At 69.3% G+C, this 57671-nt stretch carries 45 protein-coding genes and 4 pseudogenes (1 of these 49 running past the window's edge); 30 read left to right on the top strand and 19 right to left on the bottom strand.

Annotated features, from left to right (window positions below; translation table 11 throughout):
• The 6 genes from J8J14_RS13730 to J8J14_RS13705 form a co-directional block, all read left to right on the top strand.
• Positions 1-1649: the 3' portion of a coiled-coil domain-containing protein gene (locus J8J14_RS13730; protein ID WP_209380098.1), read on the top strand. It extends 1582 nt beyond the left edge of the window; only the last 1649 of its 3231 coding nucleotides appear in the window; its start codon lies off the left edge, out of view; it ends in the stop codon at positions 1647-1649.
• Positions 1649-7936 (top strand): RHS repeat-associated core domain-containing protein, encoded by a 6288-nt coding sequence (locus J8J14_RS13725; RefSeq protein ID WP_209380097.1) that lies wholly within the window; start codon positions 1649-1651, stop codon positions 7934-7936. The genes J8J14_RS13730 and J8J14_RS13725 overlap by 1 nt, the downstream gene beginning before the upstream one ends.
• Positions 7937-8264: 328 nt before the next feature.
• Positions 8265-8462 (top strand): hypothetical protein, encoded by a 198-nt coding sequence (locus J8J14_RS13720; protein ID WP_209380096.1) that lies wholly within the window; start codon positions 8265-8267, stop codon positions 8460-8462.
• 4 nt (positions 8463-8466) lie between these two features.
• Positions 8467-10122 carry a hypothetical protein gene (locus J8J14_RS13715; RefSeq protein WP_209380095.1) on the top strand — a complete coding sequence of 552 codons (1656 nt, stop codon included), beginning with the start codon at positions 8467-8469 and terminating at the stop codon, positions 10120-10122.
• Positions 10119-11777, top strand: a complete 1659-nt coding sequence (locus J8J14_RS13710) for a Dyp-type peroxidase (protein WP_209380094.1) — start codon at positions 10119-10121, stop codon at positions 11775-11777. Before J8J14_RS13715 ends, J8J14_RS13710 begins: the two co-directional genes overlap by 4 nt.
• Positions 11774-13003 carry a cytochrome P450 gene (locus J8J14_RS13705; protein WP_209380093.1) on the top strand — a complete coding sequence of 410 codons (1230 nt, stop codon included), beginning with the start codon at positions 11774-11776 and terminating at the stop codon, positions 13001-13003. The genes J8J14_RS13710 and J8J14_RS13705 overlap by 4 nt, the downstream gene beginning before the upstream one ends.
• 264 nt (positions 13004-13267) lie before the next feature.
• On the opposite strand, the gene J8J14_RS13700 is transcribed toward J8J14_RS13705, so the two are convergent.
• On the bottom strand, positions 13268-14920 hold the full coding sequence (locus J8J14_RS13700) for a TIR domain-containing protein (protein ID WP_209380092.1): 1653 nt from the start codon (positions 14918-14920) through the stop codon (positions 13268-13270).
• A gap of 145 nt (positions 14921-15065) precedes the next feature.
• Between J8J14_RS13700 and J8J14_RS13695 the strand changes: the two are divergent.
• Positions 15066-16229 (top strand): annotated as a pseudogene (locus J8J14_RS13695) (IS3 family transposase).
• A gap of 29 nt (positions 16230-16258) precedes the next feature.
• On the opposite strand, the gene J8J14_RS13690 reads toward J8J14_RS13695, so the two are convergent.
• Entirely contained in the window at positions 16259-16918 is a 660-nt protein-coding gene (locus J8J14_RS13690) for an amidohydrolase family protein (RefSeq protein WP_245215766.1), read from the bottom strand.
• A gap of 275 nt (positions 16919-17193) precedes the next feature.
• Between J8J14_RS13690 and J8J14_RS13685 the strand changes: the two genes are divergently transcribed.
• Genes J8J14_RS13685 through J8J14_RS13675 form a run of 3 tightly spaced genes read left to right on the top strand, consistent with a single transcriptional unit; the run spans position 17194 to position 20848 of the window.
• Entirely contained in the window at positions 17194-17763 is a 570-nt protein-coding gene (locus tag J8J14_RS13685) for a hypothetical protein (protein WP_209380091.1), read from the top strand.
• A complete protein-coding gene (locus J8J14_RS13680; protein ID WP_209380090.1) occupies positions 17760-19187 on the top strand; it encodes a carotenoid oxygenase family protein in 1428 nt (475 codons plus the stop codon). Before J8J14_RS13685 ends, J8J14_RS13680 begins: the two co-directional genes overlap by 4 nt.
• Positions 19184-20848, top strand: coding sequence for a class I adenylate-forming enzyme family protein (locus J8J14_RS13675; RefSeq protein WP_209380089.1), 1665 nt, complete (start codon positions 19184-19186; stop codon positions 20846-20848). Before J8J14_RS13680 ends, J8J14_RS13675 begins: the two co-directional genes overlap by 4 nt.
• A gap of 89 nt (positions 20849-20937) precedes the next feature.
• Here J8J14_RS13675 and J8J14_RS25760 read toward each other — a convergent pair whose 3' ends face one another.
• The 4 genes from J8J14_RS25760 to J8J14_RS13655 all read right to left on the bottom strand — a co-directional run bounded on the left by J8J14_RS25760 (position 20938) and on the right by J8J14_RS13655 (position 29081).
• Positions 20938-21018 (bottom strand): hypothetical protein, encoded by an 81-nt coding sequence (locus tag J8J14_RS25760; RefSeq protein WP_408896044.1) that lies wholly within the window; start codon positions 21016-21018, stop codon positions 20938-20940.
• 161 nt (positions 21019-21179) lie between these two features.
• On the bottom strand, positions 21180-21371 hold the full coding sequence (locus J8J14_RS13665) for a hypothetical protein (protein ID WP_209380087.1): 192 nt from the start codon (positions 21369-21371) through the stop codon (positions 21180-21182).
• Positions 21372-21425: 54 nt separating this feature from the next.
• Positions 21426-22937, bottom strand: a complete 1512-nt coding sequence (locus J8J14_RS13660) for an FAD-dependent monooxygenase (protein ID WP_245215765.1) — start codon at positions 22935-22937, stop codon at positions 21426-21428.
• A 66-nt stretch (positions 22938-23003) separates the two neighbouring features.
• Entirely contained in the window at positions 23004-29081 is a 6078-nt protein-coding gene (locus J8J14_RS13655; protein ID WP_209380086.1) for an autotransporter outer membrane beta-barrel domain-containing protein, read from the bottom strand.
• Here J8J14_RS13655 and J8J14_RS13650 point away from each other — a divergent pair.
• From J8J14_RS13650 to J8J14_RS13620, 7 genes are all read left to right on the top strand, one after another.
• Positions 29080-29226, top strand: a complete 147-nt coding sequence (locus J8J14_RS13650) for a hypothetical protein (RefSeq protein WP_209380085.1) — start codon at positions 29080-29082, stop codon at positions 29224-29226. The genes J8J14_RS13655 and J8J14_RS13650 overlap by 2 nt on opposite strands.
• 299 nt (positions 29227-29525) lie before the next feature.
• Positions 29526-29744: a hypothetical protein gene (locus J8J14_RS13645; RefSeq protein WP_209380084.1), complete on the top strand. Its 219-nt coding sequence runs from the start codon at positions 29526-29528 to the stop codon at positions 29742-29744.
• 121 nt (positions 29745-29865) lie between these two features.
• The gene (locus J8J14_RS13640) at positions 29866-32727 is read left to right on the top strand and encodes a winged helix-turn-helix domain-containing protein (RefSeq protein WP_209380083.1); all 2862 of its coding nucleotides are present in this window, start codon (positions 29866-29868) and stop codon (positions 32725-32727) included.
• A 455-nt stretch (positions 32728-33182) separates the two neighbouring features.
• Positions 33183-33428 carry a hypothetical protein gene (locus J8J14_RS13635; protein WP_209380082.1) on the top strand — a complete coding sequence of 82 codons (246 nt, stop codon included), beginning with the start codon at positions 33183-33185 and terminating at the stop codon, positions 33426-33428.
• Positions 33429-33465: 37 nt separating this feature from the next.
• On the top strand, positions 33466-33936 hold the full coding sequence (locus tag J8J14_RS13630) for a cupin domain-containing protein (RefSeq protein ID WP_209380081.1): 471 nt from the start codon (positions 33466-33468) through the stop codon (positions 33934-33936).
• A 58-nt stretch (positions 33937-33994) separates the two neighbouring features.
• Positions 33995-34357 carry a GCG_CRPN prefix-to-repeats domain-containing protein gene (locus tag J8J14_RS13625; protein ID WP_209380080.1) on the top strand — a complete coding sequence of 121 codons (363 nt, stop codon included), beginning with the start codon at positions 33995-33997 and terminating at the stop codon, positions 34355-34357.
• Positions 34358-34398: 41 nt separating this feature from the next.
• Positions 34399-34914: a hypothetical protein gene (locus J8J14_RS13620; RefSeq protein ID WP_209380079.1), complete on the top strand. Its 516-nt coding sequence runs from the start codon at positions 34399-34401 to the stop codon at positions 34912-34914.
• A 380-nt stretch (positions 34915-35294) separates the two neighbouring features.
• On the opposite strand, the gene J8J14_RS13615 is transcribed toward J8J14_RS13620, so the two are convergent.
• Genes J8J14_RS13615 through J8J14_RS13605 form a run of 3 tightly spaced genes read right to left on the bottom strand, consistent with a single transcriptional unit; the run spans position 35295 to position 37999 of the window.
• Positions 35295-36011, bottom strand: coding sequence for an IclR family transcriptional regulator (locus J8J14_RS13615; protein WP_209380078.1), 717 nt, complete (start codon positions 36009-36011; stop codon positions 35295-35297).
• Positions 36012-36066: 55 nt separating this feature from the next.
• A complete protein-coding gene (locus J8J14_RS13610) occupies positions 36067-36990 on the bottom strand; it encodes an SMP-30/gluconolactonase/LRE family protein (RefSeq protein WP_209380077.1) in 924 nt (307 codons plus the stop codon).
• A gap of 10 nt (positions 36991-37000) precedes the next feature.
• A complete protein-coding gene (locus J8J14_RS13605; RefSeq protein ID WP_209380076.1) occupies positions 37001-37999 on the bottom strand; it encodes a Bug family tripartite tricarboxylate transporter substrate binding protein in 999 nt (332 codons plus the stop codon).
• A 128-nt stretch (positions 38000-38127) separates the two neighbouring features.
• Between J8J14_RS13605 and J8J14_RS13600 the strand changes: the two genes are divergently transcribed.
• From J8J14_RS13600 to J8J14_RS13570, 7 genes are all read left to right on the top strand, one after another.
• Positions 38128-38808, top strand: a complete 681-nt coding sequence (locus J8J14_RS13600) for an RraA family protein (protein ID WP_209380075.1) — start codon at positions 38128-38130, stop codon at positions 38806-38808.
• A gap of 65 nt (positions 38809-38873) precedes the next feature.
• Positions 38874-39890: a hydroxyacid dehydrogenase gene (locus J8J14_RS13595; protein WP_209380074.1), complete on the top strand. Its 1017-nt coding sequence runs from the start codon at positions 38874-38876 to the stop codon at positions 39888-39890.
• A 147-nt stretch (positions 39891-40037) separates the two neighbouring features.
• Entirely contained in the window at positions 40038-41018 is a 981-nt protein-coding gene (locus J8J14_RS13590; RefSeq protein ID WP_209380073.1) for a Bug family tripartite tricarboxylate transporter substrate binding protein, read from the top strand.
• Positions 41006-41986 carry a Bug family tripartite tricarboxylate transporter substrate binding protein gene (locus J8J14_RS13585; protein WP_209380072.1) on the top strand — a complete coding sequence of 327 codons (981 nt, stop codon included), beginning with the start codon at positions 41006-41008 and terminating at the stop codon, positions 41984-41986. The genes J8J14_RS13590 and J8J14_RS13585 overlap by 13 nt, the downstream gene beginning before the upstream one ends.
• A 4-nt stretch (positions 41987-41990) precedes the next feature.
• Complete coding sequence (locus J8J14_RS13580; protein ID WP_245215764.1) at positions 41991-43034, top strand: amidohydrolase family protein; 1044 nt, start codon at positions 41991-41993, stop codon at positions 43032-43034.
• A gap of 26 nt (positions 43035-43060) precedes the next feature.
• Positions 43061-43783: a PIG-L deacetylase family protein gene (locus J8J14_RS13575; RefSeq protein ID WP_209380071.1), complete on the top strand. Its 723-nt coding sequence runs from the start codon at positions 43061-43063 to the stop codon at positions 43781-43783.
• Positions 43780-44751 (top strand): Bug family tripartite tricarboxylate transporter substrate binding protein, encoded by a 972-nt coding sequence (locus tag J8J14_RS13570; protein WP_209380070.1) that lies wholly within the window; start codon positions 43780-43782, stop codon positions 44749-44751. Before J8J14_RS13575 ends, J8J14_RS13570 begins: the two co-directional genes overlap by 4 nt.
• Positions 44752-45160: 409 nt before the next feature.
• Here J8J14_RS13570 and J8J14_RS13565 read toward each other — a convergent pair whose 3' ends face one another.
• The 5 genes from J8J14_RS13565 to J8J14_RS13545 all read right to left on the bottom strand — a co-directional run bounded on the left by J8J14_RS13565 (position 45161) and on the right by J8J14_RS13545 (position 50236).
• Positions 45161-45997 (bottom strand): nitroreductase family protein, encoded by an 837-nt coding sequence (locus J8J14_RS13565; RefSeq protein WP_209380069.1) that lies wholly within the window; start codon positions 45995-45997, stop codon positions 45161-45163.
• Between the two features lie 396 nt (positions 45998-46393).
• Positions 46394-47362 (bottom strand): Bug family tripartite tricarboxylate transporter substrate binding protein, encoded by a 969-nt coding sequence (locus J8J14_RS13560; RefSeq protein ID WP_209380068.1) that lies wholly within the window; start codon positions 47360-47362, stop codon positions 46394-46396.
• A gap of 32 nt (positions 47363-47394) precedes the next feature.
• Positions 47395-48057, bottom strand: a complete 663-nt coding sequence (locus J8J14_RS13555; RefSeq protein WP_209380067.1) for an HD domain-containing protein — start codon at positions 48055-48057, stop codon at positions 47395-47397.
• Positions 48058-48064: 7 nt separating this feature from the next.
• Complete coding sequence (locus J8J14_RS13550) at positions 48065-49051, bottom strand: Bug family tripartite tricarboxylate transporter substrate binding protein (protein ID WP_209380066.1); 987 nt, start codon at positions 49049-49051, stop codon at positions 48065-48067.
• A 39-nt stretch (positions 49052-49090) separates the two neighbouring features.
• Complete coding sequence (locus J8J14_RS13545; protein ID WP_209380065.1) at positions 49091-50236, bottom strand: mandelate racemase/muconate lactonizing enzyme family protein; 1146 nt, start codon at positions 50234-50236, stop codon at positions 49091-49093.
• A 112-nt stretch (positions 50237-50348) separates the two neighbouring features.
• On the opposite strand from J8J14_RS13545, the gene J8J14_RS13540 reads away from it, so the two are divergent.
• Complete coding sequence (locus J8J14_RS13540; RefSeq protein ID WP_209380064.1) at positions 50349-51281, top strand: LysR family transcriptional regulator; 933 nt, start codon at positions 50349-50351, stop codon at positions 51279-51281.
• 392 nt (positions 51282-51673) lie between these two features.
• Here the strand turns inward: J8J14_RS13540 and J8J14_RS13535 are convergent, their stop codons facing one another.
• Positions 51674-52111 (bottom strand): MarR family winged helix-turn-helix transcriptional regulator, encoded by a 438-nt coding sequence (locus tag J8J14_RS13535; protein WP_209380063.1) that lies wholly within the window; start codon positions 52109-52111, stop codon positions 51674-51676.
• Between the two features lie 118 nt (positions 52112-52229).
• Here J8J14_RS13535 and J8J14_RS13530 point away from each other — a divergent pair, with 118 nt between their 5' ends.
• Both J8J14_RS13530 and J8J14_RS13525 read left to right on the top strand, forming a co-directional pair.
• On the top strand, positions 52230-52649 hold the full coding sequence (locus tag J8J14_RS13530; protein ID WP_209380062.1) for a cupin domain-containing protein: 420 nt from the start codon (positions 52230-52232) through the stop codon (positions 52647-52649).
• Positions 52650-52663: 14 nt separating this feature from the next.
• Positions 52664-53062: a hypothetical protein gene (locus J8J14_RS13525; RefSeq protein ID WP_209380061.1), complete on the top strand. Its 399-nt coding sequence runs from the start codon at positions 52664-52666 to the stop codon at positions 53060-53062.
• A 131-nt stretch (positions 53063-53193) separates the two neighbouring features.
• On the opposite strand, the gene J8J14_RS13520 is transcribed toward J8J14_RS13525, so the two are convergent.
• The 4 genes and pseudogenes from J8J14_RS13520 to J8J14_RS13505 form a co-directional block, all read right to left on the bottom strand.
• Positions 53194-53451: a DUF6894 family protein gene (locus tag J8J14_RS13520; RefSeq protein ID WP_209380060.1), complete on the bottom strand. Its 258-nt coding sequence runs from the start codon at positions 53449-53451 to the stop codon at positions 53194-53196.
• Positions 53452-53890: 439 nt separating this feature from the next.
• Positions 53891-54190 (bottom strand): hypothetical protein, encoded by a 300-nt coding sequence (locus J8J14_RS13515; protein ID WP_209380059.1) that lies wholly within the window; start codon positions 54188-54190, stop codon positions 53891-53893.
• Between the two features lie 718 nt (positions 54191-54908).
• A pseudogene (locus J8J14_RS13510) lies at positions 54909-55169 on the bottom strand (transposase); the annotation flags it as partial.
• Between the two features lies 1 nt (position 55170).
• Positions 55171-55630: pseudogene (locus J8J14_RS13505) on the bottom strand (transposase); the annotation flags it as partial.
• Between the two features lie 2 nt (positions 55631-55632).
• Between J8J14_RS13505 and J8J14_RS13500 the strand changes: the two are divergent.
• The 3 genes and pseudogenes from J8J14_RS13500 to J8J14_RS13490 form a co-directional block, all read left to right on the top strand.
• A pseudogene (locus tag J8J14_RS13500) lies at positions 55633-55878 on the top strand (metal-sensing transcriptional repressor); the annotation flags it as partial.
• Entirely contained in the window at positions 55844-57067 is a 1224-nt protein-coding gene (locus J8J14_RS13495) for a nickel/cobalt efflux transporter (RefSeq protein WP_245215763.1), read from the top strand. The pseudogene J8J14_RS13500 and the gene J8J14_RS13495, both read left to right, overlap by 35 nt.
• A gap of 12 nt (positions 57068-57079) precedes the next feature.
• Positions 57080-57508, top strand: coding sequence for a YqaA family protein (locus J8J14_RS13490; protein ID WP_209380195.1), 429 nt, complete (start codon positions 57080-57082; stop codon positions 57506-57508).
• The last annotated feature ends 163 nt before the right edge of the window (positions 57509-57671 follow it).

The following is a 57671-nucleotide window of genomic DNA, read 5'->3' as shown; positions in this document are numbered from 1 at the left end:
AAGCTGAGAGGCTCACGCTTTCCGACGCCCTGCGCGGCCGCCTCTCCGCGCTGCTGGACGAGGTCAGCAGGGCCCTCGACAACCTTGTCCCGGCCTCGCTTGTCCAGGGCATCGAGGCCGAACTCGCGCGGGCCACCGAAGCCTTCGCCGCGCTCTCCTCCGCCCGCCTCGTCGCCGCGCTGAAGCGCCTTCTGGACGAGTTGGCGGATGCGGTGGCGAAGCTGGATCCCGTGCCGGCGCTGGAAGGGCTGAGAGCCCCCTTCCGTGGATTGCTCGGCGCCGTGGATGCGGTGAAGCCGAGCACCCTGCTGCGCCCGGTGCTCGATGCCTATGACGAGGCCTTCGCCCGCCTCGTGCTCCCGGATCCGACCGCCGCCGGCACGGCCACCGAGGGCTTCCTGGCCCAGGGTGCGGAGCAGCTCGGCCAGGGCCTCACCGCCCCGCTCGGCCCCACCCTTGGTGCCACGCCGGGTACCGCGGCACCCTCCTCCTCGCCCCCTCCTCCCGCGGAGCGGCGCCCCGGCGACTTCGTCCGGCTCCTCGGCACGCTGCCGCGCCGGTTGAAGGAGACGGTGGCGTCCCTGGAGGCAGGGCCGCTGGGCGAGGCCGAGGCGGCCTTCGCCCGCCTGACCACCGGCCTCGTCCGGGACCTCAGGGGGATCGAGGGAGTGATCTGGCAGATCGAGGACCGGGTCCAGGACGGGCTGGACACGCTGCTGCGCCCCCTTTCCTCCGCCGGGCTGGAGGCAGGCTTCGCCGTCCAGGCACGGCTGCAGCTCGGCCCGCTGGAACTGGATGCCACAGCGGATGCGCTCGCCGCGGCCAGCCCCGACGCCCTGCGCCTGGAGTTGCAGGGCGCCATGGCCCCGCTACGCGACGAGATCCGCCGCACGGTGGCCGCGGTCGGGGATGCCTCGGCGGCGGCGGAGGCGATCGCGGGGCGCCTGCAGGCGGCCTTGCCGCAGGCCGGTGGCGGCCTCGCCGGATTTCTCGATCAGCTTGACCCGGAGCCCCTGGCCGTGGAGGTGGACGAGCTGGTCGCGACGGCTCTTGAACGCCTGCCGCCGCTGGCCCTGCCTCTGCGGGGCCGCATTGCCGCGCTGCCCCTGCGCGTCACAGGCTTCGTGCGTGACTACGGCCCCGCGATGCTGGCCCTGCGCTTCCGCCGGGTGCTGGACGCGGTGCGGGAGGAGCTGGACGGGCTGAACCCGCACCACCTGGCAGCGGACCTGGACCTTGTCCACGCGGCGCTGCGCGAGGCGCTGGCCACCTACGACCCCGCCGTGATCGCGACTGGGCTGCGCGAGGCCGTGCTGGACCTTTCCGCCACGCTTCGCGGGATCGACGTCGCCGCCACGCTCGGCGAACTGGACTTCCTGGACGAAGCGGTGGCCGGCCTCTCCGCGGCATCGCCCGCCGCGGCGCTGGAGGGAGTGGGCGAGGAGCTGGAGGAGATCGGCGCCACACTCACCGAGCTGGACCCACGGGCCATGCTGGAGGCGGTGGACCGCCTCGGCCCGCGCGTGGTGGGAGAATTCGGCCGCGCCGTGGAGGCGGTCCGGGCCGAGATTGCCACGCTGCTGGAGGCGCTGCACTTCGCTGCCGCCGGCGGCACCGCCTCCGTTTCCGTCCGGGTGGAGGCGGGATGATGGACGACGCTCCTCGGGAGACCTGCATCCCCGTTCCCGGCTGGGACGGCCCCGGCCTCCGCATTGCCCGGGACATGGCGGGGCGCCTGCTCCGGATCTCCGCCGGGAACCGGCTGCACGCGGAGCGGCGGGATGGCGAGCTGATGCTCGGCGAAGGGCTCGTCAGCCTGCGCGAACTGGCCGCGCCCGGCCGGCTGATCCGGGCCGTGCACAGCCAGGGGCGGAGCTGGCAGGAAAGCTATCACTGGAACAAGGCAGGCCAGCCGATCCTGGTGGACGGCGTTTCCGTCGCGCGGGATGGGCAGGGGCGCGTGGTGGCCTGCGACGGACCGGGCGGGTGCTGGCGCTACGGCTACGACACTGCGGGCCACCTCGCCGTCATCGATCCTCCGGATAGCGGGCGGCGTGAGATCGGGCAGGATGAAGGAGGCCCGGCTTGCACGCCGCTCCTGGACCCGTTCCGCTATGGCCGCGACGCGCTGGGCCGGCTCTGGACCCTGCGGGACGGCGACGGGCGCATCCTCCAGACCTATCTGTGGGATGGCCTCGCCTGCCTCGGCCGCATCGACGGCCCGCCCGATGCGCCGGCCGCGGAGATCTTCTCGCTCGACCTCACCCTTACCCCCGTCAGGGCCACCGGCTGGGATAGGTCGCGGATCATCCCGCGCGACGCTTTCGGCGAGGCGTTGCTGGACTGCCCTGGCGTGCCGGGCCTTTTCGGCGGGGTGGTGGCCGAAGGTCTTGTCCATCTGCGCGCCCGCTCGCTGGATCCGCGGCGCGGCCGCTTCACGGCCCCGGACCCTTTCGACGGCAGCGAGCGCGATCCCCGCCGCGCCGGCGGGTGGCGCGGCACGCTGCCGACGGAACGGGACGGCGCGGGCCATCCCTTCGCCGTGTGCCGGAACGACCCGATCGGCCGCGCCGACCCAACCGGGGAGATGTCGGCCGGCGTCGCGAGCGGGCTGCTGCTGCTCAGCTCGCTCACCTGGTCCTCCGGCAACATGCTGGCCAGCTTCTTCCTGCTGGAGCCGCTGAACTTCCTCCTCGGCCTTTTCAGCAAGGAGTTCTGGACGGAGGGGCGGTGGTTCAGCAAATCCGCCATCCGCTCCCGCTACCATGGCGGCTGGGGCTTCCGCTTCGATCCTGTCGGCTTCGAGCGCGTCGGAATCAACAAGGGGCGTGCCTGGACATTCCAGCATGCCGTCTGGGCGCAGCGCGCCGAGTTCACGAAACTTGCCGCAGCCCGCGCCTTCATTCCCTCCGCCGCCTTCCGGCCAGCGCTCTATGGCAGCCTGTTGCGGATCGAGGCGCCCGCCGATGGCGGCCAGCCCGCCCGCGTACTCCTGCTGCACGGCCCCCAGCGCCCGGGCGGCGCGCTGCTCCATCCAGGGGGGGCCACCACGGCCGGGTCCAGGCCGGAAATCGCCCCGCTTCTCGCGGCGCGGGGCTGGACCCGACGGGGCGGCCCGGCCGAACCCGTGATCCCTGGCGCGCGCGTGCCTGTCTTCCCTTCGGGCGGGCTTCATTTCGAGCCGCAGCCGAGCATCCTCGCCCCGCGCTCCCGGGCCAGCATCACCGAGATCGAGCCGGGCGGAGAGGTCGCGACGGGGCTCGTGGGGCAGCGGCACCGCCTGGCGGTGAAGGGCCGCGGGCTCGGCCTCCCCGCCGGGCAGGAGATCATGCTGACCGGCCCGGGCGGGCAGCGCGCCCTCCTGGCGATCGATGCCGTGCAGGAGACGGGCGGCGAGACGCGCCTCGTCCTGAAGACCGATCCGTCCTTCGCGCCCGGCACGACCGGGCTGCGGCTCCGCGGCGTCACGGCGCCCACCCCGCCCCGTGCTGCCGTTGCCCTTCCGCCCGGCTCGGCACTCGGCCGGCTGGACGCTCGGACGACGAGCGCCTCCCCCTTCACCGCCGGCACGCCGCTTCGGCTCAGCCAGGCCGGCGCGGTGGTGAGCGGCGCCGTGGTGGACCGGCTGGAGGCCGCAATCGAGCTGGATCTGGCACCGGACCCGCCCAAGGGGGATGCGCCGCGCCGGATCTGGCTGGCCGCCCCTGCCACCGCCGGCGGAGACCGCGCCGTGACGGCCGAGACGCCGCGCCGCCTCGCCTTCCCCCCGGGGACGGCACCCACCAAGGGCACGGCGATCCAGGTCTTCATTCCCGGCGCCGACGCGGCCGCGCGCCTGGTGACGGACCTGCCGGACGCCACCCATGGCACGCTGGACCGTGACCTGCCCCCGCCCCTCGCCACCGCCGCGGCCGGCGCGCTGCGCTGGCGGCCCCTGGAGAGGCTGCGGGTGCTCGGCCCATGGAACGGCGCCACCAGCGCCGCCGAGTTCGTCTACCGGCCCGAAACATCCGGTATCGCCGTGGCCGCCGGCCCCGTGCTGGTGGTGGATGGCGACGACACGATCCGCCAGGTGCGGGATGGGAAGGGGCTGCGGCGGGATGAGCTGGTGCTCGGTACCGCGCCGCTGCCGGGCAACCCGGCCAGCCCCTATGATGTCGAGCCGCTGGCCTTCAGCGGGCCCGAACGCGGCGACGTCCGATTGGAGGAGGTCAGGGCCTTTACCTTTTCCGCGCCACCCGGCGCAGGCTTCACCTCCACGCCGCGGCCCGCGCTGTCGCTGCAACGCCTCAGCGGCCCGGGCGGTGCGGCGCCGAGCCTCGCCGCCGCCAGCGCCACCCCGTTGCTGCAGGCGCTACCAGCCCTTTCCGGGCCGGTCATCACGTTGACCCTGCCGGCGGACCTGGCCAGGCTGACCACCGGCTCGCTGGAGGCAACGCGGGCGCCAGGGCCGGGCCAGGCCGTGCGCCTGACGGCCGGCGCAGCCGTGGCGCCCGCCCTGGTCAAGTCTGTCCGGATCGAGGTGGAGACGGATCGCGATCCCGGGCTCGGCGCCGCCGCCCTGTCGCTGGTGCCGCTGATGCCCGCGGGCTTCCTCTATGCCGCGGAGCTGCTGGCTCCGGACCGCGCCCGGCTGCGCCCCGAGGCCCACCGGCTGGCAGCGCTGGAGCCGCTCACCCTGGCCCCCGCGCCACCACCGACCGTGCCCGTACAGATGCCGCAGTTCGCGGCCGGCGAGATGGTGCGGGCCGTCTGGAACGGCGTGGCTGCCACCGCGCTGCTGCGCGTGGAGGCGGCGGAGGGGACCACGCTGCGCCTCGCCGGCCCCGGCCTTCCGGCCCTCGTCGCCGCGGCACCCGCAGATCTCAAGGTGATGCGCATGGCGCCGGTGAATCCCTTCACGGGCGCGACGAGCAGCGGGATCCGCGGCACGGTTGTCGCAACGACGCCAGCCCCGCGGCTTCGCTTCGATGCATGGTCCCCGGACGCGATCGCCGCCCGCCCGGAATGGTACGACGATCTAGGAGATACGACCGCAGCGGGAGCGCTGAGGACCACGCCTGCCATGCATCACTGGTGGGCCGTGACGGACGGCAACACCGCCATCCCCGTGCAGATCACCCGCGCCGCGGCGCTGACGATCGAGTTGCACGCGCTGCCGCCCACCATCGCCGGCACTGCCGGCGCGGCGCTGCACGCCCTGCATATCGATGGCATGAACCTCCTCGACGAATATGGGCTGGATGGCAGCCAGATCACGGCAGAGGAGCTGAACCTGCCGCCAGGCCCCGGCCTCGTCCTGGCCCTTCCCTACAAACCCGCCGCCGGTGGTGCCAGGTCGGATGGCCGGCTCTCCTCCGGCACGGTGATGATCCCGGATGATGCGACGGAAAGCTGGTATCTCGACCGGCCGACCTCGCTGGAGACGCATGAGCTCCGCCACACCCTGCAATCGGCGATGCTGGGCCCGCTGCTGTTCGGCATGCTTCCCGTCGCGCTGATCGAGGATATCCTCAAGTCGCTCACGGGGCTTGGTGACCCAGAATGGTCCGCCTATGCCGCGGGGCGCATCGCCACGCAGGGCGGGCTACGCCGGCTGGAGATTCCAAATCCCGGCGAGGTGGAGTTTGCCGCCGGCCGCAAGGTCGAACTGAGCACGGGCGGGCAGGTGATCATTGTCACGCTGGGCGAGGCAGGAGAAGGCGGCTTCCTGCTGACGGACAGCGCCGTCGCGCAACTACCGGACGGCATTGTCCAAGTGCGGCAAGGCGCGGAGGAGCTGAACACGGCCGAGGATGTGGCCGGCTTCGTGCTCGACTTCGCATCCTTCTTCACCCTGGGCAACCTGGCATCGACCTTGGGTGCCGTCGTCTTCAAGCTGGTGCCGGATCTCATCCGCGGCATCGTCCACGCGCTGCAAGGAAAGCCCTTCTTCGATCCGGCCCGGCTCGACTTCGTCCCGGCCACCGTGCCCGACCCCGCCAGGCCCGCCGCGGTGCAGCCCGGCGGCGCCATCACGCTGCACCCGACGGACCGCGTGCGTGTCCAGGCGGGGGAGCGCTCGCTGGACACGGTGGTCACGCGCGTGGATCCGGCCGGGATCGTCGAGCTTGCCACGGCGCCGCCCACCGACCCACCGGACCGGGCGCTGGCAATTGCCCTCATCGCGCGGGACGACCCGCTGGCGGGCCTGTCCACCGGCGTTGCGGACTACCTGCACGTGCGGCTCCTGCACTGGATCTACGACCCCTGGGCCGAACTTCACTTCGCCACCAAGCCGGACCCAGGCAGCTATCGCGACGAGTTGCTGGCGCTTTCGCGCTGGGCATTCAGTTCCAGCGCCTGGTCCATGCTCCTTCCCGGCGTTTTCATCTGGGACAACCTGTTCAGGCAGGTGAAGGAAAAAGGGCATCTTTCCAGCATGGAGCAGGGCGCGTCCGCCCATAGCGGGGACCTGTACAGTTCGCTCGCTCGCCTGGGTGGCTCGCCGGAATGGGTGGGAGATATCGCGCGCTACCGCTTCTGGACGATCTTCCGTGAGGGCACCCTGGTTCCCCTTCGCCTCGGCGATGCTCCCGGTGCGGGAGCCGACCCGAAAGGGTTCGAACCCTGGATCTTTCCCCGGCGCCAGGGTGGCGCCCCGATCGCCGCACCGAACCGCGACCAGCAGGCCGCGCCCGACGCGGCCAGCGACGTTCCCGACATCCTCGTGCAGCGCAACCTGATGGAGCCTGCCCTGCTGACAGTTCCCGTCCCGAACCGTGTTCTCCCGGCCCCGATCGCGACGCTGCCCTGCGAGGCCGGCCTGCAACGCACCGCCGGCATCCAGATAGCCTTCACGCGCCCCGGCGACCACCGGATCACCACCGGGTCTTTCTTCGATGCGTCCGACGCGCAGGAGGCACAGGACGAGGGCAGCCAGACCATCTTCTTCGACCGCACCGTGAAGGACGTATCGGTGCGCGCTGCCGGGCACGACATCCCGGAGGGTGGGACGATCAAGGCCGTGCCCTGCCAGCGCGTGACAGTCTCCGTCGCCCCCGCGGGAGACAGGCGGCACGCGCTGATGCTGCAGCGCCCGGTGGATGGCGCCGTTGCCCGCCTGGCGGCCGAACTCGTGCTGCAAGTGCAGACGGCGACAGGCCAGGAGGTGCTGGAGGTGCAGCGGGTGCACGTGGTGCACCCCTTCGGCATCCAGGAGGACCGGAACACACGCTGGCCGCAGTTCCACCTCCTACCGGAGCTGCGCATTCCTGTCCGGCGCGTCATCCTTGAGGTGGTGGACCGCATCCCCGTCCATGCATCGCTCCTGCCCGCCTCCCCGGACCCGCTTCCGCCGCCCAAGCCCTTCGTCCTGCCCGGCGAGGAGGGGTACCTGATCATCCCCGCCCGGCTGCACATCACCCGCCCCGCCCTGGCCGTGACCTATCCCTCACCCCGCCCCGCGAACGGCACCGATCCCGATCCGGCGCTGCAGCCCGTCACGCCCGTCCCCTCGGCGCTGGCGCAGGTGGTGGGCGAGGGCGCCATCCTGCGCATTCCCTTCGACCCGACGGACCCACCGGAGGAAACCTGCCTTCTCGAATGGACGCTCGCGCTGCGCGCGACCCAGCCGAAGCAGGGGGGCGGCACCGAGAACATCTCGGCCAATATCCGCGCCAGCATTGAATACCGGCCGCATTTCCGGCTGGAACTGCCGGCAGCGGGCGACAGCGCTGCGGCGGGAGGCAGCCTTGTCCTGCACATCTCGGCTGCGGTGAAGGCCGGCGCCGTGACCGTGACCCCCTCCGACGGCATCGCCGTGACCGTCTCCGCTGACGGGCGCGACATCACCCTCGCCATCGCCGCCGGCGCGGCAAAAGGTCCGCGCAAGGTCCTGGTGGAAGATGCGGCGGTGCCGGCGCACCAGGCCCGCCGTACCATCCTCGTGACATGAGCCGGGGCCGCGGCGGGCGGCAGGCTGAGCAGGGCGCAGCGCTTGGCCGGAGCGACGTTGTCACCTTCATGAACAGCGCCATCGGCGAAGGGGGCAACTCGCCCAGGCGCCGGCAACTTATCCGCCGCAGGCAGGAATGCCGGCGTGGACGGACATGACCATAGGCCACGCCATGCGCCGACAGGAACCGCAGGACTGCTCGGTCGCGTGAAACGCAGCATCCGTCATACCAGTCAACGCTCCGCAGCATTCGCCCCGACATTCGGTTCATCTGGACAACGTACCGAACGAAAGAGCAGAGTTGCAGCGCTGATGAGCGGAGGCCTCGATGAGCCCACCGGTCTGCCGTTTCGACAATATCGCAACGCTCGCGCTCCTTGCTTGCGTGCTCCAGATGCCCGCGCCCGGAGCAGAGCGCGGCCAGGCCAGTTGGGCCGGGCGCCCGCACCACGCCGGGAACGCGCCCCTGCCCCTCCACTTCGCGCCCGGGCCGCAGTCCTTCACCGGCGTGGCACGGGAGAGCTGACGCCATGGTCCAAACCATCCTCTGCGTCGCTCTCGAGGTGAAGCCGGAAAGCGCCGCCGTTCTCACCCGCCTGGTCCACGACCTGCGGCAGGACTTCGACGCCCGTGAGGATGCTGAGCTCGGCAATTTCCCTGCGATCCAGACCGGCATCCCGTCCGCGCACTTCCTCTCGATCTGCCTTTTCCGCCACACCTCCTACGATCCGCTGCTGGTCATCGAGGCGAATTTCGATGGGCCGCCAGGCCCTTTCTGGTCACAGTTCGAGCGCACCTTCGGCGAGGAACGACTACGCGCCCTCCTGCGCTGCTGCAAGGAGCCGCGCGACAACACGGCGGCGCTGTTCCGGGCGGTCACTGCGCGCGGCTCGCGCGCTCCCGTCGCGCCTTACCTTGAGGCGCGCACCCACTGGCCGAGCGCCTCGCACCAAGGCAATCGCGGCCTCTCGCGCGACCGCATTCGCGACGAGCAGAAGCTCGCCCTTGCGCTCGAGGCGGAGCTGGACGGCGACCCGGGCTACCGCGCCATGGCGCCGTCCGCCATCCATGCGCGACTGCGCGAGCGCGTCGCCCCCGGCTTCCCCTGGCTCGACGCGCCGGCGCCGGCGCGTATCCCTGGCCGCGAGGATTGGCTTGACGTCATCCGCCTCGGGCTGTTTGGCGCAATCCTGCTCGCGGCGCTGCTGCTGCCCGGCGCGCTGCTGCACACCGCCCTCGGCGTGCCACTCTACCTTTCCGTCGTCGCGGTGCTCGCGGTGATCGCTGCGCTGGCGCTGCGCGGCACGGGCGGCTGGAAGGGGCTTCTGCCGCGCCGCAGCGCTGCCGCGAAGCGGCCGCCCGAGGAGAAGCCATCCGACAACAGCCGCATCTTCGCCGCGCTGGCCCTGGCGGTTCTCGGCGCGCCGCTCCTCCTGTTCCTCCTGCCCGCCCTCGGGCACCTCCTCCTCGTGCTGGCCGGGCGTGCGGAGATTGGCGAACTGCTCCCGCTCCTCGGCAGGGTGGTGACCGCTGCGCTCTGGGGCATCGCGGGCCTCGTTCCGATCGCCTTCGGCCTCGCTTGGCTTGTGCGCCACAACGAGCGGCGCGACGCGCCGCAGGACCTTCCGCCGATCGACCCCGCGACGCTCGACGAGATCGTCCGCCGGGAGGATCGGGTGACGCAGAATCATATGGCCTCGCTTGTCCTCGTGCGCCCCGGGATCATGCGCAGCCTCGTGATCCGCGCCGGCCACCGCGGCCTGCACCTCTTCCTGCGGGTGCTGCCGACCGCGCGGAAGGGCTTTCTCGGCTCCATGCGAACGGTTCACTTCGCGCACTGGTCGTTCCTCGACAACGGCAGCCGGCTCGTCTTCCTCTCGAACTTCGACCACTCCTGGGCGAGCTATCTCGACGACTTCATCGAGAAGGCGCATGGCGGCCTCACCATCGCCTGGGGATCCTCCGTGGGCTTCCCGCGGACAAGCTGGCTGTTCCGCGAGGGGGCGGCGGACGGGCGGAAGTTCAAGGCCTACGCGCTCGCGAGCCGCGCGGTGAGCCGCTTCTGGTACAGCGCCTATCCCTACCTCACCGTGGACCGCATCGAGCGCCACGCGGAGATCGCCGCGCGCTTCCGCGCCCCCGCCCTCAGCGACGAGGAGGCCGCCAAATGGCTCCGCCTGCTTTGACCGAAGCCAAGCCCTCGGCCTGGGCGCTCGCACCAGATGTGGCAGAACAGACCCAGGGTTTCGTCGCGTCGAGCTTCGGCTGGCTACCCGAGGGGCGCGCGCTGCTGCTCGACGCCACCGGCGCCCAGAAGGGCTGGCTTGGCGCCCTGCGCGCCGCCGCGCCGATCACCGACGCGGCACTGCGCCCCCGCGAGGCGCGGGGGGACCGTGCGGCCGCGATCGCCTTCACCTTCAGCGGGCTATGCACCCTCGGCCTCGACCCTGAGGCCCTGGCGTCCTTTGCGCGGCCTTTCCGCGAGGGGATGTTCCAGATCGATCGCGCCCGCCGCCTTGGCGACCGCCGCTTCGGCGAGTGGCAGAAAACCGTGCGGGACGGCGGGCCGGAGTGGAGCGGCAATCCCGAGACACCCGCTCTGCCCAAACCCGCCCGCGCCTACGCCACGGCCTATGTTGACGACAGTGCCGAGGCGGAGCCGGAACCCTCGCCGCTCACGGCGCACGCCCTCCTCCTGCTCTACGCCCGAACCGATGCGGATGCGGGCGCCTGGGCCGGGGAAGTCGCGGCGGTTCTCGGCAGGTTCGGGGTCGCGACGGTCCGCGCGCTCGAGCTCGAGATGAATGTCGAACAGCGTGACGAGGCCACGGGAGTCAGCCGCGAGCATTTCGGCTTTGCCGACGGCCTGTCCCAGCCGATCCCCTATGATGACGACCCCGGGAGCCGTGCTGTCGAGCGCGGCGGCGTCCCGGTGGCAGAGGGTGACCGGGTGCATGGCGTGCGGCTCGGTGAGATCCTGCTGGGCTTCCGCAACGCCTATGGCGAGCTGCCGCCGGTGCCCGGCGTCGCGCGGCCGGACGCGCAACCCGGTTCGCGGCCGAGCGCGGAGATGGCCGACGCATGGAGGCGCCTGCCGCCTCATCCCGAGGCCGAGGGCTTCGGCGACCTGGGCAAGCACGGCACCTATCTCGTCGTGCGCCAGCTTAGTCAGGACGTGCCGGCCTTCTGGGCTTCCATGGGGGCGGCGGCGGCGCGGCTCAATGCGGCTGCACCGGAGCTCCCCGAGCCGGTCACCGCAGACTGGATGGCCGCCCGCGTGGTCGGGCGGACGCGCGACGGCCATCTGCTTTGCCCCAAGGGGCCGCGGCCCGGCCTGCCTCCCGCCGGGTCGCCGGACAACGACTTCCTCTTCCTTCAGGACGACCCGCACGGCCTTGGCTGCCCGCTTGGCTCGCATGTTCGCCGCGGCCACCCGCGGGACGGGCTTTCCGCCACACCGGGGGATGCCGAGACGCTGCTGCGTGCCGCCAATAATCACCGCATCCTCCGGCGCGCGCGCAAGTACGGGCCTTCCTACGAAACCGCACCGGAGGAGAAGGAGCGCGGGCTCCTCTTCATGTGCCTCAACACCGACATTGCGCGGCACTTCGAGTTCGTGCAGCAGACTTGGCTTCTCAACCGCGATTTTGCGGGGCTGCGCGACGAGCAGGACCCGCTGGTCGGGCCGAAGGGGCGCTTCACCATCCCGGCCGAGCCGTTCCGCCACGCGCTGCAGGTGGAAACCTTCATTCGCCTGATGGGCGGCGAATACTTCTTCCTGCCGGGAATCGCCGCGCTCGACTACATCGCCGCGACAGAGCGCGAGGGGAACGCCACGTGACCCTGGCGACCGACGAGGCGCTGTGGCCGATGGGGCGGGCCGCGCGCCTGGGCTGGCGGCTCGGGCTGGCACTGGCGCCGGGCCTGGCCTCCGCCCTTCGCCCGCTCTCCCCGCTTCGGCTCGGCCGCACCGTCGTCGCGCTGCGTCACGACCATGTGCGGGAGGTCTTTCGGGACGACCCGACCTATGCCGCACCCTATGCCGAGCGGCTGGCGGTGATCACCGGTGGCGAGGCCTTCCTCCTTGGGTTGCGGGACGGCCCGGACTACCAGGCGGCGCTCCGCGCGCTGCGCGGGCTGCTCGAACTTCCGGGCGATGCGGAGAGGGTGGGGCGCGACGCCGCGGCGATCGTCGAAGCGGGCCTGCCGACATCAGGCCCGGTGGAGACGGTCGGGCTGTTCCGCAGCGCCACCTTCGAGGCCGTCGCGCGCTGGCTTGGCGTGCCGGAGGTGGACGGCACCAGGGGCCGCCTCGCGGTCTGGGGCACTCGGCTGTTCGGCTTCCAGTTCGGCGGCGGCCCCGCTCCGTCCGAGGCCGAGGCGCAGCCCTTCGCCGAGGCGATGCGCGCGCATGTCGCGGCGGCCGTCACGGCGCGCAAGGCCGAGGGGCGGGCGGCGGACGACCTGCTCGGCCGGGCTCTCCGGCGGCAGGCGGACGGCGACCCATGGTTCACCGATGGGGCGATCCGCACCGCGCTGCTCTGCCTCCTCGTCGGCGGCCCGCCGCAGCCGCCCATGCTGGCCGCCAACGCGCTCAACCAGTTGCTCCGCCGGCCCGATGCGCTCGCGCGCGCGCAGCACGCCGCTCGCGCGGGCGACGAGGGGGCGCTTCGGCGTATCGTGCGCGAGGCCATGCGCTTCGATCCCCTCGCACCTGCCCTCCAGCGTGTCGCGGTGCGCGACGGCACGCTTGCCGCCGGAACGTCGCGGGCGCGCGCGGTGCCCGCTGGCGCAGAGGTGCTGGCCGCCATCGCCTCGGCAATGATGGACGGGCGCCGCGTGGAGGAGCCCTGGCGCTTCAGACCCAACCGGCCGGATGCCGACTACCTGCATTTCGGCCACGGCCTGCACGAGTGCTATGGGCGCGAGCTGAACGCGGTGCTGATCCATCGCCTGTTGCTGCCGCTGCTTCTCCGGCCAGGCTTGGCACGTGCGCCAGGTGCCGCCGGGAGGCTCACCAAACGGGGCGTGCACGCCGAGCGGTTGGCCGTCGCTTTTGCACCCTGACCACAGACCGGCACGGCTCAAAACAACGCTCACCGGCTGCCTGAGGATAGCGCCCGTCGGCGAGGGCGTACCGCGGCCTCGGCAACTCAAGGAAGCGATGATTGGAACGCCCCGGCCGAGGCAGTCCGGCGGAGTGGTGCTGCGCATTGATATGTGCCCCACTTTCACTTGCGGCTGGAGCACCATGGCTGGAGCTGCCCCATCAACCCGCGCACGGGCTGGGTTCAGATGAACTGACGCGACGAGCGCTACGAGCCGCAGTGCTCAGAGACAGTCTTTGAAGCCATCTGCCCACCGAGTGCCGTTCGGGCACCAGGCCGAGAGCTGCCTCACATAGGCGCCGCTCGCGGTTCGGCCCAGCGCCTGGATCCGCGGCAATGCCTCGTTTGCGGACTGCTCTGTCGGGAACTCAACAACGCTTCGGTATGATCCTTCCCGCCTGTAGATCATCGCGCCGGTGAACCCAGCCTGTTTCGCCCGCTCCACCTCTGGTCGTGCCGCCGCGACGCTGCTGTCAGCGCCGAACACGACGAGCGTGACGGGCACCGAAGATGGCGCTCGGTCCGTGCCTCCTTCATCGGGCTGCCGGGTCCAGAGCGAACCGTCCGAGCCCACAGCCCACACCGTGCCGTCCTGGCTGACAGCGATAGCCCGGAAGCCGCCCCCCTCGACCGGGGTGAAACTCTGGTTATCGCCGCTCCATTCCACCCCACCATCCTGTAGTACCAGCCACAGCCTGCCATTCGGCGCCACTGCCGCGTCCGCGATGCCGTCTGAGCGGACCTCCCACCACGGGGGCTTCAGAAGCCAGACGGTGTTGTTTCGGCCCACCCCGTAGACAAGGCCATCGGGCCCCGCTGCGATCCGGCCGAAGTTGCTTGTCTTGGTATCGGGCGTGAAGGTCTGCCCATCGTCTGTGAACCAGATGCGAGCATCATCGCCAACCAGCCACACTCGTCCCTGTGCCGAGACGGCCACATCGACCACTGGCGGCGAGTGTGCCATTGGCTGCGGCCGCCCATCCGGCGGAAAGCGCCAGAGCGTCTTGTTCAGACCCACGCCCCAAGCACTTCCGTCCCTGGCTGCAGCAACCCTTGCGAAACCTTGTGCCGGGATTGGCGCGAAACTCCGGCCGTCTCTCGTCCAGGCAACCCTGCCGTCGGCCTGTACGAGCCAGATCCGGCCATCCGGTCCCGCAGCCACGTCAACGATGGAACGCGCCCCCGTGCGCTGCCATCCCGCCGCGCGCCGGGCAACCTCGAACTCGGCCCCATCATCGGGGCTTCGACGAGGCGGCGGGTCTGGACGGAAAAGCCAGGCTCCCAGGCCGAGAATGGGCAGGCCTGAAGCGAGCACGCCGAGCAGGATGGCACGGCGGCTTCGCGAGAGGACGGAGGAGCGGACCTCCTGCTTCGCCCCGGGAGCGGGGGGTCGCAGGCTGGCTGTCCGAGTGCCGTTGATGACTTCGACGAGCCTGCCAAAATCATAAGTCCAGCGGCGATCGCTAAGCTCCGCCGCATTTCGCCGGGCGAGCATGCGGATGTCGTCGGGAAGATCTTCGGGCGCAGGCATCTGCGCACCACCGACGAGCACCGGGATGACACGGAGCTTCCGAGCGAGGGCGGTTGCAAGTTCGAGGCGAACATAGTCGTCGTCGCGTCTGATCCGACGATTGTCTGGGCTTGTGCCGGCGAGCCAGTTCGGGCCGATCACGGCCAGGACGCAATCAGCGTCTCTGAGAGTCTCGTTGATCGCGTCGACAAAGTCAGAGCCGGGTGTGATGCTGTGAATGTCCTGGAAGACGTTTTCGGCCCCAAAACCCTCACCCAGGTCGTCCACCAGGCGACCGACCCAACCTGCACTGTCATCGCGGCGATAAGAGACGAAGATCCTTGGCGACATCGGCTGACCCACCATGCCTGCGCATGGTAGGGAAGGATACATGAGCCGCGTCAGACTCGGGTACGATTTTTGCTCTGGTACGATTTTTGAACGGGTGTCGCCTGAGCCCCTAGATTTCGGCCAAGGGCAGGTAGAGTCCGTCACCGGTTTGGAGGCGGACATGAAGCGCGGACGGTTCACGGAAGAGCAGATCATCGGGGTGCTGCGGGAGGGGGAAGCCGGGCTGAGAACGGCCGATCTATGCCGTAAGCACGGGATTTCGGAGGCGACCTTCTATGCATGGAAGGCCAAGTACGGCGGCCTTGGCGTGTCGGAGGCCAAGCGGCTGAGGACGCTTGAGGACGAGAACGACCGGCTGAAGCGGTTGCTGGCCGAGGCGATGCTCGACAATGCCGTGCTGAAGGACCTCGCCGCAAAATAGTTCTGACACCCGCGGCCAGGCGGGCGGCAGTGGCCCATGCCCAGGAGGTGCACGGGATCAGCCAGCGGCGGGCGTGTTCACTGGTGGGCGCCGACCGGACGTCGGTCCGCTACCGAGCCAGGCGTCCTGATGATGCGCCGGTTCGGGCGCGGCTGCGGGAGTTGGCGGCCGAGCGGCGCCGGTTCGGCTATCGGCGGCTGGTTCGATCCAGTGGATCGAACCCTGCTGGCACGCGAGGGCACACGGATGAACCACAAGAGGCTGCGGCGGCTCTATGCAGAGCAGAAGCTACAGGTGCGGCGTCGTGGTGGCCGGAAGAGGGCTATGGGCACGCGGGCGCCGATGGTGCTGCCGCAGGCGGCGGACCAGCGCTGATCACTGGACTTCGTGTCCGATGCGTTGGCCGACGGGCGGCGGTTCCGCATCCTGGCGGTCGTCGGCGACTTCAACCGCGAGTGCCTGGCGCTGGTGGCCGACACATCCTTATCGGGCGTCCGGGTGGCCCGCGAACTGAACGCCGTGATCGCCCTGCGAGGCCGCCCCCTGATGTGTGTCAGCGACAATGGCACCGAGCTGACGGGCAACGCCATCCTGAGATGGAGCCAGGAGCGGCAGGTGGAGTGGCACTACATCGCCCCCGGCAAGCCGCAGCAGAACGCCTTCGTGGAAAGCTTCAACGGCCGCCTGCGAGACGAGTGCCTGAACGAGACCCTGTTCACCTCGCTCGCTCACGCCCGGGCGGTGCTGGCTAGGTGGCGGACCGACTACAACCACGTCCGGCCGCACTCGGCACACCGCGGCGCCACGCCCGACGAGGTCGGTGGCCGTGCAGCCACGCCGCGGATAATAGAAGCCATTGCCAACGCCACCCCAGCAGCGGCAAACCGCTACCTAGGACTCTAGCTCAGCCCGGAGGAACTTCGGGGCTCAGGTCACCTGGCCAGCAGCAGGCCGGTGGGCGTTCCGTCGGGGGCGCGCTGGATCTCGCCGCCGGGCGGGTTCGGCGTGTCCTTGTCATAGCCTACGACGCGCAGCGCGGCGGCGTTCAGCAGGGCGCGGTCGTAGAGGTGCAGGATGAAAACCGGCGTATCGGGCGCCACGGCGTTGATCTCGTCCAGCGTCGGCAGGCGCTTCTCGGCGATCTGGGTCTCGGTGAAGCCGCCGACGATGCGCACCCATTGCAGCGCGGGGGTGATGGCCACCTGCCTGCGCAGCAACTCCATCGCATCGACCAGGGACCGCACCCCGTCCCAGCGCAGCTCCATGTTGTAGTTCAGCCCGCCACGGATCACGTGGAGGTGGTTGTCGAAGAGCCCAGGGATGAGGCGCCGGCCGGCGAGGTCAATGACGCGCGTATTGGGTCCGGCGCTCGGCAGGATATCGGCGGCATCGCCCACCGCAGAGAAGCGACCATTCGTCACCGCCACTGCCTCGGGCGCCGGCCTCGACCGGTCGAGCGTCGTGAAGCGGCCATTGTGCAGGATCATATCAGGGGCGGGGGTCGCAGCTATCACAGTGCTCCGGTTCATCAGGGGAAGGCCAAGCGCGGCAAGGCTGCCGGCCACCATGCGGCGGGTGGGCGCGATCATCATGCGGGTTCCTGAGGAGCGGCATCTCGCCCGGGCAGACCCGCGGACCGGACAGCCGTCCGCAGAGTGCTGAAGCGAAGCACCTTCTCAACCCAGCAGCGGACTGCCTCCCCTATGAGGAACTTCGCGACCAGCAAAGCTTCGGGAATTTTTCGGCCCCGCTTCAGGACATATCGGATGCCGAACCCCTATCCCTGCTGCAGCGGCCGCCAGAGGTGCCGCCAGGAGAACGCGAGCCCCTGAGAGCTCGCCCAACCACCGATGCACAGGAGATTGCCGTGAGCGTCCTGCTGGCCTTTGCGCCCTTCCTCGCCTTCGCTCTCCTCACCGGCCCGCTCGGCCCCCTACCGGCCCTCGCCGCGGGGGCTGTCACCTCAGCCGCCCTGATCATCCACGGACACCTGCGCGGAGCCGAGCCGCGGATCCTGGAGATTGGCACCTGCCTGCTCTTCTCTGCCGTCGCGACCTGGGTCTGGGCCAGCGACAGCCGACCCTCGGTCCTTCTCGTGCGCCTCTACGTCGACGCCGGCCTCCTCGCTATCATCCTCCTCACCATTGCGATCCGCCGCCCCTTCACCCTGGCCTATGCGCGGGAGCGGGTGGCGCCGGAGCATCACGGTAGCGCGGCCTTCCTCCGCAGGAACAACCTCATCTCCGGCATCTGGGCCGCGGCGTTCGGGGTGATGGTCGCGGCGGAACTGGCGATGCTCTCTTTCCCGCAGCTGCCGCACCCGCTTGGCACGGCCGTCATCGTCCTCGCCCTGCTGGGGGCGGCCCGTCTCACCACGCGCCTGAGCGGGCCGCAGGCCGGGAACCCACCAGCCCTGCCTCGGGAGCACGTCGCGTGAGCGCGCAGCCTCTGCCGCTGACGGAGGAGATCGCCTGGATCTCCTCTGACCCTCACCTCAGCGGCAATTTCGCGCCGGTGGGGCCGGAGCTGGACGCCCCGGATCTTCCTGTCGTCTCCGGCCGGATCCCGCTGGAGCTGCGGGGCGCCTACCTGCGGAACGGCCCGAACCCGCTGTTCCAGCCGCTCTCCTTCACCTATCCCATGGACGGGGACGGCATGGTCCACGCCGTCCACCTCCAGGATGGCCGTGCGCGTTACCGCAATCGCTTCGTCCGCACGCGCGGGCTGGATGTGGAACTGCGTGCGGGACACGCCGTCTATGGAGGGCTGCTGGGGCCGCGTCCGGTCGCCCCGGAGCTGGTCGGAACCGACGGCGATCCCGGACCGGTCAAATCCGGTGCCTTCATCAACGTGATCGAGCACGCCGGCCACATCCTCGCCCTCGGCGAGAGCCAGCCCGCCTACGAGCTGACGCCCGACCTGGACACGATCGGCGAGTGGAAGGCCGGCACCGGCCTGCCGGTTGAGATGGGCGCACACAATCGAAGGCACCCCGTGACGGGGGATCTGTTTGCGATCGCCTACTCGGTCTTCGAGCCGGTGGTCCGCGTGCACCGGATCGACGAAGGAGGCGCCCTTCGCCGGAGCTTCGACGTGGCGCTCGGCGCGCCGAGCATGATCCATGACTTCGGCCTGACGGCGCGCCACCTCGTCCTCGTCGTCGGGCCCGCTGTCTTTGATGCCGGAGCGGTTGCGGAGGGCCGCTCCTTTCTGCAGTGGCGGCCGGAGCTCGGGGCTCGCATCGGGCTCATCCCCCTTGATGGCGGGCCGGCGACCTGGCTGGAGACGGACGCCTTCTTCGTCTTCCACATCGCGAACGCCTTCGAGCGTGACGGCGCCGTCACCGTCGACTATGTCCGCCACGACAGCTTCCGCCCCGGCTACGCCACCGGCCCGCGCCGGCCGCCCACCCTGCACCGCCTGGTCGCCGATCCTCTCGGGCGCACAGTCCGGGACAACCCGGTCGCGGACTTCCTCACCGAGTTCCCGCGCATCAACGAGGCGCGCAGCGCGATGCCGGCGCGCTTCGTCTATGCGCCGACGCTCACCGCGAGCCTGCGGGACGCCAACCCGCCCTCGGCGACCTTCAACGCCCTGGTCAGGGTGGACACGGAGACGGGTGCCACCCGGACCTATGACGCCGGCGATCATATCCTCGGCGAGCCCGCCTTCATCCCGCGGCCCGGCGGAACGCGCGAGGACGACGGGTACCTCGCCACCTACTCCTTCGACCCCGTCGAGTGCTGCAGCGATCTCCTGATCCTCGACGCGGCCCGGGTGGATGCCGGCCCGATCGCCGCGATCAGGCTGCCGCAGCGGGTTCCACAGGGGCTGCACGGAAACTGGATACCCCGGCCATGAACCGCGACCCCCTTCCAGCCAGTCAGCCAATGATCCCGCCCAGTGCGCCGGCGCATCCCGCCGCTGCTGCGGGCCCGCTCTACATCGATATCCTGCTGGCCAAGCTGGAGCAGGGCGGGGACAAACCAGTCCTGCGGCATCGCGGGCGCGACGTCTCAGCCCGCGCCCTCCTGCACTCCGTCGGCCGCTTCGCCGCCGCCCTCTCCCGGCTTGGTACCGGGGCCGGCGACCTCGTCGCGCTCCTGGCACCGAATTCGGCGGACGCGCTCGCGCTTCGCTACGCGACCCATGTGCTCGGCGCGGTGTCCTGCTACCTGCCGACCCCGCGCTCCGCGGAGCAGGGGGCGGCGCTCGTTGCCGCCATGCAGCCCCGGATGGTCGTCCTTTTCCCGGAAACCGCGCACCTGCTTCCCAGAATCGGGGCGGCATCGCTCATGACGGTCGGGCTGGACCTCCCTGGCATCCCGCGCCTGGACGCCCCCGCGGAAGGGCTGGCCTGCCCGTTGCCGGCCACGCGGGCACGCCCGGAGGAGCTTGCCGTCATCACCTCCTCGGGCGGGACGACCGGGGTGCCCAAGGGCAGCCGGCGGAGCTTCGCCGCCTACACCGCCACGGTGAACACCCCGAGCCCAGCGGACCGGCGCCAGCTCGTCAACGGGCCGCTGGCCTATCTCTCCCAGGTGCTGACCGACACCACCCTGCTCGGCGGCGGGGTCGTCGTGCTGGAGGATTGCTGCGAGCCCGCCGCGACGCTCCGCGCGATCGAGACGGAGCGGGTGACCGACCTCTTCCTCGTGGAGCCGCAGCTCTTCGCGCTGATGGACCACCCCGGCCTGCAGCGCCGGGACCTCTCCTCCCTTCGGGCCATCACACATGTCGGGGCTTCCGCCCCGCCCATCCTCCGCCGCCGGGCGCTGGAGCGGCTCGGGCCGGTGCTGGTCCACGTCTACGGCGCGAGCGAGATCGGGCTCGTCAGCGTCCTCGCCCCGGCGGAGTACGCCCTGGCGCGGGAGGACCTGCTGACTTCCGCCGGCCGTATCCGTCCCGGCGTCGAGGTCAGGTTTCGCCGCAGCGACGGGACCTTGGCGTCGCCCGGGGAGATCGGGCTGATCGAGGTCCGCTCCCCCGCCATGGCGGAGGGCTACCGCAACCGGCCGGACCTGGAGGCCGCCACCTTCCATGAGGGCTGGTACAGTTCCGCCGATCTCGGCCACCTCGATCAGGGCGGCCTCCTGCACGTTCTCGGGCGCGCGGGGGACATCGCCTGGATTGACGGCGCGATGGTCACCCCGACCTGCCTGGAGGAGGTGCTGTGCCGCGACGGGGGCGTCCGCCTCGCCGTGGCCGTGGCGGAGGAGGACGCGTCGTGCTGGTTCGTCGCCGTCCTGCCATGGCCGGGAGCCCCCGTCAGCACGGCACGGTGTGCCCAGGCCATCGCCGCGTCATTCGGCGCGGCCGTGGCTGGGCGCGTGCGGCTCCTGCCGCTCACGAGCGTGCCGCTGACTGAGCAGGGCAAGCCCGACCGCGAGGCCATCCGCGCCATGGGGCGAGATGGAGCCGCGTCGCCCTGTCCCGGCCTTCCTGGGCCTATCCGACACCAGGGCCTACCAGCCGAGCGCGCAGCTCCGGCTTTTCGAGGAGGAGAGCCGAGAACCACCTGAACACCGACCTGACGGTTTCCCCTTCATCCAGACCCTGGTGCGTCCCCCGCGCCAGGGTCTTCGTGCATCAAGAGATCGGGCCCGTGGCTTCAGATTTCCGGAAGGTGCAGCCAGAGCGCAACCGCGCTGAGGACCATGTTTACCGCCGGGGCGGCGAGGATGAGGCCCATGATCCGCCGCAAAAGGTGCGCCCCGTTGGGGCCGATGACTCGCCGCACCCTCTAGCCCAGGAGAAGGACACAGAGCAGAGCGGCAAGAACCGCCGCCAGGGCGTCCATCGTCACCACCTGCTGGACCGGTGAGTAGCGGCTGTTGTCCATCAGCAGGACCATTATGAGCATGGAGCCGGCCCTGCGATGATCGGCGTGGCGAGGGGATGGATCGCCACCGCGGTCGCATTCTCCTCCGGGCCGGCCTCGCTCCGCGCCGTGTTGGCGCCGAGGAGGAGGGGCAGGTGCCCGAACGGGTCGAGCACGGCCCAGAGCGTCACGATCTGGGTGAAGAGCCGGTCGTCCTCAAGCAAGGTGAGGGTCCCGGGCTGATGGCGTTCCGGCTGGGTAGCATGCCCCTCCCAGTCTCAGGAGGCGGGAATCCCCTCATCGCCAAGGTCCGCAGGCACGGCGGCATGCGTCGGCGCCAGGCGCCGCAGATAGGCTTCCACCTCGTCCCAGGCTTCCGCCGACGCGGATAGGCCCACATAGCCGTCCGGCCGCACGACCAGGAGGCGGCCGGCCACGGGCGGCCTGCGCGGCCGCGGCTCCAGCAGGGCCGGGAAGCGCGCCGCCAGGGCCGCCCCGCGCGCGGTGTCAGCCGCGTAAAGCACGAAGCGCGGCACGGCCCCGGCGCCCGGGGGCGGGCCGTCGTAATCGGCGGGCGCCAGCCGCACCCCGGCATGCCGCCCGGCCGAAAGGGGGCTCTCGGGGTAGGCGATCTCGACCTCGCTCATGGTCAGGGCCATACGCTTTCTCACGGCGTGGAAGCCGAGCATGAAGTGGAGGGCCAGGTTCCTGGCCACGATCGCGGCCGGGTGGGCCAGCGTCGCCATATCCGTCAGCCTTGCGGCGTTCCGCAGCACGGTCTCCCCAACGGCGCCCCGCTCCGGCGAGTAGCTGTCGAGCAGGGCGGGAGCCGCCGCACCCTGGGCCACCATCGCCAGCTTCCAGGCGAGGTTGATGGCGTCCTGCATCCCCGTGTTCATGCCCTGGCCTCCGGCCGGGCTGTGGATGTGCGCGGCGTCGCCGGCGAGGAAGACGCGGCCCTGCCGGTAGTCCCGCGCCTTGCGACCGTTGATGCGGAAGCTGGCGAGCCAGACCGGGTCCAGGGCCCGGATCTCCCCGCCCGCCCGCTGTCCCAGCAGGGCCTGGACCTCCTCGATCGTCGGGGCGGGCCTCGGGTGGCCGGGGCTGGACTCGCCGACGGCCGCGATCATGCGGGCGCGGCCACCCGCCATGGGGAAGATCGCGAGCGGCCCATCCCTGTGCAGGTAGGTCGTGATCTCGTCCGTGGGCGGCCTTGCCTCCCCCTCCAGGCGCACATCCGCCAGGATCCAGTCGTCGCGCTGCGCGGTGCCCTCGAATTCGGCGCCCAGCCCGTGGCGCACCGCGCTGTGGGCGCCGTCGCAGCCGAGCAGCCAGGGTGTCTCCACCGTCTCCTCGCGCCCGCCGGCATGGGCGAGCCGCGCCGTAACCCCTTCGGCGGAGGCGGTGAAGGACACCAGCTCCACCTCCCGCTCAACCGAAACACCGAAGGAGCGGAGGTGCGCGCCCAGCAGGCGCTCCGTGTCGCTCTGCGGGACCATCAGCGCGAAGTTGTAGGCGCTGGCGATGTCACATAACTCGGTGCGGCCCAGGACAGCCTCGCCGCTGCGGATGGTGGCGGCATGGACACGGTGCCCGATCTCCAGGAAGGCGTCCGCGCAGCCCGCCCGCTCCAACAGTTCCAGCGTCCGGCTCCAGATGACGATCGCGCGGGACGTCTCGGCCGGGTGCGGGCTACGGTCGATGATGCGGACGGGAAGGCCGTAGCGGGCCAGCTCGGCGGCCATTGTCAGGCCGACCGGCCCAGCACCGACGATGAGGATAGGCGACATCAGGGAGCGTCCTTCGCTGGGTACCTGGTCAGCAGGAAGGGGAGCTCCCCCTTCCTGCCCTGCTCATCAGAACCGATAGGCGACGCGGGCGAGGCCGGTGTGGGAGGTATAGCCGTCGCCCACCTCGGCGCTGTACTGGACGCGCAGGTCCCAGTTCGACGTGTTGAGAAGTTCGGCGCCGAGGGTGAACTTGCCCAGCACGTTCGGGATGGGCGTGCTGGCCCGGAAGCCCCGGCTGGCCGGCTGGCCCGCGAGGCGGGCGGTGGCCGCCCAGTCCCCGTTCGCGCTCAGCTCGATGCCGGCGCTGGCGAAGGGCCGCAGTACCATCCCCTCGCCCAGCCGCACGCGCCCGCCCACCTCCACGGCCGGGACCGCGGTGAAGGTCGTCGCGCCCTGGGATGCGACGGCGAGGTTGAAGGGCCCAGCACCGCTCTCCGTGTAGCCGCCGCTCCGCACGTAGTTCAGGTGCAGGTCCACCCGCGGCTGCACATACCAGCCGCCCGCCTCGCCCCCGAGCGGCACCTGATAGGCCAGCCGGGTGTGGGCGCCCACATGCCAGGCGTCCGGCTTGCCCCGGGCCGTGCCCGTGAAGCTCCCCGCCTGCACCGATCGCTGGCTCTCGTACCAGCCATAGCCGGCGTCGATGGCACCCGAGACCTGCCAGGGGCCGGCCTGGTAGCGCAGCAGGCCGCCGACCAGCACGCTGTCGCCGCTGACCTTGGAGGAGCCCGCATCGCCGCGGAATACGCTGCTCTGGTAGGCGATGGAGCCGCCCATGAACCAGCCCGGCGCGATCTGCACCTGCCCGCCCGTCTGCATTGTCCAGGACGTCGCCTTGTAGCCGAGCGCGCTGCTGGTGCTGTCCTGGGCCGCCGTGCTGCCGAAGGCGCGCGCCCAGCCGCAGCTCGCCTCGTCCTGGTTGATGCCCGCGCCCCCGAAGGTGGCGCAGTCGTTCAGCATGTTGGTGCTGAAGTCCCGGCTGCTGGCGAAGCGCGAGGCCGAGATGGCCCCGACCGTCTGGCCGGAGAGGCTGTTCAGGGCTGCCCCGTAGCCCGCCCCGTCCCGGACCCCGGCGAGGGCCGTGAAGCCCGCGTCCATGCTGGCGCCGCCGTTCCACAGCTCCTGCAGGTGGGAGGCGACGGCCCGCTGGTTGGCGCCGAGCCCGGCAGCCTGGCCCGTGAACTCCGCCCGGGGCTGGATCAGGAGGCTGTTGCCGGCCTGCTGGGGGTCGAAGGCGAAGAGGTGCGTGCGTGTTGTGGTCAGCGACGGATCGAGCGTCACGCCACCCGTGGCGGTCAGCACCGTCACGGCACGGTTCGCCACCGAGGAGGGATTCACCTCAACCGTGCCGCCGAGCCGAACCGACCCCTGCACGTCCAGCCGGTCCGAGGCGCCCGTCCGGTGGTCCGTGTCCACCACCAGGCGGCCCGCACCCGTCTGCACCAGCGTGCCCGTCATCGCGATCGTGCCGACCGTGCCAGTGCCAAAGGGGTTGAGCGTGCCGTTGTTGGTCAGTGTGCCCGCACCGAGGTTCATGATCGGGCCCGCGTTGATCGTGCCGCTGTTCATGATGTTGCCGCCGCCGTTGGCGCCGCCATTACCCAGGTTGATGCTGCCGGTGATCGTGACAGGAGAGAGGTTGTTGCCAGGCTGGTTGTAGATGTTTGTCCAGCCGCCGGTGCTGTAGATGGCGGTACCGAGGGTGCCGGTGCCGCCGAGTGAGGTAATCGTGCCCTCGTTGTTGATGTTGTTCGCGGCTGGCGATGTCTGCGCGGTAGAGCCGCCGACGATGTAGATCGCGGCGCCGTAGCCGTCATTCGGGTTGAAGTTGGTCCCTCCCTGAACGACTCCGCCGGGAAGGACGTTGACGTGCACGGCGCCGCCGCCGGTCGGGTTCGTCGCGCTCGCCCGGCCCACGCTCTCGGCGTAGATGCCGGCCGAGGCCGAGCCGTTCGCCAGCACCTGGCCGCCGACGTCGATCGTCACGGAGTCGGCGGTGCCCACTCCGCCCGCCGTTCCGTTATTGGCGCCAAAGCCGCTGCTCGTCACCCGCCCGCCGCCGCCGCCGATGCTTTGTGCCAGGATCACGGGCGTGTTCCCGGCATTGGTGGTCAGCGTTGCGGTGGTGCCGACCTGGACCAGCACCGTCCCACCGTTGCCGATATGGCCGGGGGCAAGCTGGAAGCCCGAGCGCTGGGCGGTCATTCCGGTGTCGCCGGCCAGCCCGCCGCCACCGCCGATGCTCTGCGCCAGGATGGCCACCGCACCTCGGCCATAGGTGGTGATGTTGCCGGAGGAACCCGCCGCGCCGGAGGCCTGCCCGATGGTGACGGAGATCGGCCCGCCGCTTCCTATCATAGCTCCGATGCCGAAGGGGTTGGCGGCGTTGTTCGGCGTGCCGCCGAGCACAACGCCGCCGCCACCACCGATGCTCTGCGCCAGGATGCCGTAGGCGTTGCTCCCGAACCTCGTTCCATCCGAGGCGACGGACCCTGTGGTGATGGTGCCGGTATGCGTGACGTTCACCGCGCCCGCGGTGCCGGGCTGGGCCTCCTTGCTCGGATCCGTGGAGCAGACGGTACCGCAGCTGTTTCCTCCGAAGGTGAGGTTGATGCCGTAGCTGCCGCCGGTCGCCACCGCCTCGCCGCCATTGTTGTCGGAGGTGTCGCTGGAGCGGGTCCGGAGGATGCCGCCGCCGCCGACGATGCTCTGCGCCAGAATGCCGATGGCGTCGTGGCTGCGCGTGGTGATCGCGCCCGAATTGTTGACGGTGACGGTGCCCGCGGTGCCCCCGCCGCCGCCGTCAGCGCCGATCGCGATGGGCAGGCTCAGCACCGAGGTGTTGTCGGCGTTGTTGCCCTGGACCTTCGCGGCCGAGGTCCCGGCGATGCCGCCGCCGCCCGCGATGCTCTGCGCCACGATGCCAAGCGATTGCGCGCCGATGGTGGTGACGCTGCCGGCATTGTCCACCTCCACATTGCCCGCATCGCCGCCGCCGCCGCCACGCCCACCCACGCTGATCGGGACGTTGCCCTGCTTGTCACCCTCATTGACCCGGGCGCTGGTGATCGAGGAGACGGCCGCGCCACCCCGGCCACCGCCGCCGCCGATGCTCTGCGCCATGATGCCGTCCGACATCGCCCCCACGGTGCCGATCGAGCCGCCGGCGCTGTTGGTGACCAGCACGCCGCCCGCGCTTCCGCCCGCGCCGCCCCGCCCGCCCACATTCACATGGACGGTGATGGAGGTGGAGGAGCTGTCGTCGCCGCTGTCGCCGCCGGACTTGCCGAGATTCTCCAGGTCGTCGGCGTCGCCCGCGGGGTCGTCGCCCAGCCGGCGCGTGGCGGTGACGCCGCTCAGCGCCTGGTTGGACACGCCGATCAGCCCGGACATGGAGTTGTACTGGTTCACCGGCCCCTCGCCGCCCTCCCGGAAGGCGTTGTTCAGGGTGGTCGTGGCGGCGTTGACGTTGCCGCTGGACCCGTTGCCGCCATCGCGGGTGTTGGTGTTGTTGCCGAGCGTGCTGGCAGACTTGCCGCCGAGCCCGCCGCCGCCGCCGATGCTCTGCGCGACGATGCCCGGCGCGTCGGCGCCGAATGTCACCAGCGTACCGCTGTTGGTGACCGTCACGGCGCTGGCGTTGTTGGGCTGCGTCGTGCTTCCGCCCACCGCGCCGTTGCCGCCGACGCCGACCGAGGCGGTGAAGCTGCCATTGCTGGTGCCCGCCGCGCCGCCGCCACGCCCGCCACCGCCGCCAACCGCCTGGGCCAGAATGCCCATGGCGCCGTCGCCAAGGGTCAGCAGGGCACCGGTGTTGGTGACGGTGACCGGGCCGGCATTCCCGCCGCCGCCCCCGGTGCCGCCGAGCGCGACGGTGGAGGAGATGGTTGTGTTGTCGCCGGAGCTCTTGGCCTGCGCATCGCCCGTTCCGCCATTGCCGCCACCGCCGCCGATGCTCTGCGCCAGCACGGCGTCCGACGCTTCGCCCCGGGTGAAGATCATGCCGTTGTTGGTGAGGGTCACGGTGCCGCCCGCGCCGCCGCTGCCGCCCCTGCCGCCGATCGCGGTGGAGCTGGAAATGTTGACTGGCGAGTCGCTGCCGCCCTTGGCGGAGGAACTCGCGGATGCATCACCGCCCGATCCGCCACCGCCGCCGATGCTCTGCCCTGCTAGGCCGATGGACCCGCCACCGGCCGTGGCGATCAGGCCGGTATTCTGCAGGGTGACGCTGCTGCCATTGCCACCCGCTCCGCCGGAGCCGCCGATGGCGACCCCGACCGAGATGGTCGGGATCGGGATCTCGTCGGTCGGCACCGCGTAGGTCGTCGCCGAGGCGCCGGACAGCCCGCCCGTGCCGCCGCCGCCGCCGAGGCTCTGGCCGAGGATGCCGTGCGAGTTCGCGCCGGTCGTCAGAACCCGGCCCGTGCTGGTGGGGAAGGTCGCCCCCGTGGTCGGGTCGCTGACGGTAAGGCCAACCGCGCCACCCTGGCCGCCGCCGCCGCCATTGCCCCCCAGCGACACCGCGGCGCCGACCGCGGCCGAGCTGGTGCCGGAATAGGCCGAGCCGCCATTGCCGCCGCCGCCGCCGATGGACTGCAGCACCATGCCGGAGGAGTGCAGGCCGGAGGTCGTGATGTCGCCGGTGATCGCGGCCTGCACCTTGCCGCCGTCGCCGCCGCCGGCACCGGAGCCGCCAATGACGATGTTGATCGGCGCAACGGCCGAACTGGAGGCGTTGCCGCCATTGCCGCCGCCGCCGCCGATGCTCTGCGCCAGGATACCGGTGGAGCGCTCGCCGGAGGTCGTGATGGGGCTGGTGCCGTCGGCACTGGTAGATTTCTCGATGGCGATGTCGCGGCCATGGCCCGCGCCGGCGCCGTCGCCGCCAACGGCGAGCCACCCGTTCGAGTTGCCGCCATTGCCGCCGCCACCGCCGATGCTCTGCAAGAGGATGCCGGGGGAGTTGGTCCCTGTCGTGGTGATAGAGGAAACCGCGGCGCCGACGAACCCGACGGAACCGCCGCTGCCGCCCGTGCCGCCGTTGCCGCCGCTGGCGCCCCAACCACCGCCCTGGCCGCCCGTGCCGCCGGCGCCTCCGAAGGACTGCGCGAGGACACCCGGGGAGTCCGCGCTGGCGGTGCTGACGCGTCCCCAGTTCTCCACATACACGCTGCCGGCGTCGGCGCCCGTGCCCGCGGTGCCGCCGTTGCCGTCGCTGCCGCCGTGGCCCTTGCCCGAGCCGCCCTGCCCCCCCTGGCCGCCGAAGGACTGGGCGGTGATGGCGGCGCCGGTGCCCGTGCTGCTCGCCGAACCGCCGGGTGCGAGGACAACGGACACGGGGCCGCCCGTGCCGCCGTTGCCACCGTTGCCGCCCTGGTCGCCTACCTCGCCGTAAGCCGTGCCGCCGTCACCGCCGTTGCCGCCCTGGGAGAGCGCGAGGATGCCGCCCTGGGTGCCGCTGACGCTTCCCCCGAACACGACGCTCACACCGCCGCTGCCGCCGCCGCCGCTGCCGGCATCGCCGCCATCGTTGTTGGAGCCGCTTGCGTTGCCGCTGGTCCCCTCGCCACCCGCGCCGCCCGTGGCGCTGGCAAGGAGCCCCACCGATAGCTGAATCCCGGTATTCGGTACCCACGTCTGCGCCGCGCTTGGATTGTTGAGCTGCCCGACCATTGGGGCGTCCCGCGTGCCTGCCACGACGGTGCCGGCCGTCCCGCCGTCGCCGGCGGTGTGCACGGTCCCTTGGTGGCCGCTGTAGCCGGCCATGCCGCCGGCGCCGCCATCGGCCTGGATCACGGTGATCGCCCCGGTCGAGGTGCCGGGCTGCACCGTGACGGTGAGGGTGTTGCCGTCGCCTCCCCTGCCGCCGTCCGCACCTGAATGATCGGTGCCCGTGTTGGTCCAACCTGTTCCGCCCGCGCCGCCGGTGGTCTGGATCACGATCTCTTCGGCCGGGTAGGCGATGCCGGGGATGTTGACGTTCGCTGCCCCGACCTGGGTGCCGGGGATGCCGGGATTCTGGTTGTCCGGGGCCGCGGGCGGCTGCACCACGTAGTAGCAGGCATATCCTTCAAAGGCGGCGCAGTCGTCGGCCCTGGCTGCGCCACCCACCGATGCGGAGAGCAGAACGAGCGGTGCCGCCATGGCGGCCGCCAGTATCGCCGTGCCCGAGCAGGAGGCGAGTAGCTTGCCTCGGGACGAGGCGAATGGCGCGACCTGCCGGGGTGCTCCGGGGCACGGCGAGGGCCCGCGTGCCGCTGCGGTGGTGGCGGGCGCGGACTTCGTTTGAGGGATAACCTTGCGAGTGGAAGAGTGCACGGCACGGGGTTCCTGGCTGGATGCGGAACCTCGTATCGCCGCTCGCGCTGCCGGATGTCCTGAGGAGCCTCCCAAAGATTGCCGATCACCTTCCGACGCTTCGTCCAGGGTTTTTTCGGATTAGAGCGCGCTATTGATTCGCGCCTTTGGTGTCGAGGGCACCGGCTCCTACGGCGCAGGCCTGTCCCGGTTTCTGAACGAGCACGGCCTTCCCATTCTTGAGGTGAACCAGCCCAGCCTCAGCACCGGTGGTAGAAGGGTAAGAACGACATGGTCGATGCCAAGGGTGCTACTCGCAGCGTCATGGCGGGCCAGGTCCATCTCAAGGTGGCCCGCGACGCCGCCAAGGAACGGAGCGAAGCGATGGTGGCACTTAAGGCCATCATCGTCAGCGTGCCCTCGACGCCATGTGAGGAACTCGACCACCTGACCGGCAGGATGACGCTGCTCCGCCAGCTCGCCGCCCTGCGTCCCGGGCGACCGGTATAGGAGCCTCAGCGCCACCGAGAAGTGAAATCCGAGCCTCGAAAGGAAGGCGCTGTAACAAGGTTCGGCTGGTTTCGGAGTTTTATCGTATTATGATCGTGTACCGTTCCGGAAGGACGACACGATGGCACCGCGTGAGGGCTCTGGGGCCTACCACTTCGACGCGTTCTGCCTGGACCCCGTGCGCGGTGCCCTCCTAGGCCCGGACGGGGCCGAGCTGCGCCTCCGTCCTAAGCCCTTTGCGCTGCTCCGGCACATGCTGGACAACCCTGGCCGCCTCCTGGGCCGGGACGAACTCATGGAGACGCTGTGGCCGGGCGTGGTGGTCACGGACGACTCCCTGACCCAGTGCATCAGCGATCTGCGCCGTGCCTTTGGCGACCGGGCGGCCCACGTGCTGCGGACGCTTCCCAAGCGGGGCTACATGCTGGTTGCCGAGCTGCGTCGGGATGAACCGTCGCACATCGAAGTTCTTCCCGAGGCACGCCTGGATGAGGTGTCGATCGCCCCTGTCCTGCCCGACGAGGCCCGGCGCTGGGAACCGCCTCTGCTGGTCCACCGCTTCACCACGCCGGATGGGGATCAGGCTTGCTCCCGGCTGGCCGACGCGCTGGCCACCGATTTTGTTGCAGCCTTCGTCCGCCTTCCCGGGCTGCGGGTCATGCCTGCGAGTGATGCTGCCCGCACGGAAGGATACCGCATTCAGGGAGAGGTGCGCGCCGCTGGCGATGGGTTCCGGATCACGGTGCGGCTGGAGGATGCTGCGAACGGAACCGCGCTCTGGACGGAGCGGCTGGACCAGCCGCGCGACGCCGCATACGGCCTGCCCGAGGCGACGCTGGCGACACTGGCGGCCTACCTGGACCGGCAGGTGGAACGGCACAGCCTGGCCGTAGCCCGCAAGAAGCCTGTCTCCGCGCTGACGACGCGCGAGCTGTGCCTGGTCGGCCGGGATCATCACGAGCGCAACACCGAGGCGGACACGCTCGTGGCGAAGGAGATGTTCGCCCGCGCGATCGCGGCCGATCCGGACTACGCGCCGGCCTATGCGTGGCAGGCCTACACGGTGCATCGCGCCATCACCCACAGCTGGGGCAGCCCGGGCGGCCAGGAGGCGCGGGATGAGGCGCTCCGGCTCGCCCGGCGGGCCGTGCAGCTGCAGCCGGATTCCCCTCTCTGCCTGTCGCGCCTCGCCTTCGCCCTCGTCCTGCACCAACGGTGGGAGGAGGCGCTCACGGCGGCACGCTCGGCGCTGACATGCGAAACCCTCGCCCTGGCGGCGACCCGCAATACCTGCTGCGAGGTCCTGGCGGCAGCGGGCCACGCGGCGGAATCTGAGGAGGTCGCGCGGGGAACCCTCGTGCTCAACCCGTTCGCCCCGCCAACCGTGCATACGCTGCTCGGCCGGGCCCTGTTGCTGACGGGCAGGCCGGAAGAGGCCCTGGTGCCGCTACGCCTCTGCGCCTCCCGCCTTCCGGACTTCGCCGCAACCTACGAACTCCTTGTGGTCGCGGGAGTTGAGACCGGACGGCTGGAGGAGGCCCGGGCGGCCCGGCGCGAGTTGCTTCGCCTCAGGCCTGACTGGGAGCCTCGTAATCACAAGGGTATGTGGTTCTTCCGGCGCTCGGAGGACCTGGAGCGGTTCCAGGCGGCGCACCGCCAACTGGACCTGTATGTCGCCTCCATCGACAGCGGGGCAGGCGAACCCACGCCGGTTCCGGCCGTCGGGGAAGACAGGCCCTGCGCGGCTGCATCCCTTCCGTCCCTCCCCGTGCGGAATGTGGAGGTCGAGCGACAGGAAGCACTCGTGGTGCATCCCTTGCAAGTTGCCGCCGGTGATGCCGCCTCGATGCTCGCGGCCACTATGCTGGGAACGGAGCTGACCGCCGCACTCGTCTGCTACGAGGATCTGCGCGTCCTTGCCATGCCAGAGGAGCGGATGACGCACGGCTTTGCGCTTATGGGCGACGTGCACGCCTCCAACGGAAACCTGTTCGTCCGTCTCCGCCTCGAGGATCTTGCAGATGGGGCCTCCGTCTGGAGCCAGCGGATAGAGTGGCCGTTGGAGCAGCAGGGCGACGTGCCGGCCGCCTCCATTGCGACGCTCGCGGCTGCCATTAACCTCCAGGTCGGGCGTAGAAGCCTCCGCCGGGCGCGCCAAAAGCCTGTCGAACAGCTGACTGCCCGTGAGCTCACCCTGCTCGGGCGGGAGGTCTACAACCGCAGCACCCCGGCTGAGACCAGGGCGTCGCGCGACCTGTTCGCCCGGGCGTCGGCGGTCGACCCTGACTACGCGTCCGCTCGCGCCTGGCACGTCTTCGCAATCGCGCGCCCCATCGTGCAAGGGTGGCCTGATGGGAAGGACCGCGAGGGACTGCAAGAGGCCGTGCGCCTGGCGCGCCTTGCCGCCGAGTTGGAGCCGGACTCCCCGCTCAGCCTCGCGGCGCTCTCCTTGTGCCTCGCCTTGCAGGAGCACTGGGGCGAGGCTGTCGCCTCTGCTCGCCTCGCTCTCAGAACCGACCGGGTGGCCGACGACGCCGTGCGCATGACGGGTGGAGCCGTCCTGGCGGCGGCAGGCTTTCCTGAGGAGGCGGAGGTCGGTCTTCGGCAGATGATTGCCTGGGATCCGCATTGTCCTCCGGTCGTGCACGCGGTGCTCGGGCGCGCGCTGCTCCTGCGCGGGCAGGCCGAGGAGGCGCTGGCCGAGCTCCGCCTCTGCGCCGCCCGCCTGCCGGACTACGAACTCTGCCTCAGGACCATGGTGGTCGCAGCGATGGAGGCGGGCCAGATCGACGTGGCGCGCGAGGCGCTGCGCGAGGTCGCCCGGCTACGCCCCGGTTGGGTGAACGGCACGGAGCCAATCTTCTGGTTCATGCGGAAGCCCGAAGACCGGAACCGCCACCAGAAGGCCTTCGAGATGGCGGTACGGCTTGAGGCCACGGCCAGGGCGGGTGGCCTGCTGGATGCTTGCACCTCCACGTCCTAGGCCGGCAGCCGCCCAGGGCGGCTCGCCCGTTCAGGCTTCGTCGTTCTGAATTGGTGACGGGAGCGACGCCGTTCCTGCGGCGCCCTCGCCTCGCCGGGATAGAGGCCTTGCTCTCGGCTCCGGCGGCGAGCCACCCTCTTACACCCCTAGCCTGACCACCTGCCGCCGCAGCATCCGAACAGGTGATCCGTCTACCCTCGGCCGTACTCGGGGGCCGGCCGCGCATGCAGGCCATCGGCGGAGTTTCAGCTTCCGATCGGGTTTTCGGCCATCTCGGGCGGAAGTTCGGGAATGTTTCGGGCTGCGCTCAGGACTTCGTTCCGACCCGCCATCTACATCCTGGTCCGCGACCTACGGGCTGCGCCGCCTCGCTCCGCCGGACATCACCGCTGGAGCGTAGGCAGCCCGCTGTACCGGGCGCGCCAACGATGCAGATGACACGAGAAATTCGGACCATGACCCGCAGAGGCTCTCTCTCCCTCACTTCCGCCGCCGCCCTGACCGGGCTTGCCGCACTCACGGGCTGCGCCGTCGCCCAGGAGCCCTGGCCCAACCTGAACGACGCCGAGGCGCAGCTGCGCGGCGCGCTGGAGTCCCTCAACCGCGCCCCGAACCGCTTCGCCGGCCACAAGGCGGAGGCCGAGCGCCTGATCCGTGGCGCCCTCACCGAGATCGAGATGGCCAAGCAGTCCTTCCGCTGAGGCCCGCCAGGCCCCGTGCGGGAGGGAGAGAGACGACGTGACGGAGTTTGACTTCCTACACGACACGGCTGGCGGCGAGCCGATCCGCATCCCCGAGATCGGGCTGGACCTGCGGGTCCGACTCTCGGGACGGAGGAACGACGGGCAGCTGACGGTCATCGAGACCGTTCACGCTGCGGGCTCGGGACTGCCGCTGCACCGCCACCCCGAGACGGAAATCCACTGTATCACCGGCGGTAGCTTCCTCTTCGAGGTGGATGGGAAGCGCTTCGACGCATCGATGGGTGACCTGGTCTGCATTCCCGGCGGGGCGGAGCACCGCTTCCTCAACGTCACGGACGGCCCGGCAAGCCAACTCGTTCTGATCATGCCGGGGCTCGATGCCGCGGGCTTCTTCACGGAGTTCGCCGGCGTCATGCGCGGCGGCACGGCCGATCCGGCGGTGCTGTCCACCTTCGAGGAGTACTGGGGCTTTGAACTCCTGGGGCCGGCCATCCGCCCGGACTGACGCCCAAAGCCGACGCACCCTCACCACCCAACCATGTTCCGCAAGAGAGGATCGTGCCTTGAAAACCCTTCTCGGCATCATCGCCGCCGTGGCGATCGCCAGCACCGCTCCCGCAATGGCGCACAACCAGAGCGCGCCCCCGCTTCCAGCATCGCCCGTGCTGACCGAGGCCGTGTTCACGCCTCCTGTCCCCGGTGTCGCATCACCGATCATCCCCGTCGCCGAGGGCTGCGGCCCCGGCCGCTGGCGTGGGCCCTGGGGCGGCTGCCGCGGTCCCGGCCCAGGCTACTTCTACGCGCCGCCTCCGCCACCGGTCTATCACGGCGGGAATGGCTGCCCGCCCGGCTTCTGGCGCGGCCCCTGGGGCCACTGCCGCGACACCCCCTATCACGGTGCCTTGCCCGGCGGTGGCTGGCGGTAGCTCCGGAATCCTTTGAACCCGAACGAACAGGAGACATCCCGATGAAAGCCCTGCGTCTCACTCTGATGGCCGCTACCCTCATGGCCTCCGTCCCCATGGCTGCCGTGCATGCGCAGCCTGCCCCGGCAGTGCCCTCCGCCCCGGTCACGCAGCAGGGGCCGCGGTACCCGGCGTTCACCGAGGCCGACGCCCGCGCCGTGCTGAACGCCCGCCTTGCCGCCATCAGGACGGTGCTGGAACTGACGCCGGAGCAGGAGCGGCTCTGGGAGCCGGTCGAGGCCGCCATCCGCGATATCGTGCGAGGTGCCGCCGAGCGCCGCGCCCGGGGCACCTCGGCGGCCGCGCCCACTCACTTCCTCGACGTGTTGAGTGGCATTGCGGATGCCGAGGAGATGCGGGCCCGCGAACTGCGCCGCTTCGTCAGCGCGGCCAAGCCGCTGGTCGACTCCCTCAGCGAGGCGCAGCGCCGTCGCGTCCCGGCCTTCCTGGGCATGGATGACACGGGCGGCCCCAACCAGCCGAGCGCGCAGCTCTGGCTGTTCGAGGAGGAGGGCTGACATGCCGAAGATCGGCGCGGCAGCCCCCCGCCGCGCCGATGCGCGCATTGCCGTCCCACAAGACGTGGTCGGGGCCAGGAACGCAGGCCCATGCGCCGACAGACTGCCAGGAGCCCTCGTCAGGGGCGAATAAACGTCAGCGGTCTGGCCGCTGATGTATACTTCGCGCCACTGCTATCCCGGAAGCGGTCAGTCGGCTATCGGCCAGACCTTGCCAGGACGGACGCGCCCGGGCGGGGCACTTGTAAGCAGGGTAGCGAAACTTTTCACAACTCTTGAGTCAGCAGCTAAGCGCCCAGCAGCCCGCAAGATACCTCACGGCAACGGAGATACGGGCGAAGGCCGACGCCCAGGCCTGCCAGACCAGATGGATATCAACGCTACACAGCTGGAAGCACGCCACCGAGTGAGCGCGTCAGCTCCGCCGCGACCTGGAGCAGCATCGGACTGGCCGTTTCCGCCGCATCCCAGGTGAGCCGGGTCACGGGCCCGGTGAGGCAAAGAGCACCTGCGAAATTATCGCCTGGCCCAAAGACGGGGGTGGCCACACCCGCGACATGAGGGTCTCGTTCGCCCCCGGTATAAAGCGGCACCGGGGTCGTAGCCGCCTCTTGCGGCAGTGGCGTTGTCCCGAAGATCCGCAGCACCTGCGCGATGGCGGAATTATCCATCGGGAGCATGTCGCCCTGGCGGACATGCAGCCGCAAGCGGTGCGGGGAGTCGACGCGGTACAGGCAGAGCCGGTGCTCACCACTACGGACGTAGAAGGACGCGCTCTCACCCGTCTGGGCCACCAGCCTTTCCAGCGCCGGCATGACGTGCGCCTCCATCCGGAAAGACTGCTGGTAGACCGAGCCGAGCCGGAACAGCTCCGCCCCCAAACGGTAGGAGCCGTCCGGGAGGCGCACGAGGTAACCATGCGCCTCCATGGTGATGGCCAGCCGCATGATCGTGGTCTTCACGAGCCCCGTCCGGGCAGTCAGCTCGGCCAGGGTGACGGCATCATCCCCCTTGCGGAACGCGGACAGCAGGGTGAGGGCCCGGCCTACAGAGGCGACGCCCTCCAGCGAAGCATTCGAGCGTGTCTGAGTGTTCATGACGTGCACGGTTACGGCCCGCCCGCGCGCGCAGCAACCCGGACGTCCAGCGCGGTCACGCAGCGTGGGAGAAGAGCGGGAGGCCTGGTACTTCCAGGCCCGCCCTCAGAATGACCCCCGTCTCGGACTCGGTGACGAAGAGGCTCCGCCCACCCGGCCCTCCGAAGGCAAGATTGGTGGTGGACCACCCGGCACAGGAGGCGATGCGCGCAAGGGGTTCAGCCCGGGAGGAGAGACGCCAGACGGTCCCGAAACCGGCATGGGCCACCAGCAGGCCCCCCTCGGCATCCAGCGCCAGCCCGTCCGGCCCGCTGGGCCCGCCATGGAGATGGCAGAAGATGCTGGCCTTCGTGACGCTGCCGTCGGCATGTAGCGGCAGGCGCCAGATCTGGTTGGCACGGGTGACGGCCACCAGCAGAAAGGAGGCGTCCGGGGCCACCACGATGCCGTTGGGGCTGGGCACCGTGTCGATCAGGAGGTCGAGGCGGCCTTCCGTATCCAGGCGGTACACCCGCCCCGTCGGGTCCTGCAGCCCGGTCTGCCCCTGGTCAGTAAAGTACAGGTCGCCCGCCGGCCCGAAGACGAGGTCGTTGACGCCCTTGAAGCTCTCGGACCGCGCCGTCTCCAGGAAGGGCGTGACCCGCCCGCTGTCCGGATCCAGCAGCATAATCCCGCGCTTGTAGTCGGTGATGAAAATCCGCCCGTCCCGGTGGATCTTCAGGCCGTTCGGCCAGCCATCATACTCGGCCACCTGCTCCCATTCTCCCTCGGGCGAAATGCGGAAGACGCGCCCGAAGGGGATATCGGTAACGTAGAGGCGGCCCTGACGGTCGAAGGAAGGCCCTTCCAGGAAGCTGTCCACCGGGCGTCCGGCGCGGTTGGCATCGGCCCAGGCCGAGCGGCGCGCGCTGCGGAACCGCTCGGGAAGGCGGGTGAAGACCTCGGTCTCGATCCGGGGCGGTGGGGCAAAGAAGCTCATCCGGGCAGGCCTACTGCCGCTCGATGCCGCCCGAGGCCGCGACCTCGCGCCAGCGGGCGGCCTCCTCGATCAGCAGCTGCGAGAAGGCGGCGGGGGTGATGCCGCCGGGCTCCGAGCCGAGGTCGGCGATGAAGGCCTTCATGTCCGGCGCCGCCAGGGCGCGAGCGGCCGCCTGGTGCAGCCGCTGCATGATCGCCTCGGGCGTGCCCTTCGGGGCAGCAAGCCCGGACCAGTTGACGACCCCGAAGCCCGGCAGTCCGGCCTCGCTGAAGGTAGGTACGTCCGGCAGCGCCGCCACGCGGCGGTCTCCGCTGATTGCGAGCGCGCGGAGCTGGCCCCCACGAATATTGCCGAGCGCCGAGCCGGGCGAGAGCATCACGAGGTCCACATTGCCCGAGAGGACGCCGATCACCGCCTCGCCGGCCCCGCGAAAGGGCACGTGGTAGAGCTTCACCCCCGCCGCGCGCTCGAAGGCAAGCGTAGCAAAATGCGGAGCGCTGCCCATGCCGCCCGTGCCATAGGTCAGCTTCTCCGGATCCTTTTTCGCCGCCGCGATGAGGGATGCGAGGTCGCGATACGGCGATTTCTCGCCCACCGCGATGAGGATTGGGGAGAAGGCGGTGACGGTGATGGGCTGGAACGCCGTCGCGTGATCGAAGGGCAGGCGACTGAAGAGATAGGGCAGCATGGCGTAGGTGTTGTCCATCGCCAGCAGCGTGTAGCCATCGGGTGCACTGCGCGCGGCCTCCGCGGCGCCGATCGTGCCGGTGGCGCCTGATTTATTCTCGATCACAAAGCTCTGGCCCAGCTCGTCCGCCAGCTTCTGGCCGAGGCGGCGAGCCAGCGTGTCCACCGCCCCGCCCGGTGCCCAGGGCACGATCACCCGCACGGCACGGGACGGGTATTCCCCCTGCGCGAGCGCCGGGCGCGCCAATCCGGCGAGCGGCGCTGCGAGCCCCGCCCGGATGAGGCTGCGGCGGGCGATGTGGCGGGGATGCTGATTGATCACTTGCGCTTCCTCTTCCCACTCGGCTATTTCGAAACGGCGTTGCGTTTTCTTCGGGTGCTTCTCGCACTGGCTGCGCGGCGGTGTCAACAAATCGGCGCGGAACGGCGCCCGTCCCCGGGAGGGCAGCCATGGCGATCGGCTTCCGTATTCATCAGCGCAGCCGACACGTGGATGCGGGCTTGGTGACGCGCTTCCGCAGCCTTCCCGTTGCCAACGTGAGCGACGTGATGTCCCGCATGACGGCTGGCGGTGCGCGCCTGCGGCCGATGCAGGCACCTGGCGCCGTGCTCGCCGGCCCCGCCCTGACCGTGAAGACACGCCCCGGCGACAACCTGATGATCCACAAGGCCATCGCCCTCGCGCAGCCCGGTGACGTGATCGTGGTGGATGCGGGGGGCGACCTGACGAATGCCCTGATCGGCGAGCTGATGCTGGCGCAGATGGTGAGGCGTGGCCTCGCCGGCATCGTCATCAACGGCGCGATCCGCGACAGCGCCGCCATTCGCGCGCAGGACTTCCCGGTCTTCGCCGCCGGCGTGACGCATCGCGGCCCGTACAAGGACGGGCCGGGCGAGATCAACGTGCCGGTCGCCATCGACGGCATGGTGATCTCGCCGGGAGACCTTGTCCTCGGCGACGATGACGGCCTGCTCTGCGTGCCCTTCGGAGAGGCGGAGGCCATCCACGCCGCGGCGAGCGCGAAGCAGGCCGCGGAGGAGAGGCAGATGGCCAATATCGCGTCCGGCACACATGACGCGTCCTGGGTCGATGCCTCGCTCCGCAAGCTGGGCTGCGAAGGGCTCGACTAGGGCTGCTCCGCGCGCACGCAGAACCCTCTGCCCCTGCCTACCGAGACCTCTCCTGGGATCGCCTCATGACCGACACCGCCCCGCGCCCAACCGTCCTCGTTTCGGCCGCCAAGCTGGCCCCTGAGGCAGTCACGATGCTGGATGCAGCGGGCTTTGCCGTGCGCTGCACCTCCGGCTATCCGGGCGAGCAGGAGCTCCTGGCCGCCATCCGCGAGCACCGGCCGGTGGCCATCCTGCACCGCCAGGGCATCATCAATGGAGCGGTGATGGACGCCGCCGCGCCCGGATTGCGGGTCGTTGCACGTCACGGCGCCGGCATCGACGGCATCGACATCCCCGCCGCTCGTGCTCGCAACCTGACAGTGACGCGCGCAGCCGGTGCCAACTCCCGCTCGGTGGCCGAGCATGCCATGGCGCTGATGCTGACCATGCTGAAAGACCTGCCCTCCGTCACCTCCGGCATGCGCGAGGGGCTCTGGGAGAAAACCTCCCGCATGACGCGCGACATCGATGGCATGACGCTCGGCATCGTCGGCTACGGGGCGATTGGCTCCAAGGTCGCGCGCATGGCCGCTGCCTTCGGGATGCGCGTGCTGGCCTATGACCCCTTGCTGCCCGCGGGACCGCTCTCTGGCCCGGCTGAGCGGGTGGAGACCCTGCCCGGGCTGCTGCGCCAGTCCGAGGTGCTGTCCCTGCACTGCCCATTGGAGGCCGAGACCCGCGGCCTCATCGGCAGGGATGAACTGGCGCTGCTGCCGCGCGGCGCCATTCTCGTCCACACCGCACGCGGCGGCATCGTGGACCAGGGCGCGCTGCTCGCCGCCCTCGACTCTGGCCAGCTGAGCTGGGCGGGCGTGGACGTCTTCGTGCAGGAGCCGCTGGAGGCTGACAGCCCATTCCGCACCCACCCGCGCGTCGTCGCCACCCCGCACCTGGCCGCCAACACGCCGCGCGGCGCAACCGGCATGGCCTGCGGCGCGGCGGAGAGCATCATCGCGGTGCTCGCGAAGCGACTGCCAGCGCTGGAAGGCGCCGTGGTCGTTCCAGGCAGCCTGCCTGCCCATCTCGACCGGGCGGTCTGACGGGGCGGGAGGAGCGACCATCATGCCGAGCATCCTCGCCGCGCCTTCCTGAAAGTACTGCGGGCGACCGGGTTCACAGGCGTGCCGGCGGCGCGGCTGCGCGCCGCACAGCTTCAAGACGAGGAGGAACAAGAAAGCATGCGAGACATGAGACTTGGGCGCCGTTGCTTCCTGGCGGGCGGCGCCGGCCTGGCGACCGCGCCGCTTGCCCGTCCCGCCCTTGGGCAATCCGCCTGGCCCGCAGGACGACCGATCGAGATCCTGGTCGGATTCGCGCCGGGCGGGGGTACGGACGTCATGCTGCGCGCGCTGGCGCAGTTCATGGCCGCTGAGTTGCCCGGCTCCAACTTCGTCATCAGCAACCGGCCCGGCGCGGGTGGGGAGACCGCCTATGCCGCGCTCCAGGCGGCGCGGCCGGATGGCTACACCATTGGCGGACTGAACACGCCGGGCTATCTCTCCGTCCCGATCGAGCGGCGCGTGCGCTACGACCGGACAAAGATCCGGGCCATCGCCCGGCTGGTGGACGACCCGACAGCCTTCGTCGTTCATCGCGACTCCCCGTACAAGACGCTCGCGGACCTCGTGGCGGACGCGCGGCGGCGCCCGGGCGAGATCAGCGTGGGCTCGTCCGGCGTCGGGACCGATGACCATCTCGGGCTCACCCTGTTCCAGGCAGCCACCGGCACGGAGTTCATCCATGCCCCCTTCGCCGGCGCGGGGCTCGTCAAGAACGCCGTGCTGGCGAAGCAGATCGATGTTGCCGGGCTGAATCTCGGCGAAATCGGCATGCTTGGCCAGCAAACCCCACTGCTGCGGCCGCTGGCCGGCATGGGCACGCATCGGTGGAGCCTGATGCCCGATGTCCCGACTTTCCGGGAGCTCGGCTACGACGTGCTGATGACGAGCGAGCGCGGCCTTGGCGCGCCGCGCGGCGTGCCGGACGAGGTTGCCCTGCGACTGCAGGAAGCGGTTGCCCGCGTGGTCGCGAAACCGGAATGGGCGGAGAAGGCCCGGCAGCTCGAGCTTCCCATGGCTTACCTGCCGGGCGAAGAATGGGAGGCGCAGATGCCGGCCCAGGAAGCCCGCTACCGCCAGATCTGGGAGACGACCCCGTGGCAACGCTGACCTCTTCCCGCCGGGCCCTGCTGCTCGCAGCCCCGGCGTTGGCCCTCTCCAGCCGCATCGCGCGCGCGCAGGGCGGTACCTGGCCCGAGCGACCCGTGCGCGTCATTCTGCCCTGGCCGCCCGGCGGCACGGCCGACATCGTCGGGCGTCTCTTCTTCAACGCTCTCTCGCAAGAGACCGGCAAGCCCTTCGTGATCGAGAACCGCCCGGGTGCCACGGGCACGATCGGCGCGGCCGCCTTCGCGCAAGCGGCGCCTGACGGCTACACGCTCCTGCACGGATCGACCGGTCTCTCGGTGGAGGGGGCGCTCTTCAACAACCTGCCCTACGATGCCGGGAAGGATTTCATCCCGGTCTTCCGCACCATCACCGTGCCGCAACTCGTGCTGGTGCCCGCCAGCCTTCCGGTCCGGACGCCCACTGAGCTGGTTGCATACGCCAAGGAGAAGCGAGGCATCAACGGCGCCTCGGCTGGCATCGGTTCCATCCAGCACCTCGCCATGGAGCTTTTCGCGCGGCAGACGGGCGCGCCGGTCACCCATGTACCTTATCGCGGCGGCGCGCCCATCTACACCGACCTGATGACCGGGACGGTGGACCTCTACTTCGGCAACGCCAATGCACCAGTGGGTTTCGTCAAGGAGGGCAAGCTCCGCGCGTTGGCCCATACCGGCCGGGGACGGCTCACCGCCCTGCCGGATGTGCCGCCGCTCTCGGACCTGCTCCCCGGCTTCGAGACCTATGAGTGGAACGGCGTTTTCCTGCCGAGGGGTACGTCCCCGGCGGTGGTGGCGCGTCTCAACGCGCTGCTGAACGATGCGCTCGACCGGCCGGATGTCGCCGAGAAGCTCCGCAGCCAGGACCTCCAGGCCGAGCGCAACACACCCGATGAGTTCGCAGCCTTCTTCGCCGCACAGAGCCGACGCTGGCAGGGCTTCGTGCGCGAGGCCGGGATCCGGCTGGAGTAGCATGATGGCAGGCTCAGGGCCCTCCTCGCCGCACCTGCCGGTACGGGAGGACTGGCTGGGGCAGCTCCGGGAGGAGATCCTCGATCCCGGCCTGCCGATCGTGGACGCGCACCACCACCTCTGGGACCGGCCCGGCGCGCGCTACCTGCTGGACGAGTTGTTGTACGACACAGGCAGCGGGCACGACGTGCGGGCGACGGTCTATGTCCAGGCACGCTCCATGTATCGTGCCGATGGACCTGAGGAGCTCCGCAGCCTCGGCGAGACGGAGTTCGCGAATGGCGCCGCGGCGTGTAGCGCGAGCGGCCTCTACGGCCCGACCCGCGCCTGCTCTGGGATCGTCGGCATGGTGGACCTGATGCTGGGCGACGGCGTCGTTCCCCTGCTGGAGCGGCACATCCGCGCCGCAGGCGACCGTTTCCGCGGCGTGCGGAACCAGACGGCTTGGCACGTGGCGCCGGAGATCAACAGCAACCCGGTGCCGCCCCGGCCGGGCCTGCTCTCCGAGCCCGCCTTCCGCCACGGCGCCGCGCGGCTGGAGGAGCACGGTCTGTCACTCGATATTTGGGCCTATCATACCCAACTTGACGAGGTGCTGGACCTGGCCCGCGCGCTGCCCGGCTTGACACTGGTGCTGGACCATTGCGGGGGACCGCTCGGGGCGGGCCCCTACCGGGGGCGACGCCCCGAGGTTCTCGCCGATTGGAGCAGACGCATGCGCCTGCTGGCGGGATGCTCGAACGTCGTGGTGAAGCTTGGCGGCCTTGGCATGGCGGTGAACGGCTTCGGCTTCGAGCGGCAGGAGCTGCCGCCATCCTCGGAGCAGCTGGCCACCACTTGGCACCCCTATCTGGAGACCTGCGTGGAGGCCTTCGGCGCCAGGCGCTGCATGTTCGAGAGCAACTTCCCCGTTGACAAGGGCAGCTACGGTTACGCCGTGCTCTGGAATGCCTTCAAGCGGTTTGCCGCACGGGCATCCCTCGACGAGAGGACCGCGCTGTTCAGCGGCACGGCGATCAACACCTACCGGCTGCCGTCCTCGTCGTGAACCAAACGATGTGCTGAGGAGACACCATGTCAGAGATCGTCGTCATCACCGCTCATGTGGGCGATTTCGTATGGAGAGCCGGGGGTGCCATCGCGCTGCACCGTCGCGCCGGTCATGGCGTGACGGTGGTGTGCCTGAGTTGTGGGGAGAACGGCGAGTCCAACCTCGCCTGGCAGGATGAGATGGCCGATACTGCCTCGGTCGTTGCCACCCGCCAGGCGGAGGCCGAGGCGGCTGCCAAGGCACTCGGCGTCGAGGATCTCCGAATCCTGGACCTCGGTGACTATCTTCTCCCCAAGGACCCGGAGATCCCCTACCGCCTTGCGGAGATCCTGCGGGAGGAGCGTCCCTCCCTCATCCTCACCCATCCAGAGCGCGACCCCTCAAACCTCGACCATGTTCGCACTCATGAGATGGTGCTTGAGGCCCGGATGATCGCGCAGGCGCCAGGGCGCGGGCGCAACCATGTGATCCCGGCACAGGTTATGTGCTTCGAGCCACACCAGCCAGAGCTTTGCGGCTTCTCGCCCGACGTGATCATCGACATCACGGAGGTCTGGCCCGCCAAGGAGGCCGCCATGCGTTGCATGCCGACGCAGCGCAACCTGTGGGACTACTACGACCGTGTAGCCCGCCAGCGTGGTGCCCAGGCGGGGCGCCGTAGCGCGCGTCCAACCCTTCAGGGCGAAGCTTATCAGGCCATCTTCCCGATCATCCTGCCCACCCTTCCGCTGGGAGTCCCCGCATGAACCGTTTCTCCCGGAGGGCGCTCCTTTCCGCCATTCCCGCGACAGCCGCTGCCTCAGCCAAGGCACAGACCGGCTGGGCGCCGAGCCGCCCGATCCGTCTCGTCGTCGGCTTCGCAGCAGGCGGGCCTGCCGACGTGGTGGCGCGCGATCTCGCGCAGCAGATGCAGGCCACGCTCGGACAATCCGTTGTAGTCGAGAATATCAGCGGCGGAACGGGGGTCATTGCCATCAACACGGTGTCCCGCGCGCCGGCGGATGGGCACACCGTCTTTCTCGCCGCCTCGGGAAATGTGGTCCTTCAGCCGCTCGTAAGCCCTGGCCGCGTTGATGTTTCCGGCCTGGCCCCGGTCAGCCTGGTCTGCACCAGCCCTCATCTCATGGTGTCGACGGCCACGCTTCCTGCACGGAACGTTCAGGAGTTCATCGCCTATGCGAAGGCCCATAAGGGAGAGATGAGCTTTGCCTCGGCGGGCACTGGCGGACTCGCTCATCTCGGCGCGGAGTTGTTTCAGTCGATCGCCGGAATAGAGGGTGTGCATGTTCCATATCGCGGTACTGGCGCGCTGATCAATGATCTGGTGGCGGGGCGCGTCCACGCTGCCTTCAGTAGCATTCCCTCGCTCCTGCCGCTGGTAGAGGCGGGACAGCTCCGCGCATTGGGCGTCACGGCGCCGACAGATGCAGCGGGGGTGAGAGGTGTGCCCGTGTTGGAGCGTGAGGGTCTACCAGGCTTCCGCTACACCACCTGGTATGGCCTCTACGTGCCCGCTGGTACGCCGGCCGCCGCCGTGGCCGGTCTGAACTCCGCGATTCATGCGGCGGTGGCCGATCCAGGCTTCCGCCAGAGGATGGAGCCGCAGGGCATCGAGCTTTCGGCCAGCACGCCCGAAGCGCTCACGGTGCTGATGAAAGAGGAGGCTGATCGCTGGCGCGGTTTGATCACCAGCAGGAACATCACTATCGAGTAGCGGAAGGAGGCCGTGCCGACTTCTTGCCGGCACGGCCTCGCGGCAACGAGAACCGGTCCAGCACTTGGCCAGACCATGCCATCCGGCGCGAGCCCAGGCGGGCAGCTTTGTGATTCTCCAGGAAGGGGAAATAGCCGGTGGGGTTGCAGCCCGCCCTCTCCCCGCAGGTGCCTCGGCCCGAATGGAGCGGCCTCTTCTTGGGCCCTCAGAAACCTGAGGGCGGATGTGACTTTCAAAGCGGCTTATGGCTGATGTGGCAGAAGGAGATCGGCCCTCTGGACTTTGGGGACGGAGCTGCCAATCCGAGAGCCTTCGCCAATTGCTGGCGGCGTAGGCTTCGCATTGCCTGCTGCAGGTTGAGCGGATTAGCTCTCACCCCAAGCATGATCCCGCTGCGGCAGCCGATATCCTAGTCCGGGTTGAAGCCCTTCTTACGTATGAAGGCGCCAAAATCGGCGCGTTCCGGCACCGAGTACTGTCGGACCTTGTCCTCGGACCATCCGTAGTCGTCCGCCTGCCCGAAGCGGTCCGTGTATCGCTGCGTCGCGTATGGCTGCACGGCCGCGCGCCGCCTGTCATAGGCGGCGATCTTTTCCTGGAGGCCGCTCTCATCGTATCGGTCGTGGTGGATAGTGACGTCGAGACCCAGGCGCGGGCTGAGAACACCTGCGAAGGACGGCCAGCCCACCCCCAGCCCCGCCACCGGGAAGACATGATCCGGCAAGCCCAGAAGGTCGGAAACCTCCGCTGCCCTGTTGCGGATGGCGCTGACCGGGCATGACCCCAGGCCGACCCTGTCCGCTGCGGCGATGAACGTCGCCAGAACGATGCCTGCATCCACCGAAGCGTTGAAGAAGGGGTCCAGATGGTCGTTCACGAATGGCTGCTGGCGCCACTCGAACATCAGGCGGTGACGTCTGTTGTTGGCACAGAAAACCAGCAGCGCGGGCGCCTCCCGGATCCACGGATTGTCCGGAATGAGGCCGTGCAGCCTGTCCCGCTGGGCCTTGTCTGAGACTATGATGATATCCGCCTGCTGCAGGTCCGACTTCGATGGCGCCGCAAGCGCCACGGCACAGAGCGTCTCCAGCAGCGCCGGATCGACGGGCTTGTCGGTGTATCGCCGCATGACCCGGCGGTTTGCCATCGCCGCCAGGACCTCAATGCCCTCGGGCATTGTCTTCAGCACAGGTGAGGAACCGAACCGGGCCTTGACGATGTCCAGTAGACGATCGAGCAACACCATCTCCTCCGAATTCAGGGCCGTGGGCGAGCCAATGAGGTCGCATCCACGCCCTCAAGGCCACGCATTATAAGGGGAAGCGCGACGGCCTCTAGATGACAACGGCCTCGCGAAAGGCATCATGGCCAGCGGTGCATGCGAGGCCGCATCAAAGGCCCGCCACATGGCCGCACCAACCAGCTCAGGGCAGACGCCAGGAAACCCTTGCCAACGGAGAGCCGTCCACACGGCCGGCTCCAGTCACGACCCTGAGCGGCTTTTCCGCTCGTCGTCACATCATGAACAACTTCCGGAAACCTGCCCCGACAGCTACGACACAGACCCAAAGCAGCGCCTCACTCCGAATTGCCGGATCGACGGTCACTCTCCGATGCCAGTGCCACGCCTGACGTGAGTGGTTCAATCCGCCTGAATACCGGCCTCATGAACCAGCGTGCCCCATCTCCTGACCTCGGCCCGCAGCATGGCTTCGGCCGCCAGAGCATCTTGCGGTCCACGTTCGAGGCCTACGTCGCGAAGGCGGGCTTGAACTGCCTCGCTCCCGAGAACGGCCGCGACTTCTCCTCGCAACCGATCGAGAACCGCTGGCGGCGTGCCCGCACGCGTGGAAAGGGCGTGCCAGACAGTGAACTGAAAGCCCGGGACGCCCGCCTCCGCGACCGTTGGCAGGTTCGGGCTGCCGGGGGAGCGTCGCTCCCCGGTAGTGGCCAATGCACGCAGCCGGCCAGATTGGATCTGCCCAAGTACTTCTGCCGGCCCGGCGAACATGAAATCCAGAGTGCCCGCAACAAGATCAGTCACCGCCGGGCCGCCGCCGCGGTATGGCACATGCTGCGCGCTGATCCCCGTCATTTTCGAGAGCAGGACGACTGTGACGTGGGAAGGCGAGCCAACTCCAGGTGAGCCGTAGCTCAGCGCGCCCGGCCTGGCGCGGGCGAGGTCGAGCAGCCCTCTCAGGTCCCGGACCGGGCTGGCCTGCGGTACCACCAGCACGGAGGAGGAGGTCGCAGGAACCGCAATCGTCGTGAAGTCGCGCAATGTGTCGTAGCCGGGACTACGCATGATAGCCGGCGTGATTGCGTGAGTCCCGATATGGCCGGCCACCAGGGTGTATCCGTCGGCGGGGGCCTGGGCCGCGGACGCCATACCGATGGCGCCGTTGGCACCACCGCGATTCTCCACCACGACGGGCTGGCCTAGCCGCGCCTGAAGTTCCGTCCCGATCAGCCGAGCGATGAGGTCGGAACTGCCACCCGGCGCGAAAGGCACGATGACGCGGACGGGCCGGTCGGGCCATTCGGCACGGGCAGGGGCGGCGGCGAGGAGAGCAGGGAGAAACAGGGCAGTGCGGCGATGGACCGATCTCATGTCGGCTTCCTTTCTTCGACGTCCGGCTCGGTTCAGTCGGGGATCGGACGGGCCACGATCTTCCGGGCCTCAAGGATGGGGTCGGCCAAGGGCTGGAGCAGCCCGCAGCCGCCAGCGATCGACCACCAGAGGTGGTCCGCCCGTTGCACGATGAGGCATTCCAGGCTGCGGATCAGGTGCTCACCCTCGAAGGAGTGGGCAAGGGCAATGTGCGCCAGCTCTTCCGGCAGCCCCGCCGCGATGCAGAGATGCGCGCCGTAGACCGGATGCCGCAGGGAGGGCAGCCCCGTGGCCGAGGGATCGCCCGTCCAGCGCGCGCGATTGGCCTCGTCGAACTCCCAGGGCTTGCCAACATCGTGTGTCAGCCCCCCGGCGATCACCAGGTCGCGGTCGATCCGCACGGCGGGGTCCATGGCTGCAAATTCGTCGGCAATGGAAAGGGCGATGCGGGTTACGCCACGCAGATGCGTGGCCTGGTCGCCGCGCTTCAGGGCGAACTGGCCCGGGTTGGACTCGCCGGGGATGTCGGAGACACGCGCGAAGCTGCTCTCCGCCAGGGCGAGGCACCAGACCTCCACGCATTTGCGCCGCAGCTCTTCATGCTTGACGTCCGCCAGTTCGGGGAGATCCTCCAGCACCGTGGCGCGCAAGGCATCGGTGATCTCGCGCCGTGGGCGGCGGTCCATGAAGTTCATGGCGCTCCTACTCCAGCACGATGTTGAGTTGGCGCGTCACGCCGCCCCACTTAATGATCTCGGAATCAACGAAACGGGCGTAGTCGGCCGGTGAGCCCTGACCGGGGATGTAGCCGCTGGCGGCAAAGCGCTCCCGGATCTGCGGATCCTGTAATACCCGGGTGCAGGCGCCGTGCAGGCGCGTCACGATGTCCGGCGGCGTGCCCGCGGGAAGAGAAAGACCGAGCCATCCGACCGCGGAGAAGCCGGGAAATCCGCTTTCCGCGACCGTCGGCGCCTCCGGGTAGAGCGGGCTCCGCGCCTCGCTCGTGACGGCGAGCACACGCAGGCGGCCAGCGCGCACATGTGGCAGGGGAATGTCCACATTGATCATGACGACCGGCACCTGCCCCGCGATCACGTCGGTGATGGCAGGTGCGGCGCCGCGGTAGGGGACGTGCAGCATCTCGATCCCCGCTGCGCGCATCAGCATTGCCATGGCGAGGTGTCCGGAGGAGCCGCTGCCAGGACTAGCGAAGGTGATGTCGCCCGGCTTTTCCTTCGCCATGCGGATCAGGTCTTGGAGAGTCCGGGCCGGGAAGCTCTCAGCGACAACGAGGGCGTTCGGCAGGGAGGCGAGCTGGGCGACATGCACGAAAGCCGTGCGGGAGTCGTAGGGTATGTTGCGGTACAGCCCGTGGTTCATCGCGTTCTGGCCGTTGCCCGAAACCAGGACCGTGTAGCCATCTGGCGCTGCCCGGGCGACCTGAGCCGCCCCGATGTTGCCGTTCGCGCCGGGGCGGTTTTCCACGACGAAAGGCTGCCCCAGCGCCTGGGAGAGCGGCTGGGCCACCAACCGTGTCACCACGTCGTTGCTGCCACCCGGCGGAAATGGCACGACCAGGGTTACAGGGCGGTCGGGCCAGGTCGCCGCACGGCCGTTGCGGGGCAACGTCAGGACAGGGCCGGCAAGGGCAACTGCACCAAGAGCCACACGACGGGTCAGCTTCTGCATGTCGTTTTCTCCTTCCGGGACAGATGTTCTGGGGACCGTTCAGGCCGCGAGCCGCCAGGTCTCGCTGATCCAGGGAGCAAGACGCTCGCTCTGCAGATCCAGCCCTGTGCCAGGGGCGTCAGGAACGGCAATCGTGCCATCAGCACTCACGGGAAGCGCTCCTGCCAGATCCAGTAGGGGGTTGGCCGATGCGTCACACTCGATCCAGGGATACTCGCCCGGCGCACCGCGCCGTGGCGTGACGAGGGCTGCCGCCTGGAGAGCGGCACGCATGTTCACCACCGTGCCGAAAACGTGCGGCATGACCGGCAGATCATAGGCGGCAGCCAGTGCCGCGATGCGGAGGAAGCCCGTGAAGCCGCCACAGACTGTCAGATCGGGCTGCAGCACGGACATCGCACCCGCGGCGAGAAAGTCGCGGAAGGCCGCCAGGCTGCCGAGCGCCTCCCCTCCCGCAATGGCAGTGGGCACGGCAGCTGACACCATGGAGTAACCCGGCACGTCTTCCGGCTGGACCGGCTCCTCGATCCAGAGAAGGTCCGCCTCCTCCATGTGGCGCGCCGACTCTATGGCCGCTCGCGCCGTGTAGCCCTGGTTGATGTCGACCATGACCGAAATATCCGGCCCGACCTGCCGGCGCACCGCCATCGCCATGATGCCATCCGCCCGCGGCGACACCCCTGCCCGTGGCTTCAGGGCGCGGAAGTTGCGGCGAAGGATGCCATCGATCTCGGTCTGGTAGTGGCCATAAGGTTCGGCCGCATCGGTCGTGATGAAGGGAGCACTGGCATAGGCCGGAAGCCGCGTCCGAAGAGCGCCGCCGAGGGCCTCTGCCACGCTGATGCCCCGGTCCTGCGCAGCGAGGTCGTGCAGCGCCATGTCCACAGCCGAGATCGCCATCATCCCTGGCCCGCGCCGGTCGTAACCGAGAGTGCCGAGCATCCGGTCGTAAAGACGGCCGTGGTGGTGCGGCGAGGCGCCGAGGATGATTGGGGCAAGGCGAGTGCGCACCAGGGCCGCAGCGGCAGCTGGCGAGGCGAAGACCTCTCCCCAGCCACGCGCGCCGGTGTCGGTCACCAGCTCAAGCAGAAGGAAGTCACGCCGGCGGATCATGCGCGTCGCGTTGCCAATGGCCGGCGAGGGCGCGAAGCCCAGCAGGTAGCCACGAATCTCCACGACCTTCACGCAACGCTCCTCCGCCCCAGGGCAGGCTCTCAGCGGCCCGCCCACCAGAGTTTGCCGCCTGAGATCCGATGTGCGCAAATACCGAGATGCGCAGAGTTCATGTTCAATGGTTATGACCTTTGATCTGCGGGAGATGGAGGTTTTCCGCCGCGTGATGGAGCTCGGTAGCGTCACCGCGGCTGCGGCGGCGCTGAACATCTCCCAGCCAGCCGTCACGCGGATGCTGCAGAAGGCTGAGGCGCGCCTCGGCTTTCCCCTGTTCGTGCGGGAGCGCAGGCGCCTCCGGCCAACGGCGGAGGCGCAGATCATGTTTCCCGGGACGTTGGGTGCCTTCGCCGCAATCGAACTGGTTCAGCGCCTGTCGAACGAACTAAGGGAAGGGCGCACGGGTATCCTGTCCATCGCGGCCATTCCCTCGCTGGCGAGCTCGATCCTTCCAGCGGCGATCCGCCGCTTCCGGGACCAGCGGCCGGAGAGCGCCATCACCCTTCAAACCTTCAGCGCCCACGAGATCATCCAGCGTATCGCATCGCACCGGGATGAGCTGGGCTTCATCATCGGGCCGGTGGGCAACGAGGCGGTGGTCGTGCAGGACCTGCAGAGCACAGCCCTGGCCTGCGTCATGTCGCCCGATCATGCATTGGCCAGCCGGCGCAGCATCGGGCCCGAGGCCCTGGCCGAGTATCCCCTGATCTGCCCGAGCCGCAATCTGGTCCTGAGCGAGCAGCTGGCCCGCGCCTTTGCCGAGAGGAACGTTCCTTTCCGCATCGCCGTTGAGGTGACACACACCCATGCGGCCTGTGCTCTGGCTCGGGCCGGGGTAGGCGTCGCGCTGATGGACGGCTTTGGGTTGATGGGCGCCCGGGCGACGGACCTGGTCAGCCGACCTTTCCAGCCCATGCTCCTCAGCACCGCGCGCCTGCTGACCGCGCGCCTGCGCCCGGCGTCGCGGCTGGCGCAGGACTTCATCAACGCGCTAGAAACCAACGTTGAAAGCGGCGCCCGTTCTGAACGGAGCAGCCGATCCCGCGCTACCCGAACCTGATCCTACTCGCCTCTCTGTCCGCTCCGTCGAGAGCTTTCCAGTTCGTCGAAGGATCCCGGATCCACAGATCCGAAGCGAGTGCCGGGGAGACGGCAGCCTGCCTCAGCACCTTCCTGCTCTTGAACACCATCGATTGAGTGGAAGCGCATAATGTCTGCTCTACGACGAAATATGCTCAAAATTGGAATGGCGGCTTCCGGCCAGACTATGGCTTTTAGCGCGTGCCCAGCTAGGCAGCACATGAGACCGTTCAGGAGAGAGAAGTGACCGTTAGGGCCGCGTCCCCTTCTCCCTTTCGGCAGATGCCCGGCCCAAGCGCGTCACCTAGGGAACGCGCAAGGCCCAGCAGAGCGGGTCGCCGGCCAGGTCCATTCTGTGCCGGGCAGGGGCGACTAGCGGTTCCGAAGGGTTCCGGGCAGCTCGTCTCGAGCTTCCTCCCGCGCCTTCGTGGACAGCTCCCTGAGTACGTCGACAAACGCCCCGAACCGCTCCGGCCCGACATGCTGGGCCCATTCCGCATGAAGCTGCTGCAGGCACCCGAAAATGACCTGGGCGACCTCCAAGCCGCGCGGGCTGAGATAAACCAGTCGCCGCTCATCCCCTTCTGAAGCGCGCCGCTCGATGTACTGCAACTCCGCGAGCTGGGTGAGCAGGTAGTTGATGGCCTGCCGCGACATGCGCTTTTGCCGCGCCAGTTCCGCCGGCTTTGTCCCGTCTGGAAGGGGATAGGAGAAGACGGCGAAATGCGCTTCCTGGAAGTCGGTGAAACCGGCTTCATGGATCGCCTGCAGCATTCGGCCGCGGACATGTTGCCAGACGATGCGCAGCATGGCGCCGAAGAAAGGAGGAGCGCTTGGCCCGGTCGTGGGGAGGCGATTGGTCGTTGACAATTCGTAAAGTCACTTTACGGTCGAAATGTAAAGCGACTTTACGACAGGGGAGCGGGTCATGGAAGCGAGCACGAACGACATTGTCCGGATCGGGCAGTTGGAGCTGCGTTTCACGGTGAACGAGCCAGGTGCCACCGTCTTCGAGTTCACCGTGCCGCCGGCTGCACGCGTGCCCGCACCCCACTTTCATCGGGATGCCGACGAGCTCCTCTATGGTCTCGAGGGCGTGCTGACGGTCACGGTTGACGGTCGGAAGACGGAACTGGCCGCTGGCGATACGGTGTTCATTCCGCGCGGCAGCGTGCATCACCATGAGAACCCGCATAATGCCCTGGCCCGTGCTCTCGTCGCGATCACACCGGGCACTATCGGGCGTGCCTATTTCGAGGAGATGGCGGAGGTCGTCAACGTGCCCGGCCGCCCTGACCTAACCAAGGCACAGGACATCATGCTCCGCCACGGGCTCGTCCCAGCGTAGAGGAGGATTTCAGGATGTCCCGTCTCCCACTACTGTTCCTTGCCTCGGCCTCAGCCTGCCTCGTCGTGGGCGTGGTTCTGGGCATCGGTATGGGCATTGCGCATGACTTCCAACTCGCGCCCGTGCATGCTCACACCAACCTCGTCGGCTGGACCTCGCTCGCCCTGATGGGGCTGACCTTCCGTGCCTGGCCAGATCTCGCTGCAGGCCGCTTGGCCATGGTGCAGTTCGTCCTCTCGACAGGCTCGGCCTTTGCGCTACCGCCGGGCATCTATCTTGCTGCGATGCATGATCAGCCGGGCTTAGCCATCGTGGCTGGCGTTATCTGGTTCATCGGAGCCCTCCTGTTCCTGGCGCGCCTGCTCCGTCTGGCGTTCCGTCACGATCAAGCCGGCGAATCTGGCGCACCTTGAAAGCGCCGGCCGGGAACGGGTTGGGCCAGGAGTTCGGGGAAGGTTGAGCCGCCTTACCGCTACCCTAGCTCAGGGCAACGCCAGTCTGAAAAGGGAAGGCCCCGCCAACGGCCTCTCCCTTCAGAATCAGCCTAAACCGCTGCGTCGGCAGGCTCCAAGGTGATGCCCTCGATCGCCCTCATATCGAGAACAAGCCGGCATACGCCCCGTTCATCCGGCACGTCGGCCACCAGGCCACCCACGTTCAGGAGCGTCGATGGCTGCTCTTTTTGCATCTCGCCTGCCATCCGCACGGCCTCGATTCTTGTGACATCATCGCTGGGCAGATCATGTCCCTCATCGTCGAGGGGCGGCTGTCCGCCGAAAACATGAAAGACGTATCGGGGCATGATTGCAGCTTTCCGTTCGAGGCGAGCTCGCAGAATGAGGCACGATGGGATGGTCCCGACTTCACAACCCACAAGAGAGGGGTTCATGAAACGTTGCGGATCTACTCTGCTTGCCTGGAACTTGTGAGAGGGTGCGGTTTTTGGAGCCGCCACTGGCGGTCAAGCGGTTACTACAGGTGTTTGGATCGGCTCGGACGAGCGGCAGAAGTAATCGGCAGATCAGGAGCTTCGGGCACAACCCGGCCCTCTGCTCCAGCACGCACCTAGGCACGATAATTTTTGGCCAGCGTGCGCGATGAGTGCGGCCGAGGCGATTGCCACAATCAATCGTCCCGATGCATGCGACGTGCCCGAAGGTAGAGCGGGGTGTCGCGGCCGCGCAGACTTCCGTAGGACGGTGGTGGTAAGCACATGCATGCTTTGAAGCCTTACATGCCCGTCAATAGCTTGGCAGCGCGCGGCGGACCTCGCCTCTCGGCGTGAACATGTCGTCCGTCAAGCTCAGGATGGGGTCGCGGACCGGCTCCTCAATTTCGAAGCGAACCCAGATCTGGCGGGCTGCTCCGGCGGGGATCGCGGTGGCGGGCAGCCCCTCCACGGGCTGGTAGCCCCGACCCAGAGTGAGGATCCGCACGTTGCTGCGCGACAGGTCGATTTTCATCGGACCTGCGGTCACCCGGAACGTCAAACGGATCTCGCGCATGTTGCTACCGCGGGCGGTGCTCTCGATGTTCAGCACTTCGAAAACGGTGCCTGCGGCTTCAAGGCGCTCGCCGAGGACAAGCGGCGGTAGCCTGGCCTGCTGGTTCGCCTGGGCGGCACTCGCGGGACCCGACGGCGGTGTGCGGCGCGGCTCTTCATGGGCGGGCAGTGCCTCCTGACCAACCGTGGGAGCATTCCGGGGTTTGGGAGAGGCCGGCGCGGGTAAGACAGCGGGCGCTGTGGCGCGACGCGCTGGATCAATTGGTCCTGGGTCACTGCGCTCGTGGAAGAGTGGCAACAGGAGGGCAAAGAGACCCGTGACTGCCGTTAGTAGAGCGGCCAAGCCGGTGAGGACACCTGGGAGCGTTGTCCACCAAGAACGTTCGGGAGCGGGCTTGTCCATTTCCACCCTTGCTTTGGTCGTCCGCGCTGGTGCGGTGATCTTGCCTGCACGACCTTCCCGATACCAAGGGTTGTTCCGACGGCGCCATAGCTACGAGCGTCCGCTTGGGAGTGGGGGGCTCGCTGTTCCCACGGATACCAAAGGTCAGCCGTTCTCCCCTTGTTGCCGCCCTGCCCGCCGTTCCCGGCCAGACCGAGTCGTGGCGGGCAAGCTCAGGCAGGCGGTTTCGATGTCCGCTCACGAGCGGCGGAACTGATGCGCTGGGAGATGCTGGGGGAGGCGTGCCCGACACCCGTCCCCTAGCAGCCTGTCGGGTTTGGTTTAGCTGCCAGCGGGATAGTTAGGTGGTGGATCAGGTGGCCAGCCGCGGGCGGTGCAGCCTGCGGCAGTTGTAGGCCAGCGCGATCAGGTTCCACCCGGCTGTTACTTTGGCGAGGCCGCGGAGGTGGAAGCGGGTGAAGCCGAGGGCGGATTTGATGATGCCGAAGACGGGTTCGACGGTCTGCTTGCGGTGGGCGTAGCGGGCTTTGGCATCGGGGGTGTCGAGCCTGGCCTGCATGGCGAGGCGCCAGAGCTCGGTGATGCGGCGGGGAGCCTTGCGCTCACCGTGAGGATCAGAATGCGACGCCCGCTGGCATCACCATGCGACCAATTGCCCAGGTAAAGCCGACCATTTCACGCGCGATGGCCGTCACGACAACCTGCGGCCGCTTGCCGTCGGCCTGCAGGCGGCGGTACCGGGCGCAGAGGCGCACATGTGCCTTCCAGGCAGTGTCGCGCACCTCCCGTGGCAATCCGGCCAAGCGAGGCCGCATCTGCGCTGACACCCGGGCCGGCAGGCGATAGGTCCAGGCGCCCTTGACGAGCATGCGGCGCGCGAGCGGGCTTGCCGGCCTTGGTGCTCGCACCCTGGCGGCGCTTGGCCCCGCTGGAATGCTCCGAGGGGACGAGGCCGAGATAGGCCATCAGCTGGCGCGGGTTGTCGAACCGTCTGAAGTCGCCGACCTCGGCCACCAGCGCCGAGTCAACGATCAGGGAGACGCCGCGCACGGCCTGCAGCGCCTCGACCACCGGCGGAGATCGTGAAGCGCCTTAAGCGGGCGGAGGGGCACCTGCGCTCGGTAGTGGAGATGATCGAGGCCGGACGCCCCTGCCTGGAGATCGCGCAGCAGCTCCAGGCCGTGGAAACGGACGTTGCCAACGCCAAGCGGACGCGCATCCACGACCACCTCGACCACTGCCTGGACCACGTCGTCGGGGCCGTGCCCAAAGCGAAGCGCGGCCCGATTGACGAGATCAAAGCCATCACGAAGTATCTCTGAGGCGGCCTCGATAACCTCGTTCCAGGACCTGATCCAGCAGGGCGCCGCCCACGCTTGGCTCTTCATCCCCTCCGCCATCCTGCTCGGGGCGCTCCACGGCCTGGAGCCCGGACATTCCAAGACGATGATGGCTGCCTTCATCGTGGCGGTCCGGGGAACCGTCTGGCAGGCGGTGCTGCTCGGGCTGGCTGCCACCGCCTCCCATACGGCCGTGGTCTGGGCCATCGGGCTGGGCGGTATGTATCTCTGGCGGGGCTACGACGCCGACGCCTCCGAGCCCTGGTTCCAGCTCGCCTCCGCCGTCGCGATCATCCTGCTGGCCCTCTGGATGATCTGGCGAACCTGGCGCGAGCAGCAGCAGATGCGGAGCCTCGCCAGTGGCCATAGCCACGCAGCGCACGGTCACGACCGTGGGCATCCACACGACCACGGACATGACCATCACCACAACGGCGATGCCCGGCGGATCGACACGGGGCATGGCGTCCTTTCCCTCGAAATCTTCGAGGACGGGGTGCCGCCCCGCTGGCGCCTGCGGACGCTGAGCGGCCACGGTTGGGCACCGGGCGACGTCGCCCTGGAGGCGTTCCGGGCGGACGGCAGCCGCGGGATCTTCGGGTTCGTCGAGCGGGATGGCCTCCTCGAGAGCACCACCGAGATCCCTGAGCCGCACGAGTTCACCGCGAGGCTGGTGCTGTCCCACGGCGGTCACTCGCACGACTACGAGCTCCGCTTCACGGAGCATGGCCATGACCACTACGACCACGGTCATGAGGAGCTCCGGGGCCTGGACGTCGGCTCGGACGGCTACCAGGACGCCCACGAACGGGCCCATGCCCGGGAGATCCAGCAGAAGTTCGCCAACCGGCAGGCGACGACAGGGCAGATCGTGCTCTTCGGCCTGACCGGTGGCCTCATCCCGTGCCCCGCCGCCATCACCGTCCTGCTGATTTGCCTCCAGTTCCAGGAGATCTCGCTGGCCCTGGTGCTGGTGCTCTGCTTCAGCATCGGCCTCGCCATCACCATGGTGACGGTCGGTGCGGTGGCCGCCCTCGGCATGCGGCAGCTGTCGCGGCGCTGGTCGGGCATCGACGAGCTGTTCCGGAAGGCGCCCTACGCCTCGGGAGCGGTCATCATCCTCCTCGGCCTCTACATCGCCTACCAAGCGGTCCAGCAGCTCGCGGCCTGATGGCCGGGACCGATCTCGCCGCCTACAGGGCTGTTCGCTGCGGCATTCGTCGCGGCGACCCTGCTCCCGGCGCAGTCCGAGGCCGTCCTGGTCGGGCTGCTCCTCATAGGCGAGTTCTCTCCGACGCTCCTTGTCCTGGTGGCGAGCGTTGGAAACGTCGGCGGCGCAGTCCTGAACTGGCTGCTCGGGCTATACATCGAGCGCTTCCGGGGCAGGCGATGGTTCCCCGTCCCCGATAAGGCCCTCGACCGGGCCCAGAGGTGGTTCAACCGCTTCGGGATGTGGTCCCTGCTGCTGTCCTGGCTCCCACTCGGCGGCGACGCCCTGACGGTGGTCGCCGGAGTGCTGCGGGTGCCGTTCTGGCGCTTTCTCGTGCTGGTCGCGCTCGGCAAGGCGGGCCGCTACGTCGTGCTGGCCTTCGTCACGCTGCGGCTCGCCTGACGCCCTCTCGGCGGCGACGCCCCCCGTGCGCCCGGCGTCTTCTGCCGCTTGACACTCCCAGCAGGAGAGGGCCACCGTCGCCTCAAGGGGAACCGCGATTGCCCCGTGAGGCTTCGGCTGAAGTATCGCGTCCGCAATCCCAAACCGAGGGGAGAGGACGCGC

The sequence above is a fragment of the Pararoseomonas baculiformis genome, from assembly GCF_017813395.1.
Lineage (GTDB): Bacteria > Pseudomonadota > Alphaproteobacteria > Acetobacterales > Acetobacteraceae > Roseomonas > Roseomonas baculiformis.
Note: the sequence above shows the minus strand (reverse complement) of the source record. Positions and strands in the feature narration are given on the sequence as shown.

What these genes read in the sequence shown, in the direction of transcription:
- J8J14_RS13565 (WP_209380069.1), bottom strand. Translation starts at nt 45,997, where the DNA reads ATGGTGTTGCTCGATCGTCTACTGGACATCGTCAAGGCCCGGTTCGGT.
- J8J14_RS13725 (WP_209380097.1), top strand. Translation starts at nt 1,649, where the DNA reads ATGGACGACGCTCCTCGGGAGACCTGCATCCCCGTTCCCGGCTGGGAC.
- J8J14_RS13690 (WP_245215766.1), bottom strand. Translation starts at nt 16,918, where the DNA reads ATGATGATCGCGCCCACCCGCCGCATGGTGGCCGGCAGCCTTGCCGCG.
- J8J14_RS13530 (WP_209380062.1), top strand. Translation starts at nt 52,230, where the DNA reads ATGGAAGCGAGCACGAACGACATTGTCCGGATCGGGCAGTTGGAGCTG.
- J8J14_RS13640 (WP_209380083.1), top strand. Translation starts at nt 29,866, where the DNA reads ATGGCACCGCGTGAGGGCTCTGGGGCCTACCACTTCGACGCGTTCTGC.
- J8J14_RS13595 (WP_209380074.1), top strand. Translation starts at nt 38,874, where the DNA reads ATGACCGACACCGCCCCGCGCCCAACCGTCCTCGTTTCGGCCGCCAAG.
- J8J14_RS13520 (WP_209380060.1), bottom strand. Translation starts at nt 53,451, where the DNA reads ATGCCCCGATACGTCTTTCATGTTTTCGGCGGACAGCCGCCCCTCGAC.
- J8J14_RS13600 (WP_209380075.1), top strand. Translation starts at nt 38,128, where the DNA reads ATGGCGATCGGCTTCCGTATTCATCAGCGCAGCCGACACGTGGATGCG.
- J8J14_RS13540 (WP_209380064.1), top strand. Translation starts at nt 50,349, where the DNA reads ATGACCTTTGATCTGCGGGAGATGGAGGTTTTCCGCCGCGTGATGGAG.
- J8J14_RS13575 (WP_209380071.1), top strand. Translation starts at nt 43,061, where the DNA reads ATGTCAGAGATCGTCGTCATCACCGCTCATGTGGGCGATTTCGTATGG.
- J8J14_RS25760 (WP_408896044.1), bottom strand. Translation starts at nt 21,018, where the DNA reads ATGGGCCTCATCCTCGCCGCCCCGGCGGTAAACATGGTCCTCAGCGCG.
- J8J14_RS13580 (WP_245215764.1), top strand. Translation starts at nt 41,991, where the DNA reads ATGGCAGGCTCAGGGCCCTCCTCGCCGCACCTGCCGGTACGGGAGGAC.
- J8J14_RS13635 (WP_209380082.1), top strand. Translation starts at nt 33,183, where the DNA reads ATGACCCGCAGAGGCTCTCTCTCCCTCACTTCCGCCGCCGCCCTGACC.
- J8J14_RS13570 (WP_209380070.1), top strand. Translation starts at nt 43,780, where the DNA reads ATGAACCGTTTCTCCCGGAGGGCGCTCCTTTCCGCCATTCCCGCGACA.
- J8J14_RS13615 (WP_209380078.1), bottom strand. Translation starts at nt 36,011, where the DNA reads ATGAACACTCAGACACGCTCGAATGCTTCGCTGGAGGGCGTCGCCTCT.
- J8J14_RS13660 (WP_245215765.1), bottom strand. Translation starts at nt 22,937, where the DNA reads ATGTCGCCTATCCTCATCGTCGGTGCTGGGCCGGTCGGCCTGACAATG.
- J8J14_RS13555 (WP_209380067.1), bottom strand. Translation starts at nt 48,057, where the DNA reads ATGAACTTCATGGACCGCCGCCCACGGCGCGAGATCACCGATGCCTTG.
- J8J14_RS13720 (WP_209380096.1), top strand. Translation starts at nt 8,265, where the DNA reads ATGAGCCCACCGGTCTGCCGTTTCGACAATATCGCAACGCTCGCGCTC.
- J8J14_RS13650 (WP_209380085.1), top strand. Translation starts at nt 29,080, where the DNA reads ATGGCGGCCGCCAGTATCGCCGTGCCCGAGCAGGAGGCGAGTAGCTTG.
- J8J14_RS13535 (WP_209380063.1), bottom strand. Translation starts at nt 52,111, where the DNA reads ATGCTGCGCATCGTCTGGCAACATGTCCGCGGCCGAATGCTGCAGGCG.
- J8J14_RS13620 (WP_209380079.1), top strand. Translation starts at nt 34,399, where the DNA reads ATGAAAGCCCTGCGTCTCACTCTGATGGCCGCTACCCTCATGGCCTCC.
- J8J14_RS13550 (WP_209380066.1), bottom strand. Translation starts at nt 49,051, where the DNA reads ATGCAGAAGCTGACCCGTCGTGTGGCTCTTGGTGCAGTTGCCCTTGCC.
- J8J14_RS13675 (WP_209380089.1), top strand. Translation starts at nt 19,184, where the DNA reads ATGAACCGCGACCCCCTTCCAGCCAGTCAGCCAATGATCCCGCCCAGT.
- J8J14_RS13715 (WP_209380095.1), top strand. Translation starts at nt 8,467, where the DNA reads ATGGTCCAAACCATCCTCTGCGTCGCTCTCGAGGTGAAGCCGGAAAGC.
- J8J14_RS13590 (WP_209380073.1), top strand. Translation starts at nt 40,038, where the DNA reads ATGAGACTTGGGCGCCGTTGCTTCCTGGCGGGCGGCGCCGGCCTGGCG.
- J8J14_RS13560 (WP_209380068.1), bottom strand. Translation starts at nt 47,362, where the DNA reads ATGAGATCGGTCCATCGCCGCACTGCCCTGTTTCTCCCTGCTCTCCTC.
- J8J14_RS13645 (WP_209380084.1), top strand. Translation starts at nt 29,526, where the DNA reads ATGGTCGATGCCAAGGGTGCTACTCGCAGCGTCATGGCGGGCCAGGTC.
- J8J14_RS13525 (WP_209380061.1), top strand. Translation starts at nt 52,664, where the DNA reads ATGTCCCGTCTCCCACTACTGTTCCTTGCCTCGGCCTCAGCCTGCCTC.
- J8J14_RS13700 (WP_209380092.1), bottom strand. Translation starts at nt 14,920, where the DNA reads ATGGTGGGTCAGCCGATGTCGCCAAGGATCTTCGTCTCTTATCGCCGC.
- J8J14_RS13610 (WP_209380077.1), bottom strand. Translation starts at nt 36,990, where the DNA reads ATGAGCTTCTTTGCCCCACCGCCCCGGATCGAGACCGAGGTCTTCACC.
- J8J14_RS13655 (WP_209380086.1), bottom strand. Translation starts at nt 29,081, where the DNA reads ATGGCGGCACCGCTCGTTCTGCTCTCCGCATCGGTGGGTGGCGCAGCC.